Source organism: Denitratisoma sp. agr-D3, assembly GCF_054658675.1.
In genome coordinates, this window is sequence record NZ_BAAGIA010000002.1 from 617,033 (window position 1) to 671,798 (window position 54,766).

Genomic DNA, 54,766 nt, shown 5'->3' on the forward strand with positions numbered 1-54,766 from the left:
GGGCGGCTATGAGGCGGGATTATTGGCGACGACGGGGTGCGACGATGGGGGGAAATGGGGGCCTTAGGCCGGCCTATTCGGCATCGGTCGGAGCACCCGGGGCGGGGTGGTAGCAGTAGAGCTGGGTCTGGCGCCGGTCGTCCACCGCCAGAATCCGGGTTGGCACCTGGTCCGGCACGGCGAAGCTATTGGCGACCAGCAGCGCCCCGGGTTCCATCTCGGCCTGGGCCTTGTCCCATAACCGGGCCATGGGCACGGGGGAGAGGAAGGCGTATACCAATTGGTAGCCGCGCAGGGGAACGGACCAGAAATCGCCGTAGCGGATGGCGACGTTACTCAAATGGCGGTTGCGCCAACGGGCAATGAAATAGGGGATGGGGGCATGTTCGACGCCGATGAAGTGACAATCGGGGCGTAATCCTGCCAGTTGCTGTAACAGGCCGCCAGTGCCGCAACCCAGGTCGAGGCACACGCCCGGTTCGGCGGGCAGCAGGCTGGCCAGGGCTTCCCCGGTGGCGGCATTGCTCAAGTAGAGGGGGACGCGGCTGGTGTCGGTGCGCCAATAGACCAGCAGCAGCAGGACGAAGCCGCCGAGCCAGAGCAGGGGCGGCAGGTGCAGGCCGTTGAGCAGCAGCAACAGGGGCACGAAGCAGAGATGGATGGCCTGCCACCAGAGGGGAGCCTGGCGCAGGCGGGCGACCCAGGTGGCGAACAGGGCTTGCATGCCGGCCAGGGCGAAGGGGTATTGGAGCAGGATGGGCTTGACCCAGGCCATGACGACGGCGGCGAACAAGCCGAACAGTTGGGGCAGGATGCCGGCGCCGAAAAAGGTGAGGGGCGGCAGGGCGGAAACGGGGCGCGGGGTTCGGCGGGACATGGCCGCGATGATAACCAGGGGGAGTTTTTTCTGGCAAAAAGCATCGGCAGCGTTGACAGCTTTGTGCGGTGCCTCCATAATGCCGGGCTCTTCTGGAGGGATTCCCGAGCGGTCAAAGGGATCAGACTGTAAATCTGACGGCACTGCCTTCGAAGGTTCGAATCCTTCTCCCTCCACCAAGATATTGAAGCAATTGGTTTTTTAGCAGGCGGTTAGGTCAAGCGGGTGTAGCTCAGTTGGTAGAGCACTTGCCTTCCAAGCAAGATGTCGCGAGTTCGAACCTCGTCGCCCGCTCCAATTGGTTCTGGTCTTGGGTAATTGCAGGTTTCTGCCCTTGTAGCTCAGTGGTAGAGCACTCCCTTGGTAAGGGAGAGGCCACGTGTTCAATCCACGTCAAGGGCACCATTATTTGATGTACTAGGCTGCCGCAAGGCGTTTTTCTGATCGAAGATCTTTGGGGTAACGGATCATGGCAAAAGGCAAGTTTGAACGTACGAAGCCGCACGTAAACGTCGGCACGATTGGGCACGTTGACCACGGCAAGACGACGCTGACTGCAGCGATCACCACCGTGCTGTCCCGCAAGTTTGGTGGCGAAGCCAAGGCTTACGACCAAATTGACGCAGCGCCCGAAGAAAAGGCCCGTGGTATCACCATTAATACCGCCCACGTCGAGTACGAAACCGCCACCCGTCACTACGCCCACGTCGATTGCCCGGGCCACGCTGACTACGTCAAGAACATGATTACCGGTGCCGCCCAGATGGACGGCGCCATCCTGGTCTGTTCCGCCGCTGACGGCCCCATGCCCCAGACCCGCGAACACATCCTGCTGGCCCGCCAAGTGGGCGTGCCCTTCATTGTCGTGTTCCTGAACAAGTGCGACATGGTGGATGACGCCGAACTGCTGGAACTGGTCGAAATGGAAGTGCGCGAGCTGCTCTCCAAGTACGACTTCCCCGGCGACGACGTGCCCATCATCAAGGGCTCCGCCCTGAAGGCCCTCGAAGGCGACCAGTCCGAAATCGGCGAGCCCGCCATTTTCCGTCTGGCCGACGCCCTGGATAGCTACATCCCCACCCCCGAGCGCGCCATCGACCAACCCTTCCTGATGCCCATCGAAGACGTGTTCTCCATCTCTGGTCGCGGTACCGTCGTGACCGGTCGTGTCGAGCGCGGCATCGTCAAGGTCGGCGAAGAAATCGAAATCGTGGGCATCAAGCCCACCACCAAGACCACCTGCACCGGCGTCGAAATGTTCCGCAAGCTGCTGGATCAAGGTCAAGCCGGTGACAACGTCGGCGTCCTGCTGCGTGGCACCAAGCGTGAAGAAGTCGAGCGCGGCCAAGTGCTGGCCAAGCCCGGCTCCATCACTCCCCACACCCACTTCACCGGTGAAGTGTATGTCCTGTCCAAGGACGAAGGTGGTCGTCATACCCCCTTCTTCGCTAACTACCGTCCCCAGTTCTACTTCCGTACCACGGACGTGACTGGCGCCATTACCCTGCCGGAAGGCACCGAGATGGTGATGCCTGGCGACAACGTGTCGATCACCGTCAAGCTGATCGCCCCGATCGCCATGGAAGAAGGTCTGCGTTTCGCCATCCGTGAAGGCGGTCGTACCGTCGGCGCCGGTGTCGTCGCTAAGATCATCGAGTAATTTCAGCGGTAATTAAGTAAGCGGGCGGCGGTCGTTTTCGATCGCCGCCTTTGTAGTCTCTGCCGCAGGGGTGTAGCTCAATTGGTAGAGCAACGGTTTCCAAAACCGTAGGTCGGGGGTTCGATTCCCTCCGCCCCTGCCACCGATTCATCGTCGCTGGGATGCCATGGCTGACAAATTAAAGTTCGTAATCGCTCTGTTGTTGGTGGTGTCGGGCATCGTGGGGTTTTATCTATTGGCCGAGCAGCCGATGATCCTGCGGGTGCTGGCCGTCCTGGCGGGTGTGGCGGCGGGTGGCGCTGTGGCCTGGTTCACGGAACCGGGGCAGCGCTTTTTTGTCTTTGCCCAGGAGTCGGTGGTCGAGGCCAAGAAAGTCGCTTGGCCGAGCCGTAAGGAAACCTTGCAGATGACGGCGGCCGTTTTCGTTTTTGTGTTGACCATGGCCGTGGTGCTGTGGGTGACGGACAAGACGCTTGAATGGGTGCTTTACGACCTCGTGCTGGGTTGGAAATGACATGACAACAAAACGCTGGTACGTCGTACACGCATATTCCGGCTTCGAAAAGAGCGTCAAGAAGGCGCTGGTGGAGCGCATTACCCGTGCCGGTATGCAGGACAAGTTCGGTCAGGTGTTGGTGCCTGTCGAAGAAGTGATTGAAATGAAGGGCGGTCAGAAGAGCATATCTGAGCGCAAGTTCTTCCCCGGTTACGTGCTGGTGGAGATGGACATGGACGACGACTCCTGGCACTTGGTCAAGAGCACGCCCAAGGTCACCGGTTTCGTGGGCGGTACCGGCAACAAACCGACGCCGATTTCCGAAAAGGAAGTCGAGAAGATCATGCAACAGATGCAGGAAGGGGTGGACAAACCCCGTCCCAAGGTGCTGTTCGAAGTGGGCGAGATGGTGCGGGTCAAGGAAGGCCCCTTCACCGACTTCAATGGCAGCGTCGAGGAAGTGAATTACGAAAAGAGCCGTCTGCGGGTTTCCGTGACCATTTTCGGTCGCGCTACCCCGGTGGAACTGGAGTTCTCCCAGGTGGAGAAATCCTGAGCGTCAGGTTTTGGTAGTAAGGGTATGCCCGGGACCCTGATTCGGGCAGAGGAGCGTCGGTAGTTTTTCCACGGAAGAGCGAAGGCGCGTTACGACTCACGCAATAGGAGCCATCATGGCAAAGAAAATCATCGGCTACATCAAGCTGCAAGTGCCGGCGGGCAAGGCCAATCCTTCCCCCCCCATCGGTCCCGCCCTCGGTCAGCGCGGCCTCAACATCATGGAATTCTGTAAGGCGTTCAACGCCCAGACCCAAGGTGTCGAGCCCGGCCTGCCCATCCCCGTGGTGATCACCGCCTTCGCGGACAAGTCCTTCACCTTCGTGATGAAGACCCCGCCCGCCACCATTCTGATCAAGAAGGCTGCCGGCATCCAGAAGGGTTCTTCCAAGCCTCATACCGATAAGGTTGGCAAGATCACTCGCGCCCAGGCCGAGGAAATCGCCAAGACCAAGCAAAAGGATCTGACTGCTGCCGATCTCGACGCAGCCGTTCGCACCATCGCCGGCTCTGCCCGCAGCATGGGCATCACCGTGGAGGGTCTGTAATCATGGCTAAGCTGTCCAAGCGTGTACAGGCGCTGCGCGCCAAGGTTGACCGTAACAAGGTTTATCCCGTCGCCGAGGCCCTGGGCCTGGTGAAGGAATGCGCCACCGCCAAGTTCGACGAGTCCATCGACATCGCCGTGAACCTGGGCGTGGATGCCAAGAAGTCTGACCAAGTGGTTCGTGGCTCCGTCGTGCTGCCCGCCGGTACCGGCAAGAGCGTGCGCGTGGCCGTGTTCGCCCAGGGCGACAAGGCCGAGGCCGCCAAGGCCGCGGGTGCCGAAGTGGTCGGTTTCGACGACCTGGCTGCCGAAGTCAAGGGTGGCCGCATGGACTTCGACGTGGTCATCGCTACCCCCGACGCCATGAAGGTGGTGGGTGCCCTGGGTCAGGTGCTGGGTCCCCGTGGCCTGATGCCCAACCCCAAGGTCGGTACCGTGACCATGGACGTGGCCACCGCCGTCAAGAACGCCAAGGCCGGTCAAGTGCAATACCGTACCGACAAGGCCGGCATCATCCACGCCACCATCGGTCGTGCTTCCTTCAGCGTCGAGGCCCTGCAACAGAACTTCAGCGCTCTGCTGGACGCGTTGCAAAAGGCCAAGCCCGCCGCTGCCAAGGGCCAGTATTTGAAGAAGATCGCTCTGTCCTCCTCCATGGGCGCCGGTGTGCGCGTGGATCAGGCCAGCCTCGGTCAGTAATTCGTAGTAAAGAACTTTGGGCCGTCGCGGCACTTTGGTGCCGCGGCGGGTTATCAAAGACCGTAGGTGTTGGCCGATCGGCCGGCGTAATGGAGTGCAGCATGGCTCCGCCTACGCAGATGGCGTCTCCCAAGAACAGGATTCAAGATTCTCCTGATCGACGGTCGCCTTGGGTGCGGTGGGGAAATCCGCCGCGTGTTGACTTGAAAGGAGGAAAGACCTGATGGGTCTGAATCTCAACGACAAAAAAGCCGTTGTGGCTGAGGTGGTGGCACAGGTGGCCAACGCCCAGACGCTCGTCGTTGCCGAATACCGTGGTATCGAGGTGGGCGATCTCACCGAACTGCGGAAGAAGGCACGGGAGTCTGGTGTTTACCTGCGTGTGCTGAAGAACACCCTGGCCCGGCGCGCCGTGGCAGGCACGTCTTTCGAAGCCCTGTCCGATGCGCTGACCGGTCCGCTGATCTATAGCATCTCCGTCGATGCTGTGGCTGCGGCCAAGGTACTCAACGACTTCGCAAAGACCAACGACAAGCTGGTGCTCAAAGCTGGCGTTTATTCCGGCAACGTTCTGGACAAGGCCGGCGTGCAAGCCCTTGCCAGCATCCCGAGCCGCGAAGAGCTGCTGGCCAAGCTGCTGGGCGTGATGAAGGCTCCTGTGTCCGGCTTCGCCGTGGCCCTGGGCGCTCTCGCCAAGAAGCGCGAAGAAGAAGCCGCAGCTTAATCGTTACCAATCGATATCTGACATTAGGAATTAGGAGTTTCAAATGGCAATTAGCAAAGAAGACATCCTGGAAGCCGTTGGCGCCATGTCCGTCATGGACCTGAACGACCTGGTCAAGGCTTTTGAAGAAAAGTTCGGCGTGTCCGCCGCCGCCATGGCTGTGGCCGCTCCCGGCGCTGCTGCCGGTGGCGCTGCCGCCGCTGAAGAAAAGACCGACTTCACCGTCGTCCTGGCTGCCGCCGGCGACAAGAAGGTCGAAGTCATCAAGGTGGTGCGTGCTGCGACCGGCCTGGGCCTGAAGGAAGCCAAGGACCTGGTGGACGGCGCTCCCAAGCCCATCAAGGAAGGTGTGCCGAAGGCCGACGCCGAAGCCCTCAAGAAGCAACTGGAAGAAGCTGGCGCCAAGGTCGAAATCAAGTAATTTCGCCTGGAAACGCGGGCTGGCAGCACTTAGGGGCTGCCAGCCCTTTTCTGCTTTGTGGAATTTGTATTCACGGGCAGTGCAAATGTAGGGAATTTTGACGGTTCGGGCAGTCAAACCAGAACGCCGAAGCAAACCAGACGGCGTTGTAGTTTGATTTTCTGACGTCTGTATCGAACGGAGCGACCATGACGTATTCGTACACCGAGAAGAAGCGGATTCGCAAAAGTTTCGCCAAGCGCGCCAATGTGCTTGACGTGCCTTTCCTGCTTGCGACCCAGCTTGAGTCCTACACCCAGTTCCTTCAGGCCGAAGTGCCGCCGCCCCAGCGGCGCACCCAGGGCCTCCAGGCTGCCTTTGCCTCGATCTTCCCGATCGTGGCCAATTCGGGTGTGGCCCGCCTCGAGTTCGTCGAATACCGTCTGGGCGAGCCCGCCTTCGACGTGAAGGAATGCCAACAGCGCGGCCTGACCTTCGCCTCCCCCCTGCGCGCCAAGGTGCGCCTGGTGATCCTCGACCGCGAAAGCAACAACGAGAAGATCAAGGAAGTGAAGGAGCAGGAAGTGTACATGGGCGAAATCCCGCTCATGACCACCACCGGTTCCTTCGTCATCAACGGTACCGAGCGGGTGATCGTCTCCCAGCTGCACCGTTCCCCTGGCGTGTTCTTCGAACACGACCGCGGCAAGACCCATAGCTCCGGCAAGCTGCTGTTTTCGGCCCGCATCATCCCCTACCGGGGTTCCTGGCTGGACTTCGAATTCGATCCCAAGGACTTCCTCTATTTCCGTATCGACCGTCGGCGGAAGATGCCGGTCACCATCCTGCTCAAGGCCATCGGCTTCAACAATGAGCAGATCCTGTCCTCCTTCTTCGAGTTCGACAACTTCCACCTGAGCAAGAAGGGCATCCAGTTCGAAGTGGTGCCCGACCGCCTGCGCGGCGAGGTGGCTCGTTTCGACATCCACGACAAGGCCGGCAAGGTCATCGTGCCGAAGGACAAGCGCATCACCGCCAAGCACATCCGCGACCTGGCCGAAGCCGGCATCAAGAAGATCGCCGTGCCCGACGACTTCGTTGTCGGCCGCATCATCGCCACCAACGTGGTCGATGGTGAGACGGGTGAAATCGTGGCCCAGGCCAACGAGGAAATCACCGAAAGCCTGTTGGCCAAGCTGGTGGAGTCCGGCGTCGAAAACGTGCAGACCCTGTACGTGAACGACCTGGACCGTGGCGCCTACATCTCCTCCACGCTGCGCATCGACGAAACCGCCGATCAGTGGGCCGCCCGCGTCGCCATCTACCGCATGATGCGTCCCGGCGAACCTCCCACCGAAGACGCCGTGGAAACCCTGTTCAATAGCCTGTTCTACTCGGAAGATCGTTACGACCTGTCCGCCGTGGGCCGGATGAAGTTCAACCGCCGCGTCGGCCGCGAAGAAATCGAAGGCCCGGGCGTGCTGTCCAACGAGGACATCGTGGACGTGATCCGCATCCTGGTGGAACTGCGCAACGGTCGCGGCGAAATCGACGATATCGACCACTTGGGCAACCGTCGTGTCCGTTCCGTGGGCGAGCTGGCCGAGAACCAATTCCGCGCCGGTCTCGTTCGTGTCGAGCGCGCCGTCAAGGAACGCCTGAATCAGGCCGAATCCGACAACCTGATGCCCCATGACCTGATCAACGCCAAGCCCATCAGCGCCGCGATCAAGGAGTTCTTTGGCTCCAGCCAGCTCTCCCAGTTCATGGACCAGACCAATCCCCTGTCCGAGATCACCCACAAGCGTCGTGTTTCCGCCCTGGGCCCAGGCGGCCTGACCCGGGAACGCGCCGGCTTTGAAGTGCGCGACGTGCACCCCACCCACTACGGTCGTGTGTGCCCTATCGAAACGCCGGAAGGTCCGAACATCGGCCTGATCAACTCCCTGGCCCTGTACGCCCGTACCAACAACTACGGTTTCATGGAAACGCCCTACCGCAAGGTGGAGAACGGCCATGTGACCGACCAGATCGAATTCCTCTCCGCCATTGAGGAAGGCAAGTACATCATCGCCCAGGCCAACGCCGAGCTCGACAAGAAGGGTAAGCTGACCGACGCCCTGGTGTCCTGCCGCTTCAAGGGCGAATTCGAGTTGAAGGTGCCCGAGGAAGTGCAATACATGGACGTGGCCCCTGGCCAGATCGTTTCCGTGGCGGCTTCCCTGATTCCCTTCCTCGAGCACGATGACGCGAACCGTGCCTTGATGGGCGCCAACATGCAACGTCAGGCCGTGCCCTGCCTGCGCCCCGAGAAGGCCCTGGTGGGTACCGGTATCGAACGCACCGTGGCCGTCGACTCCGGCACCGCCGTGCAAGCCCTGCGTGGCGGCCTGGTGGACTACGTCGATGCCAACCGCGTGGTGGTCCGTGTCAATGACGCGGAAACCGTGCCCGGTGAAGTGGGCGTGGACATCTACAATCTGACCAAGTACACCCGTTCCAACCAGAACACCAACATCAACCAGCGTCCCGTGGTGAAGAAGGGCGACATCATCGCCAAGGGCGACGTGGTGGCCGATGGCGCCTCCACCGACCTGGGCGAACTGGCCTTGGGCCAGAACATGCTGGTGGCCTTCATGCCCTGGAACGGCTACAACTTCGAAGATTCGATCCTGATCTCCGAGCGCGTGGTGGCGGAAGACCGCTTCACCTCCGTGCATATCGAAGAACTGACCGTTGTTGCCCGCGACACCAAGCTGGGTGCCGAAGAAATCACCCGCGACATCGCCACCCTGGGCGAAGTGCAGATGGGCCGCCTGGATGAGTCCGGCATCGTCTACATCGGCGCCGAAGTGGAAGCCGGCGACGTGCTGGTGGGCAAGGTCACCCCCAAGGGCGAAACCCAGCTCACTCCCGAAGAAAAGCTGCTGCGCGCCATCTTCGGTGAAAAAGCCTCCGACGTGAAGGACACCTCTCTGCGCGTGCCTTCCGGCATGACCGGCACCGTGATCGACGTCCAAGTGTTCACCCGCGAGGGCATCGAGCGCGACAAGCGCGCCCAGTCCATCATCGACGACATGCTGAAGGGCTACAAGCAGGATCTGGCCGACCAGATGCGTATCGTTGAGCGCGACACCTTCGACCGTATCGAAAAGCTGCTTAATGGCAAGGTCGCCCTCAAGGGCCCCAAGAAGCTGGCCAAGGGCACCAAGATCACCAAGTCCTACCTGGAAACCGTCGAGCACTACTACTGGTTCGACATTTCCCTGGAAAGCGAGGAAGCACAGCAACAGCTGGAAAACTTGCGCGACAGCTTGGAACAGACCCGCAAGGACTTCGACGTGGCCTTCGAGGCCAAGAAGAAGAAGCTGACCCAGGGTGACGAACTGCCCCCCGGCGTGCAGAAGATGGTCAAGGTCTACCTGGCCGTCAAGCGCCGCCTGCAACCCGGCGACAAGATGGCCGGCCGCCACGGTAACAAGGGTGTGGTGTCCAAGATCACCCCGATCGAAGACATGCCCCACATGGCCGACGGCACGCCGATGGACATCGTGCTGAACCCCCTGGGTGTGCCTTCCCGGATGAACATCGGTCAGGTGCTGGAAATGCACTTGGGCTGGGCTGGCAAGGGTATCGGCAAGCGTATCGACGAGATGCTGCGGGCCGAGGCCAACGCCGCCGAGGTGAAGAAGTACCTGGACAAGGTCTACAACAGCGCCGGCCACGAGGCCGACATCGCCAGCCTGAGCGATGCGGAAGCCTTGGAAATGGCCGAGAACCTGCGCGGTGGCCTGCCTTTCGCCACGCCGGTGTTCGACGGTGCCAAGGAAGAAGAAATCACCACCATGCTCAACCTGGCCTACCCGGACGACGTGGCTGAGAAGATGCAGCTCAAGTCCGCCAAAACCCAGGCGACCTTGTTCGACGGCCGCACCGGCGACGCCTTCGAGCGCCCCGTCACCATCGGCTACATGCACGTGTTGAAGCTGCACCACTTGGTGGACGACAAGATGCACGCCCGTTCCACCGGCCCCTACAGCCTGGTCACCCAGCAGCCGCTGGGTGGTAAGGCCCAGTTCGGTGGTCAGCGTTTCGGTGAAATGGAAGTGTGGGCCCTCGAAGCCTACGGTGCTTCCTACACCTTGCAGGAAATGCTCACCGTCAAGTCCGATGACGTTACCGGCCGGACCAAGGTTTACGAAAACATCGTCAAGGGCGAGCACAAGATCGACGCCGGCATGCCCGAATCCTTCAATGTGCTGGTCAAGGAAATCCGTTCCCTGGCCATCGACATTGATCTGGAACGTTACTGAACCTCGACCGCGACAGGAGTTAAACAATGAAAGCATTGCTCGATCTGTTCAAGCAAGTCACGCAGGAAGAGGAATTCGACGCCATCACCATCGGCCTCGCCTCTCCCGAGAAGATCCGTTCTTGGTCCTACGGCGAGGTGAAAAAGCCCGAGACCATCAACTACCGTACCTTCAAGCCCGAGCGCGACGGTCTGTTCTGCGCCAAGATCTTCGGCCCGGTGAAGGACTACGAGTGCTTGTGCGGTAAGTACAAGCGCCTCAAGCACCGCGGCGTCATCTGCGAGAAGTGCGGCGTTGAAGTGACCCAGGCCAAGGTGCGCCGCGAGCGCATGGGCCACATCGAACTGGCCAGCGTGGTTGCCCACATCTGGTTCCTCAAGTCCCTGCCCAGCCGTCTCGGCATGGTGCTGGACATGACCCTGCGCGACATCGAACGCGTCCTCTACTTCGAAGCCTTCGTGGTCTGCGACCCCGGCATGACCCCCCTCAACCGGGGTCAACTGCTGACCGAGGACGACTACCTGGCCAAGGTGGAAGAGTACGGCGACGAGTTCACCGCGCTGATGGGCGCCGAAGGCGTGCGCGAACTGCTGCGCACCATTGACATCGCCAGCGAAATCGAAGTGCTGCGCAAGGAACTGGAAACCACCGGTTCCGAAGCCAAGATCAAGAAGATCGCCAAGCGTCTCAAGGTGCTCGAAGGCTTCCAGGCTTCCGGCATCAAGCCCGAGTGGATGATCCTCGAAGTGCTGCCCGTGCTGCCTCCCGACCTGCGTCCCCTGGTGCCCCTGGATGGCGGCCGTTTCGCCACTTCCGACCTGAACGACCTCTATCGTCGCGTCATCAACCGGAACAACCGTCTCAAGCGCCTGCTGGAACTGAAGGCGCCCGACATCATCGTGCGCAACGAAAAGCGCATGCTGCAAGAGTCCGTGGACTCCCTGCTGGACAACGGTCGTCGCGGCAAGGCCATGACCGGCGCCAACAAGCGCCCCCTCAAGTCCCTGGCCGACATGATCAAGGGCAAGTCCGGTCGCTTCCGTCAGAACCTGCTGGGCAAGCGCGTGGACTACTCCGGTCGTTCCGTGATTACCGTGGGTCCCCAGCTTAAGCTGCACCAGTGCGGCCTGCCGAAGAAGATGGCCCTGGAACTGTTCAAGCCCTTCATCTTCGAACGCCTGGAAAAGATGGGCATCGCCAGCACCATCAAGGCCGCCAAGAAGGAAGTGGAAGCCGAGACCCCCGTGGTGTGGGACATCCTCGAAGAGGTGATCCGCGAACATCCGGTCATGCTGAACCGTGCGCCGACCCTGCACCGTCTGGGTATCCAGGCTTTCGAGCCGACCCTGATCGAAGGCAAGGCCATCCAGCTGCATCCCCTGGTGTGTACCGCCTTCAACGCCGACTTCGACGGCGACCAAATGGCTGTTCACGTCCCCCTGTCCCTGGAGGCCCAGATGGAAGCCCGCACCCTGATGCTGGCCTCCAATAACGTGCTGTCTCCCGCCAACGGTGCCCCCATCATCGTTCCTTCCCAGGACGTGGTGCTGGGCCTGTACTACGCCACCCGTGAAAACGCCGCCGCCCGTGGCACCGGCATGATGTTCACCGGCGTGGGCGAAGTGCTGCGCGCCGTGGAATCGCGCCAGATCGACCTCCATGCTCGCATCACCGTGCGCCTGAAGGAATACGAGCGCGATGGCGACGGCTGGAAGGAAAAGCTGGTACGTGTTTCCACGACCGCCGGCCGTGCCATCCTGTCCGAAATCCTGCCCAAGGGCCTGCCGTTCAAGTCCATCGACAAGGCCCTGAAGAAGAAGGAAATCTCCAAGCTGATCGACGAAAGCTTCCGTCGCTGCGGTCTGAAGGACACCGTGATCTTCGCCGACCAGCTGATGCAGTCCGGTTTCCGTCTGGCGACCCGTGGCGGCATCTCCATCGCCGTGGGCGACATGCAGGTGCCCGCCCAGAAGCACGCCATCATCGAGGCCGCCGAGGCCGAAGTGAAGGAAATCGAGCAGCAATACACCTCCGGTCTGGTGACCGTGGGCGAGCGCTACAACAAGGTGGTGGATATCTGGGGCCGTGCCGGTGACCAGGTGGCCAAGGCCATGATGGACCACCTGCAACACGAGAAAGTGGTCAATCGCGAAGGCAAGGAAGTCGTTCAGGACTCCTTCAATTCCATCTACATGATGGCCGACTCCGGCGCCCGGGGTTCCGCTGCCCAGATCCGCCAGCTGGCCGGTATGCGCGGCCTGATGGCCAAGCCTGACGGCTCCATCATCGAAACCCCCATCACCACGAACTTCCGCGAAGGCCTGAACGTTCTGCAATACTTCATCTCCACCCACGGCGCCCGTAAGGGTCTGGCCGATACGGCGTTGAAGACCGCGAACTCCGGTTACCTGACCCGCCGCCTGGTGGACGTGACCCAGGACTTGGTGGTGATCGAGGACGATTGCGGCACCGACGCCGGCTTCGCCATGAAGGCCCTGGTCGAAGGCGGTGAAGTGATCGAACCCTTGCGTGAGCGCATCCTCGGTCGCGTGGCCGCCAGCGATGTGGTCAATCCCGACGACTCCATGGAAGTGATCTTCCCCGCCGGCACCTTGCTGGACGAAGACGCCGTGGAAGTCATCGAGAGCATGGGCGTCGATGAGGTGCGCGTGCGCACCCCGCTGACTTGCGAAACCCGTTACGGCCTGTGCGCCAAGTGCTACGGCCGCGACCTCGGCCGCGGTAATCTGGTCAATGCCGGCGAAGCCGTCGGCGTGATCGCCGCCCAGTCCATCGGCGAACCTGGTACCCAGCTGACCATGCGGACCTTCCACGTGGGCGGTGCCGCCTCCCGGGCTGCCGCCCAGAGCATGGTGGAAGCCAAGAGTGCCGGTGTGGCCCGTTTCACCGCGACGATGCGCTACGTCACCAGCCCCAAGGGCGAGAAGGTGGTCATCGCCCGTTCCGCCGAAGTGCTGATCACGGACGACAACGGCCGCGAGCGCGAGCGCCACAAAGTGCCCTACGGCGCCACCCTGCTGGTGGACGAAGGTCAGGCCATCAAGGCCGGTGCCCAACTGGCCACCTGGGATCCCCACACCCGTCCCATCGTCACCGAGTATGCCGGTACGGTCAAGTTCGAGAACGTGGAAGAGGGCGTCACCGTCGCCAAGCAAGTGGACGACGTGACCGGCATTTCCACCCTGGTGGTGATCGACTCCAAGCGCGGCGGCAAGACCGCCGCCAAGGGCGTCCGTCCCCAGGTGAAGCTGCTCGACGAGAACGGCCAGGAAGTGAAGATCCATGGCACCGACCACGTGGTGACCATCACCTTCCAGGTCGGCTCCCTGATCACCGTGAAGGACGGTCAGGCCGTGTCCGTGGGTGAAGTGCTGGCCCGTATCCCGCAAGAATCCGCCAAGACCCGCGACATTACCGGCGGTCTGCCCCGCGTGGCCGAATTGTTCGAAGCCCGTTCGCCCAAGGACGCCGGCCTGCTGGCCGAAGTCACGGGGACGGTTTCCTTCGGCAAGGACACCAAGGGCAAGCAGCGCCTGGTGATCACCGAGCCCGACGGCACTCCCCACGAGTATCTGATCTCCAAGGACAAGCACGTCATGGCCCACGACGGCCAAGTGGTGAACAAGGGCGAAGTGATCGTGGACGGCCCCGCCGATCCCCACGACATCCTGCGCTTGAAGGGTGTGGAAGAACTGGCCCGTTACATCATCGACGAAGTGCAGGACGTGTATCGTCTGCAAGGCGTGAAGATCAACGACAAGCACATCGAAGTCATCGTGCGGCAGATGCTGCGCCGCGTGGTGATCACCGATGCCGGCGATTCCCGTTTCATCAAGGAAGAGCAAGTCGAACGCGCCGAGGTCCTGGACGAGAACGACAAGCTGATCGCCGAAGGCAAGCGTCCGGCCGAATACCAGTACGTGCTGCTGGGTATCACCAAGGCCTCCTTGTCAACCGACTCCTTCATCTCCGCGGCTTCCTTCCAGGAAACCACCCGCGTGCTGACCGAAGCCGCCATCATGGGCAAGCGCGACGAGCTGCGCGGTCTGAAGGAAAACGTCATCGTCGGCCGCCTGATCCCGGCCGGTACCGGTTTGGCCTACCACCGGAACCGTCGTCTGAAGTCCGCCGGTCAACATGAAGCAGAAGGAATCTTCGATCTGCCCAAGAGCGAAGAAAATGAAGTGGAGGGAAGCCAAGCCGTTGACGCCGCTTGACTTTCTCAATAGAATCCGGCCTCTTTGCTCCCGCATGGGGGCCGGAATTTTTCAATTCAATGCCAATCAAAGCCCAATAAAGGCTTAGGGAACAAAGCGTTATGCCAACCATTAATCAGCTGGTGCGCAAGGGCCGCAAGGCTCCCGTGACCAAGAGCAAAGTGCCTGCACTTGAAAATTGCCCCGCCAAGCGCGGTGTGTGTACTCGTGTCTATACCACGACGCCGAAAAAGCCGAACTCCGCGCTGCGTAAGGTGGCCAAAGTTCGTCTGACCAACGGCTTCGAGGTCATCTCCTACATCGGCGGTGAAGGCCACAACCTGCAGGAGCACTCTGTGGTGCTGATTCGTGGTGGTCGTGTGAAGGATTTGCCTGGTGTGCGTTACCACATCGTGCGCGGCAGCCTGGATACCCAGGGCGTGAAGGACCGCAAGCAATCCCGTTCCAAGTATGGTGCAAAGCGGCCCAAGGCTGCTTAATCAGGAGTAGAACATGCCTCGTCGTCGTGAAGTCCCTAAGCGCGAGATTCTTCCCGATCCCAAGTTTGGGAATGTGGAGGTCTCCAAGTTCGTTAACGTGTTGATGACCGGTGGCAAGAAGGCCGTGGCCGAGCGCATCATCTACGGTGCCTTCGAGCAGATCCAGGCCAAGAGCGGCAAGGATCCCCTGGAAGTGTTCGGTCTGGCCATCAACAACATCAAGCCCATCGTTGAGGTGAAGAGCCGTCGCGTGGGTGGTGCCAACTACCAGGTGCCTGTTGAAGTGCGTCCTTCCCGTCGCCTGGCGCTGTCCATGCGCTGGTTGCGCGAAGCCGCCCGCAAGCGTTCCGAAAAGTCCATGGGTCAGCGTCTGGCTGGCGAGTTGCTCGAGGCCGCTGAAGGCCGCGGCGCCGCCATGAAGAAACGCGAAGAAGTTCACCGCATGGCTGAAGCGAACAAGGCTTTCTCGCACTTCCGCTTCTGATGTATCAAGTGCCGTGCGGCGATTTGCCGCGCGGTTTCATGTAGCCCCGCCGCCGCCCTGGTTTCCCGATTGTCGGGGCCATGGCGGTTTGGCTTAGATAAGGCAGGTAATTCAAGTGGCCCGTAAGACTCCTATCGAGCGTTACCGCAACATCGGTATTTCTGCTCACATTGACGCTGGCAAGACAACCACCACCGAACGCATCCTCTATTACACCGGTGTGAGCCATAAGATTGGCGAAGTGCACGACGGCGCCGCCACCATGGACTGGATGGAGCAGGAGCAAGAGCGCGGCATCACCATTACCTCCGCCGCGACGACCTGTTTCTGGAAGGGCATGGACATGCAATTCCCGGAACACCGCTTCAACATCATCGACACCCCGGGGCACGTGGACTTCACCATCGAAGTGGAGCGTTCCATGCGTGTGCTGGACGGCGCCTGCATGGTGTACTGTGCCGTGGGCGGCGTGCAGCCCCAGTCTGAGACTGTGTGGCGTCAGGCCACCAAGTACCAGGTTCCCCGCTTGGCTTTCGTGAACAAGATGGACCGCTCCGGCGCCAACTTCTTCAAGGTCGTGGATCAGATGAAGACCCGCCTGAAGGCCAACCCCGTGCCCATCGTCATCCCCATCGGCGCCGAAGACAGCTTCTCCGGCGTTGTCGATCTGCTCAAGATGAAGGCCGTGATCTGGGACGAGGCCTCCCAGGGCATGAAGTTCGAATACAAGGACATCCCCGCTGATCTGGCCGAGACTGCCCAGACCTGGCGCGAGCAGATGGTGGAAGCGGCCGCCGAAGCCACCGAAGAGCTGATGAACGAGTATCTGGAAAACGGCGACCTGTCCGAAGAAAAGATCAAGGCCGGCCTGCGTCAGCGCACCCTGGCTTGCGAAATCCAGCCCATGCTGTGCGGTTCCGCCTTCAAGAACAAGGGCGTGCAGCGCATGCTGGATGCCGTGATCGAGTTCCTGCCTTCCCCCGTGGATATTCCCCCGGTCAAGGGTGTGGATGATCGCGAACAGGAAGCCAGCCGCAAGGCCGACGACAACGAAAAGTTCTCCGCGCTGGCTTTCAAGCTGATGACCGACCCCTTCGTCGGTCAGCTGACCTTCATCCGCGTCTATTCCGGCGTACTGGCTTCCGGCGCGACGGTGCTCAACTCCGTCAAGGACAAGAAGGAACGTATCGGCCGCATCCTGCAGATGCACGCCAACAACCGCGAAGAAATCAAGGAAATTCTGGCCGGCGACATCGCTGCTTGCGTGGGTCTGAAGGAAGTGACCACCGGCGAGACGCTGTGCGATCCCGATGCCCCCATCATCCTTGAGCGCATGGTGTTCCCCGACCCTGTGATCCACGTGGCCGTCGAGCCCAAGACCAAGAGCGACCAGGAAAAGATGGGTATCGCCCTGTCCCGTCTGGCTGCCGAAGATCCTTCCTTCCGTGTGCGTACCGACGAAGAGTCTGGTCAGACCATCATTTCCGGTATGGGCGAACTGCACTTGGAAATCATCGTTGATCGCATGAAGCGCGAATTCAACGTGGAAGCCAACGTGGGTGCTCCCCAGGTGGCCTACCGCGAGTGCATCAAGAAGGCCGTCGAGCAAGAAGGCAAGTTCGTCAAGCAGTCCGGTGGTCGCGGTCAATACGGCCACGTTTGGATCAAGATGGAGCCCAACGAAGCCGGCAAGGGCTACGAATTCGTGGATGCCATCAAGGGCGGTACCGTGCCCCGCGAATACATCCCCGCTGTGGACAAGGGTCTGCAAGACTCCATCGGTTCCGGCGTGCTGGCGGGCTTCCCCGTGGTTGACGTGAAGTTCACTCTGTTCGACGGTTCCTACCACGACGTGGACTCCAACGAAAACGCCTTCCGTATGGCCGCCTCTATGGCCTTCAAGGAAGCCATGCGCAAGGCCCAGCCCACGTTGCTGGAGCCCATGATGGCCGTGGAAGTGGAAACGCCCGAAGACTACATGGGCAACGTGATGGGCGACTTGTCTGCCCGTCGCGGCATCGTGCAGGGCATGGACGACATTCCCGGCGGCATGAAGGCCGTACGCGCCGAGGTGCCCCTGTCCGAAATGTTCGGCTACGCCACCCAGTTGCGTTCCCTGTCCCAGGGTCGCGCCACGTATTCCATGGAATTCAAGCACTACGCCGAAGCCCCCAAGAATGTGGCTGAGGCCGTCATCAACAAGAAGTAATCTCGTTCTTTAAAGGAAACCAGAAATGGCAAAAGGCAAGTTTGAACGTACGAAGCCGCACGTAAACGTCGGCACGATTGGGCACGTTGACCACGGCAAGACGACGCTGACTGCAGCGATCACCACCGTGCTGTCCCGCAAGTTTGGTGGCGAAGCCAAGGCTTACGACCAAATTGACGCAGCGCCCGAAGAAAAGGCCCGTGGTATCACCATTAATACCGCCCACGTCGAGTACGAAACCGCCACCCGTCACTACGCCCACGTCGATTGCCCGGGCCACGCTGACTACGTCAAGAACATGATTACCGGTGCCGCCCAGATGGACGGCGCCATCCTGGTCTGTTCCGCCGCTGACGGCCCCATGCCCCAGACCCGCGAACACATCCTGCTGGCCCGCCAAGTGGGCGTGCCCTTCATTGTCGTGTTCCTGAACAAGTGCGACATGGTGGATGACGCCGAACTGCTGGAACTGGTCGAAATGGAAGTGCGCGAGCTGCTCTCCAAGTACGACTTCCCCGGCGACGACGTGCCCATCATCAAGGGCTCCGCCCTGAAGGCCCTCGAAGGCGACCAGTCCGAAATCGGCGAGCCCGCCATTTTCCGTCTGGCCGACGCCCTGGATAGCTACATCCCCACCCCCGAGCGCGCCATCGACCAACCCTTCCTGATGCCCATCGAAGACGTGTTCTCCATCTCTGGTCGCGGTACCGTCGTGACCGGTCGTGTCGAGCGCGGCATCGTCAAGGTCGGCGAAGAAATCGAAATCGTGGGCATCAAGCCCACCACCAAGACCACCTGCACCGGCGTCGAAATGTTCCGCAAGCTGCTGGATCAAGGTCAAGCCGGTGACAACGTCGGCGTCCTGCTGCGTGGCACCAAGCGTGAAGAAGTCGAGCGCGGCCAAGTGCTGGCCAAGCCCGGCTCCATCACTCCCCACACCCACTTCACCGGTGAAGTGTATGTCCTGTCCAAGGACGAAGGTGGTCGTCATACCCCCTTCTTCGCTAACTACCGTCCCCAGTTCTACTTCCGTACCACGGACGTGACTGGCGCCATTACCCTGCCGGAAGGCACCGAGATGGTGATGCCTGGCGACAACGTGTCGATCACCGTCAAGCTGATCGCCCCGATCGCCATGGAAGAAGGTCTGCGTTTCGCCATCCGTGAAGGCGGTCGTACCGTCGGCGCCGGTGTCGTCGCTAAGATCATCGAGTAATTCGCGGTAAACATTGCAATCTGAAAAAAAGGGCGGTATAGTGCCGCCCTTTTCTCACTTTGCCCATGGGGCAGGGTGTTTCGCTCTTTAAGGATGATTCATGCAAAGCCAAAAAATTCGCATCCGTCTCAAGGCCTTCGATTACAAGCTGATCGACCAATCCGCCCTTGAGATCGTCGATACGGCAAAGCGTACCGGCGCCGTCGTGCGCGGTCCTGTGCCTCTGCCCACCCGTATTGAGCGTTTCAACGTGCTGCGTTCCCCGCACGTGAACAAGACTTCTCGCGACCAGTTTGAAATCCGCACCCATCTGCGTTTGATGGACATCATCGACCCCACCGACAAGACCGTGGACGCGCTGATGAAGCTGGATCTGCCTGCTGGCGTCGATGTCGAGATCAAGTTGCAGTAAGTGATTTTTGCCTCGCCTTCGGGCGGGGCAAAGTTTTTCGCGGTGCAAGCCGTGTTTGTAACGGGCCCGGCCAATCGTAGCCGGGGTTTAGGAGAAAAAAATGAGTCTAGGCCTTGTAGGACGCAAGGTCGGCATGACGCGCATCTTTGCCGAGGATGGCACTTCCATCCCCGTCACTGTGCTCGATGTGTCGAATAACCGCGTCACGCAAATCAAGACCCCCGAAGTCGATGGCTATTGCGCCATTCAGGTGACTTTCGGGAAGCGTCGCGCCAGTCGCGTCAACAAAGCTGCTGCCGGTCATCTGGCCAAGGCAGGTGTTGAGGCTGGTGAAGTTCTGAAGGAATTCCGTGTTGCGCAGGATCAGCTTTCCAGCTACAAGGCTGGCGATGTGATCGCTGCAACGATTTTTCAGCCGGGCCAGAAGGTGGATGTGAGCGGTACTTCCATCGGTAAGGGTTTCGCCGGTTCGATCAAGCGTCACAACTTCTCCTCCAATCGGGCGAGCCACGGTAACTCCATTTCCCACAATTCCCCTGGTTCCATTGGTATGGCGCAGGATCCCGGTCGCGTTTTCCCGGGCAAGCGCATGGCCGGTCACCTGGGTGATGCGGCATGCACGACCCAGAACCTGGAAGTGGTGCGTGTGGATGAGTCCCGTCAGCTGCTGCTGGTCAAGGGTGCCGTTCCCGGTGCCAAGGGCGGCGATGTGGTCGTCAAGCCCGCAGTGAAGGCCTAAGGAGAAGCCATGGAACTTAAACTGATCAACGAACAGGGTCAGCAGGCGTCGACTGTTTCCGCCTCTGACACGCTGTTTGGCCGTGACTTCAACGAAGCGCTGGTTCACCAAGTTGTGGTGGCTTACCAAGCCAATGCCCGTTCCGGCAACCGCAAGCAAAAGGACCGCGAAGAAGTCAAGCACACCACCAAGAAGCCTTGGCGTCAAAAGGGTACTGGCCGCGCTCGCGCCGGTATGTCCTCGTCTCCCCTGTGGCGTGGCGGTGGTCGCACCTTCCCGAATTCTCCCGAGGAGAACTTCTCTCAGAAGGTGAATCGCAAGATGTACCGCGCCGGTCTGGCCACCATCCTGTCTCAGCTCGCTCGCGAAGATCGACTGGCTGTGGTTGAGAGCTTCGCTGTCGAAGCCCCCAAGACCAAGCTGGTTGCGCAAAAGCTGAAGGGCATGGGTCTGGATTCCGTGTTAGTGATCACCGACGAGTTGAATGACAACCTATTCCTGGCCGCTCGCAACTTGCCCAACGTGCTGGTTGTCGAGGCCCACCAAGCCGACCCCGTGTCCCTGGTGCGCTTCCCCAAGGTGCTGATCACCAAGGCCGCCGTGGCCAAGATGGAGGAGATCCTGGCATGAGTCAATTCAATCAAGAGCGCTTGTTGCAAGTCCTGGTAGCGCCCCAGATCTCTGAAAAGGCCACCATGGTGGCCGACAAGAATGAACAAGTGGTGTTCATTGTTGCGCCCGATGCGACCAAGCCTGAAATCAAGGCGGCTGTTGAGCTGCTGTTCAAGGTCCAAGTCAAGTCGGTGCAGGTTGCCAACCTGAAGGGCAAGACCAAGCGCTTCGGCCGCAGTTTCGGTCGTCGCAGTGACACCCGCAAGGCGTTCGTCTGCTTGCAGCCCGGCCAGGAAATCAATTTCGCTGAAGGGGGGGCTGCTTAAATGGCACTCGTAAAAGTTAAACCGACTTCCCCGGGCCGTCGTGGCGTCGTCAAGGTCGTCAATGCTCACCTGCACAAGGGCAAGCCCCATGCTGCGCTGGTTGAGAAGAAGCTGAGCAAGGCCGGTCGTAATGCCCATGGCCACGTGACGGTTCGCCACCAAGGCGGCGGTCACAAGCAGCATTACCGTATCGTCGACTTCCGTCGCAACAAGGACGGCGTCGTCGGCAAGGTCGAGCGCCTCGAATACGATCCCAACCGTACCGCCCACTTGGCGCTGGTGCTCTATGCTGATGGTGAGCGCCGCTACATCATCGCCACCAAGGGCATGGTTGTGGGTCAAGAGGTTGTCAGCGGTTCCGAGGCCCCCATCAAGCCCGGTAACGCTCTGCCGATCCGTAACATCCCCGTGGGTACGACCATCCACTGCGTGGAAATCACCCCGGGCAAGGGCGCCCAGATCGCCCGTTCCGCCGGGACTTCCGTGCAGCTGCTGGCCCGCGAAGGCATTTACGCCCAGGTCCGCTTGCGTTCCGGCGAAATCCGCCGCATCCACGTTGAATGCCGCGCCACCATCGGCGAAGTGGGCAACGAGGAAAACAGCTTGCGCAAGATCGGCAAGGCCGGTGCCCAGCGTTGGCGTGGCATCCGTCCCACCGTGCGTGGTACCGCGATGAACCCGATCGATCACCCCCACGGTGGTGGTGAAGGCAAGACCGGCGAAGGTCGCGTTCCCGTCAGCCCCTGGGGTACTCCCACCAAGGGCTACCGCACCCGCAACAACAAGCGCACTGACGTGATGATCGTTCAGCGCCGTCACAAGCGATAAGAGGCAACCATGGCACGTTCAATCAAAAAAGGCCCGTTTGTCGACGACCATCTGATCAAGAAGGTCGAAGCAGCTCGTACGGGTAACGACAAGCGTCCGATCAAGACCTGGTCCCGTCGTTCCACGGTTCTGCCGGATTTCGTCGGCTTGACCATCGCCGTCCATAACGGCAAGCAGCACATCCCTGTGTATGTGTCTGAAAACATGGTTGGCCACAAACTGGGCGAATTCGCTCTGACGCGTACCTTCAAGGGTCACGTCGGTGCGAAGAAGGCCCAGGGCAAGAAGTAAGGAGTGATGATGGAAACCAACGCAATCCTGCGCGGCGTTCGCCTGTCTGCCCAAAAGGGCCGACTGGTGGCCGACCTGGTCCGCGGCAAGTCCGTGGATCACGCGCTCAATATCCTCGCCTTCAGCCCCAAGAAGGGCGCCGGCATCATCAAGAAAGTGCTGGAGTCCGCTATTGCCAACGCCGAGCATAACGACGGCGCTGACATCGACACGCTCAAGGTCACCCGCATCTATGTGGAAAAGGGCGAAGTGCTGAAGCGCTTCACCGCCCGCGCCAAGGGCCGCGGCAATCGGATTCTCAAGCCGACTTGCCATATCTACGTGACTGTCGGGAACTAAGGAGTCGTTATGGGACAGAAGATTCATCCGACCGGGTTCCGCCTCGCCGTCACTCGTGACTGGGCCTCCCGCTGGTATGCCAACACCAAGAACTTCCCTCAGATGCTGAAGGAAGACATCGAAGTGCGGGACTACCTGAAGAAGAAACTCGCACACGCTTCCGTTGGTCGCGTGGTCATCGAGCGCCCCGCCAAGAACGCCAAGGTCACCGTATTCAGCGCCCGTCCGGGCGTGGTGATCGGCAAGAAGGGCGAGGACATCGAACTGCTGAAGTCCGAACTGCAAAAGCGCATGGGCGTTCCCGTTCATGTGAACATCGAAGAAATCCGCAAGCCCGAGCTGGACTCCCAGCTGATTGCCGATTCCATCGCCCAGCAGTTGGAAAAGCGGATCATGTTCCGCCGCGCCATGAAGCGCGCCATGCAGAACGCCATGCGTCTGGGTGCCCAGGGCATCAAGATCATGAGTTCCGGCCGCTTGAACGGCGCTGAAATCGCCCGTACCGAGTGGTATCGCGAAGGCCGCGTGCCGCTGCATACCCTGCGCGCCGATATCGACTACGGCACCTCTGAAGCCAAGACCACCTACGGCATCATCGGCATCAAGGTCTGGGTGTTCAAGGGCGAGATCATTGGCAAGAACGAACAGCCCGTGGCGGATGTCAATGCCGAAGAGCCCAAGAAGGCTCGTCGTGCTGCCAAGCCCGCTGACGGCGAAAAGCCCAAGCGCACTGTGCGCAAGGCCGAGGGAGAAGGTGACAAGGCCGGCGTGAAACGCGTCCGCAAGTCCGCCGCTCCCGCAGAAGGTAAGGAGTAATCAGCGATGCTGCAACCCTCTCGCAGGAAATACCGCAAGGAACAGAAGGGCCGCAACACCGGCCTGGCGACCCGCGGCGCCAAGGTGAGCTTCGGCGAGTATGGCCTCAAGGCCATCGGCCGCGGCCGCCTGACCGCACGCCAGATCGAAGCCGCCCGTCGCGCCATGACCCGTCACATCAAGCGGGGTGGTCGTATCTGGATCCGCATCTTCCCGGACAAGCCCATTTCCAAGAAGCCCGCCGAAGTCCGTATGGGTAACGGTAAGGGTTCTCCTGAATACTGGGTGGCTGAGATTCAGCCCGGTAAGGTTCTCTACGAAATGGATGGTGTGGACGAGGCCCTGGCCCGCGAGGCTTTCCGCCTTGCTGCTGCCAAGCTGCCCCTGGAAACCACCTTCGTGACTCGCCATTTGGGGTAAGACATGAAAGCCAGCGAACTTAGGCAAAAAAACGACGCCGAACTGCAAAAGGAAGTTCTGGACCTGCGGAAGGCCCAATTCTCCCTGCGCATGCAGGCGGCAACCCAGCAGCTGAGCAACACCAGCCAACTGGGCAAGGTGCGCAAGGACATTGCGCGCGTCAAGACCATTCAACGTGAAAAGGCGGCGGCCAAATGACTGAAGCCAAGCAAACTGCTGCGCGTAGCCTGCAAGGCCGCGTCGTCAGCGACAAGATGGACAAGACCGTGACCGTCCTGGTTGAGCGCCGCGTGAAGCACCCGGTGATCGGCAAGGTCATGATCCGTTCCAAGAAGTACCACGCCCACGTCGAGGGTTTGGAAGCGAATGACGGCGATCTGGTTCAGATCGAGGAATGCGCCCCCATCTCCAAGACCAAGGCTTGGCGCGTCGCCAAGGTCCTCGAAAAGGCCCGCGCCGTTTAATTATTTGTCGCCCTTGTCGTCATGGGGCGACAAATAATTTGCAAAAAGAGTTGACGGACTAAAGGCGGGATAATAGAATCCCGCCTCTTTTCCCGGATCAATCGATTTTCGATTGGTCTTCCTACCCGAACGGGTTCCAAGACTGACTGCGCAACGGATTTGTGCGCGGGACAAGTTGGAGAGATTGAAAAATGATCCAAATGCAGTCGATACTCGACGTGGCCGACAATACCGGCGCGCGTTCGGTAATGTGCATCAAGGTGTTGGGCGGCTCCAAGCGCCGCTATGCCGGCATCGGCGACATCATCAAGGTGAGCATCAAGGACGCGGCTCCTCGTGGCCGTGTCAAAAAGGGTGAGGTTTATAGCGCCGTGGTGGTTCGTACCGCCAAGGGTGTCCGTCGCCCCGATGGTTCGCTCGTCAAGTTTGATGGCAATGCCGCGGTGCTCCTCAACAACAAGCTGGAGCCGATCGGCACCCGCATCTTCGGGCCTGTTACGCGTGAATTGCGTACCGAGCGCTTCATGAAGATCGTGTCCCTGGCCCCCGAAGTTCTCTGAGGTCTATGTCCATGGCTAAGATTCGCAAGGGCGATAACGTAGTTGTCCTGACTGGTAAGGACAAGGGTAAGCGCGGTGCCGTGGTGCGTCGCGTGGATGACGAGCATGTGGTTGTTGAGGGCGTTAACCGCGTCAAGAAGCACTCCCGTCCCAATCCCATGAAGGGTTTGCCTGGTGGCATCGTGGAAAAAGAGATGCCGATTCATGTTTCCAATATTGGTTTGTTCAATCCCGCAACGCAAAAGGCGGATCGCGTCGGCTACAAGCAGCTCGACGATGGTCGCAAGGTGCGGGTGTTCAAGTCCAATGGCGAAGTAGTGGACGCGTAAGGGGTCATCATGGCGCGCTTGCAAGATTTTTACAAAGAAAAGGTGGTGGCTGATCTTCGCGAGAAGTTCGGCTACAAGTCCCCCATGGAAGTGCCCCGCATCACCAAGATCACCCTGAACATGGGTGTGGGTGAAGCGGTTGGCGACAAGAAGGTGTTGGAAAACGCCGTGGGCGACATGACGAAGATCGCCGGTCAGAAGCCCGTTGTCACGAAGGCCCGCAAGGCTATCGCCGGCTTCAAGATCCGCGAGGGTTATCCGATCGGCTGCATGGTGACCTTGCGTGGCACTCGCATGTACGAGTTCCTGGATCGCTTCATCACCATTGCCCTGCCCCGTGTGCGCGATTTCCGCGGCGTGGGCGGCAAGGGTTTTGACGGTCGTGGCAACTACAACGTCGGGGTGAAGGAACAGATCATTTTCCCCGAAATCGAGTACGACAAGATCGATGCGCTGCGTGGTATGAACATCAGTATTACCACCACCGCCAAGACCGACGAAGAAGCCAAGGCTCTCCTTGGCGCATTCAAATTCCCCTTCAAGAGCTGAGGGAACCATGGCGAAACTTGCACTGAAGAATCGCGAAGCCAAGCGTGCTGCAACCGTGGCGAAATTTGCCGCCAAGCGCGAAGCTTTGTTCGCAATCATCAACAACGTGAAACTGTCTGAAGAAGAGCGGATGGAAGCCCGCTTGAAGTTGCAGCAGTTGCCCCGTAATTCCAGCCCTTCCCGTCAGCGCAATCGTTGCGCACTGACCGGTCGGCCCCGTGGCGTGTTCCGTAAGTTCGGTTTGTGCCGTAACAAGCTGCGCGATATCGCCATGCGCGGTGAAGTGCCTGGCATGACCAAGGCCAGCTGGTAAGGAGACCGCTATGAGTATGACCGATCCTATCGCCGACATGCTGACGCGCATTCGTAATGCGCAGATGGTCGAAAAAGCCTCCGTGTCCATGCCTGCCTCCAAGCTGAAGGCCGCTATTGCCAACGTGCTTAAGGACGAAGGCTATATCGAAGACTTCGCCGTTCGCAACGGCGAAGGCAAGGCTGTTCTGGATATCGCCCTGAAGTACTACGCTGGCCGTCCCGTCATCGAGAAAATCGAGCGGATTTCCAAGCCTGGTCTGCGCGTCTACAAGGGCAAGGACGAACTTCCCCGCGTGATGAACGGCTTGGGCGTGGCCATTGTGTCCACTCCCAAGGGTGTCATGACCGATCGCAAGGCCCGCGCCAGCAATGTTGGCGGCGAAGTCCTCTGCATCGTGGCTTAAGGAGGGATGTTGAATGTCTCGCGTTGCTAAATATCCCGTCGAGCTGCCCAAGGGCGTCGAAGCCACCATTACCGACAAGGACATCACCGTCAAGGGTCCCCTGGGTACCCTGAAGCAGTTCATTCTGCCCGGTGTCAAGATTGAAAAAGATGGCGAGAAGCTGGTGATCCGCGCTGTTGAAGGCGTTGCTGGTGCTGGTGCCAATTCCGGCACCACCCGCGCCCTGGTCAACAACGTCGTGACCGGCGTGAGCAAGGGTTTCGAGAAAAAGCTGACCCTGGTCGGCGTGGGCTATCGTGCCCAAGCCCAGGGCGACAAGCTGAACCTGTCCCTCGGCTTCTCCCACCCCGTCGTTCATCAAATGCCCGCCGGCATCAAGGTCGAAACCCCTTCCCAGACGGAAATCGTCATCAAGGGCATCGACAAGCAGGTGGTTGGTCAGGTGGCCGCTGAAGTGCGCGCATATCGCGAACCCGAACCCTACAAGGGCAAGGGTGTCCGTTATGCCGACGAAGTGGTTGTCATCAAGGAAACCAAGAAGAAGTAAAGGCACAGGAATATGGACAAGAAACAAGCTCGTTTGCGGAGAGCGCGCAAAACCCGCGCCAAGATTGCGGAGCTCAAGGTGGTCCGTCTGGCGGTGCATCGCACCAACAGCCACATCTATGCGCAAATTTTCTCCGGTTGCGGCACCAAGGTTCTCGCCGCCGCCTCTACCGTGGAAGCCGATGTTCGCGGCAAGGTCGCCAATGGCGGCAATGTCGAGGCAGCCAAGCTGGTTGGTCAGCTGATCGCCTCTCGCGCCAAGGCAGCCGGCCTGGAAAGCGTCGCTTTCGACCGTTCCGGATTCCACTACCATGGCCGCGTCAAGGCGCTGGCAGAAGCCGCCCGTGAGGGCGGACTCAAGTTCTAAGCGAGATCAACATGGCTAAACCGCAAAGCAAGAAACCGCAGCAGGCCGAAGAGCGTGATGATGGCCTGCGCGAGAAGATGGTATCCGTCAATCGCGTTACCAAGGTCGTCAAGGGTGGTCGAATCCTCGGCTTCGCTGCCCTGACCGTGGTTGGCGATGGCGATGGCGGCATCGGCATGGGCAAGGGCAAGTCCCGCGAAGTGCCCGTGGCCGTGCAAAAGGCCATGGAAGAAGCCCGTCGCAAGATGAAGAAGGTCAGCCTGAAGAGCGGCACCCTTCATCACACCGTGACCGGCAAGCATGGCGCCACCACCGTGTTGATGTCCCCCGCTCCCGGCGGTACCGGCGTGATCGCCGGCGGCCCGATGCGTGCCGTTTTCGAAGTGATGGGCGTGACCGACGTGGTTGCCAAGACCATCGGTTCCACCAACCCCTATAACGTCGTTCGCGCCACCATCAACGGCTTGCTGGCCACCAGCACCCCGGCCGAAATCGCGGCCAAGCGCGGCAAGAGCGTTCAAGAGATTCTGGAGTAAGCCATGGCTGACAAGAAGATCAAGGTCACGCTGGTGAAAAGCGTGATCGGTACCAAGCAAGATCATCGGGCGACTGTGCGCGGCCTCGGTCTGCGTCGCATTGGCCATACCGTTCAGCTGGAAGACACTCCCGCTGTCCGTGGCATGGTCAACAAGGTTGCCTACCTGGTGAAGCTGGAAGGATAAATTCATGGAACTCAATAATCTCAAGCCCGCCGCTGGCGCCAAGCATTCCCGCAAGCGGGTTGGTCGCGGCATCGGCAGCGGCCTCGGCAAGACCGGCGGTCGCGGCCACAAGGGCCAGTTGTCCCGTTCCGGCGGTGGCGGTAATGTCGGTTTCGAAGGCGGTCAAATGCCTTTGCAGCGTCGTTTGCCCAAGCGCGGCTTCATCTCCCTGGTGCGCGGCCGTAACGTTGAAGTTCGCTTGTCCGAACTCGACAAGCTGCCCGTCGAAGACATTGATCTGCTGTCTCTCAAGCAGGCCGGCGTGATTCCCGCCGATGCCCTGTCCGCCAAGGTGATCCTGTCCGGCAAGCTCAACCGCAAGGTGAGCCTGAAGGGCGTGGGTGCCACCAAGGGCGCCAAGGCAGCCATCGAAGCCGCTGGCGGCTCCGTCGCAGAGTAATTGAGAAGGCCCGTTTGATATGACCACCAGTGCAAAAGCAGGCAACGGTTCCAAGTTCGGCGACCTCTGGCGCCGGCTATGGTTCTTGCTGGGCGCGCTGGTGGTTTATCGCATCGGCGCCCACATCCCCGTGCCGGGTATCGATCCGGCCCGCTTGGCTGAGCTTTTCCAGTCCCAGCAAGGCGGCATCCTGGGGGTGTTCAATCTGTTTTCCGGTGGCGCGCTGTCGCGCTTCACCATTTTTGCCCTGGGCATCATGCCCTACATTTCTTCCTCGATCATCATGCAGTTGATGTCGATCGCCGTGCCTTCCCTGGAGGCCTTGAAGAAAGAGGGCGAAGCAGGTCGCCGCAAGATTACCCAATACACCCGCTACGGCACGGTCGCCTTGGCGCTGTTCCAGGCAACGGGTATCGCCGTCGCCCTGGAGTCCCAGAATGGTCTCGTGGTCGACCCGGGCATGATGTTCCGCATCACCACGGTGGCCACCCTGCTCACGGGCACCATGTTCCTGATGTGGCTTGGCGAGCAGATCACTGAGCGTGGCCTGGGCAACGGCATCTCGATCATCATTTTCGCCGGTATTGCCGCCGGCCTGCCCAACGCCCTGGGTGGCCTGTTCGAGTTGGTGCGCACCGGTGCCATGCATCCCGTGTCCGCATTGTTCATCGTCGCCCTGGTGGTGGTGGTGACAGGGTTCGTCGTCTTTGTCGAGCGCGGCCAGCGCAAGATTCTGGTGAACTACGCCAAGCGCCAAGTGGGCAACAAGATTTATGGCGGGCAGAGCAGCCATCTGCCCCTGAAGCTGAATATGTCGGGCGTCATTCCCCCCATCTTCGCTTCCTCGATCATCCTTTTCCCGGCCACCGTTGCCCAGTGGTTCGGTAGCTCCGAGCAAATGAACTGGCTCAAGGACGCCGCCGCCAAGCTGGCGCCGGGGCAACCGATCTACGTGCTGCTCTACGCGACTGCGATCGCCTTCTTCTGTTTCTTCTACACCGCCCTGGTCTTCAACTCGAAGGAAACCGCGGACAACCTGAAGAAGAGCGGCGCTTTCGTGCCTGGCATCCGTCCCGGCGAGCAGACGGCACGGTATATCGACAAGATTCTGATGCGGCTGACCCTGATCGGCGCCATCTACATCACCTTGGTTTGCTTGTTGCCCGAATTCTTGATTCTCAAGTGGAACGTGCCTTTCTATTTCGGCGGCACCAGCTTGTTGATCATCGTGGTGGTGACGATGGACTTCATGGCCCAGGTGCAGGCCTACGTGATGTCCCATCAGTACGAAAGTTTGTTGAAGAAAGCTAATTTCAAGGGCGCCGGGTTGCCGGTGCGTTGATGTAAGAAGGTTTATGGCGAAGGAAGACGTTATCGAAATGCAGGGTGAGGTGGTGGAAAACCTCCCCAATGCAACCTTCAGGGTCAAGCTGGAAAATGGGCACATCGTGCTCGGCCATATTTCCGGAAAGATGCGGATGCACTACATCCGTATCCTGCCCGGGGACAAGGTGACAGTCCAGCTGACGCCCTATGATTTAACCAAGGGAAGAATCGTCTTCCGTGCCAAATAACCACTATTCCGGAGAGTAATCATGAAAGTTCTGGCTTCGGTCAAGCGTATCTGCCGCAACTGCAAAATCATCCGCCGCAATCGCGTGGTTCGGGTCATCTGTACCGATCCCCGCCATAAGCAGCGCCAGGGTTGATTGAGCAAGTTTAATCAGATATAATTTTCCGCTTTTATTTCGGCGATGAACAGGTAAGGTAACCAAATGGCCCGTATCGCAGGTGTCAATATTCCCAATCATCAACATGCTGAGATCGCGTTGACCGCGATTTACGGCGTGGGTCGTACTCGCGCACAAAAGATTTGTGAAGCCGCGGGTGTCAATCGTTCCGCAAAGATCAAGGATCTCACCGAGACCGAGATGGAACGCCTTCGTGACGAAGTAGCCAAGTTCACCGTTGAAGGTGATCTGCGCCGCGAAGTCACCATGAGCATCAAGCGACTGATGGACCTGGGTTGCTATCGCGGTGTCCGCCATCGTCGCGGCTTGCCTTGCCGTGGTCAGCGTACCCGTACCAATGCCCGTACCCGCAAGGGCCCGCGCAAATCCATCGCTGGCGCGAAGAAATAATAGGAACTAAAGCATGGCTAAGACAGCTACCAAAGTTCGCAAGAAGGTCAAGAAGAACGTTGCCGAAGGTATCGCCCACGTTCACGCTTCCTTCAACAACACCATCATCACCATCACCGATCGCCAAGGCAATGCATTGTCCTGGGCAACCTCCGGTGGTGCCGGCTTCAAGGGCTCCCGCAAGAGCACCCCGTTTGCCGCTCAGGTGGCTGCCGAAGCCGCCGGCAAGGCCGCGCTGGAATGTGGTGTGAAGAACCTCGAAGTGCGCATCAAGGGTCCCGGCCCCGGCCGTGAGTCCGCGGTGCGCGCCCTGAACGCCCTCGGCATGAAGATCACCAGCATCACCGATATCACGCCGGTTCCCCATAACGGCTGCCGCCCCCCCAAGCGTCGCCGTATCTGACGCCCGGACGAAGACAAGGAGTTATAAGTGGCCCGCAACCTAGACGCCAAATGCCGTCAGTGCCGCCGTGAGGGTGAGAAGCTCTTCCTCAAGGCTGAAAAGTGTTTTACTGACAAGTGCGCCATCGAGCGCCGTTCCTACGCCCCTGGCCAACACGGCCAGAAGTCCGGTCAGCGTTTGTCCGGCTACGGCCAGCAGCTGCGTGAAAAGCAGAAGATCCGCCGCATCTACGGCGTGCTCGAGCGCCAGTTCCGCAAGGTCTTTGCCGAAGCCGAACGCAAGAAGGGCCAGACCGGCGAAAACCTGCTGCAATTGCTGGAAGGCCGTCTCGATGCCGTGGTCTATCGCATGGGCTTCGGTGGTTCCCGTGCCGAGTCCCGCCAGATCGTTCGCCACAATGGCGTGCTGGTGAATGGCAAGCGCGTGAACATCCCTTCCTACAGCCTGCGTCCCGGTGACGTGGTGCAACTGACCGACCGCGCCAAGGGCCATCTGCGCAGCAAGGCCGCCCTTGAGGCCGCCGAGTCCCGCGGACTGCCCGAGTGGCTGGACGTGAACGTGAAGGAAGGCAAGGGCGTGTTCAAGTCCTACCCGACCCGCGACGAACTGCCGCCTTCCATTAACGAAGGTCTCGTGGTCGAACTGTACTCGCGTTAATTCGTTGTTTCGCGCCTGATGCCCCTGCCGGGGCATCGGGCGCATTCTCATTTGAAGGAATGCAGATGCAAAGCAATGCACTTCTAAAGCCCCGTATTGTTGATGTTCAATCCCTTTCCCCGGTCCATGCCCGCGTCGTCATGGAACCGTTCGAGCGTGGCTATGGCCATACGCTGGGCAACGCGCTGCGCCGCATCCTCCTTTCTTCCATGCCCGGTGCCGCGCCGACGGAAGTGAGCATTGAAGGGGTGTTGCACGAGTACTCCACGATCGAAGGCGTCCGCGAGGACGTGGTGGACATCCTGCTGAACCTGAAGGGCGTCGTCCTGAAGCTGCATGGCCGCAACGAAACTACCCTGAGCCTGAGCAAGTCCGGCGAAGGCGTCGTCACCGCTGCCGACATCCAGACCAGCCACGATGTGGAAATCATCAACCCCGACCACGTGATCGCCCACATCGCCCCCGGTGGCAAGCTGGACATGCAGATCAAGGTGGAGCTGGGCCGTGGCTATGAGCCCGCCAACACCCGTCCCGCCGCCAAGGACGAAGGCAAGACCATCGGTCGTATTCTGCTCGATGCCTCCTTCAGCCCCGTGCGTCGCGTCAGCTACCAAGTGGAATCCGCCCGTGTGGAACAACGGACCGACCTGGACAAGCTGATCATCGATCTGGAAACCAACGGCGCCATCGATCCCGAGCAATCCATCCGCAGTGCAGCCCGCATCCTGATGGAACAACTGTCCGTCTTTGCCGATCTGGAAACCACCACCGTGGCCCCGGTCGAGCAGAAGCAGTTGCCGGTTGCCCCCGAACTGCTGCGTCCGGTGGACGATCTCGAATTGACTGTTCGTTCGGCCAACTGCCTCAAGGCCGAGAACATCTACTACATCGGCGATCTGATCCAGCGCACCGAAACCGAGCTGCTCAAGACCCCCAACCTGGGTCGCAAGTCGCTCAACGAAATCAAGGAAGTGCTGGCCTCCCGCGGCCTCACCCTTGGTATGAAGCTCGAGAACTGGCCCCCGGTCGGTCTCGAAAAGATGGGCTGATTGTCAGCCTGAATCCATAACCCTGCTCAAAGCAACGGGCCACTAGCACAGCGCGGTGGCCCCACAACATAAAGGGAATTCATCATGCGTCACGGTAACGGACTTCGTAAGCTCAACCGCACCTCTTCTCACCGCCAAGCCATGTTCCGCAACATGGCCGTGTCCTTGCTGCGCCACGAGGCCATCAAGACCACCCTGCCCAAGGCCAAGGAACTGCGCCGCGTTGTCGAGCCCCTGATCACCCTGGGCAAGAAGCCCAGCCTCGCCAACCGCCGCCTGGCTTTCGACCGCCTGCGTGACCGCGAGATCGTGTGCAAGATTTTCGACGTGCTGGGCCCCCGCTTCTCCGCCCGCAACGGTGGTTATCTGCGCATCCTGAAAATGGGCTTCCGCCAAGGCGACAATGCGCCCATGGCTTACGTCGAACTGCTGGATCGCCCCGAAGAAGCCGCCGAGTCCGCTCAGGCTGCCGAGTAAGCGATCTTCGCCCAATAAAAAAGGCCGGCTTGCCGGCCTTTTTTATTGCCTGGCGCGCAGGGCGCTCAGTCGGTGCTCTCGGGTCGGGCGGCCATTTCCGCCCACAAGGCCTTGGCAAAGGTCTTCCAGACTTGTCCGCCGTGGCTGAGCAAACCTTCGTCGGCACTGCCGGCCATGACCTTGAGCATCAACTGGGCGAGGCCGAACAGTTCAATTTTGGCTCGACCCTCGGGGCTTTGTGGGTCGCAGTCGGCCCCAATCTTGTCGCCGGTGCAGGCCAGGGCCTGACGTGCCAGATCGCGGACCTGCTGCGGATTGTCCCAGTCGATGCCGATGATCACACCCTTGCGGGCAATTTCGGTTTCCAGGCGGGCCGTTTCGGCGGAAAAGTTTTGAAAAGTCGGCATGGTTATTTTTTCTTCGACGTTGTTTTGCTGACGAGCAAGGGTTTGAGATAGCGCCCGGTATGGCTGGACTTGCTTTGGGCCACTTGCTCGGGCGTGCCGGCGGCAATGATCTGGCCGCCGCCGTCGCCACCCTCGGGCCCGAGATCCACGATCCAGTCGGCCGTCTTGATCACATCGAGATTGTGTTCGATCACGACGATGGTGTTGCCGTGGTCACGCAGGCGGTGGAGCACCGTGAGCAGCATTTCGATGTCCTGGAAGTGCAGGCCGGTGGTGGGTTCGTCCAGAATGTACAGAGTGCGACCCGTGTCGCGCTTGGAAAGTTCCAGGGCCAGCTTGACCCGCTGTGCTTCGCCGCCGGAAAGGGTGGTCGCGCTTTGCCCCAACTGGATATAGGACAGACCGACGTCCATCAGGGTCTGTAGTTTCTTGGCCACCACGGGGACGGGGTCGAAGAATTCCCGAGCCTGCTCGACTGTCATCTGCAAGACATCGTGAATGGTCTTGCCCTTGTAGCGGATTTCCAAGGTCTCCCGGTTGTAGCGTTTGCCATGGCAGACGTCGCAGGGGACGAAGACATCGGGCAGGAAGTGCATCTCCACCTTGATCATGCCGTCGCCTTGACAGGCTTCGCAGCGCCCACCCTTGACGTTGAAGGAGAAACGGCCGGGCTCGTAGCCGCGCTGGCGGGACTCGGGAACGCCAGCGAAAAGTTCGCGGATCGGCGTCAGCAAGCCGGTGTAGGTAGCCGGGTTGGAGCGGGGAGTGCGGCCAATCGGCGACTGGTCGACGTTGATGACCTTGTCGAAGAATTCCAAGCCGTCGATACGGCCATGGGGTGCCGGTTCCAGGGAGGAGCCGTAGAGGTGGCGCGCGGCGGCGGCATAGAGGGTGTCGTTGATCAGGGTGGACTTGCCCGATCCGGACACGCCGGTGATGCAGGTGAGCAGGCCGACGGGTAGGCTGAGGGAGACGTCCTTCAGGTTGTTGCCTGTCGCGTGCTCGATCAGCAACTGCCGCTCGGGGTTGGGCGGCGTGCGGCGGTCGGGAACGGCGATGGTGCGGCGGCCCGAGAGATAAGCCCCGGTCAGGGACTTGGGATCGGCTTCCACCTGCTTGGGCGTGCCGTGGGCGACGATGGTGCCACCGTGCTCACCGGCACCGGGGCCCATGTCCACCACATAGTCGGCGCTTTCAATGGCCTCCTGATCGTGTTCCACCACGATCACGGTGTTGCCGATGTCACGCAGGCGCACAAGGGTCTGCAACAGGCGGGTGTTGTCGCGCTGGTGGAGGCCGATGGAGGGTTCATCAAGGACGTACATGACGCCGGTCAGGCCCGAGCCGATCTGGCTGGCCAGGCGGATCCGCTGGGCCTCACCACCGGAGAGGGTTTCCGCCGAACGGTCGAGGGAAAGATAGTCGAGGCCGACGTTGATCAGGAAGCCCACCCGGCTATCCACTTCCTTCACCACCTTGGCCGCCACCTGGGCCTTGTGGCCGGTCAGACGCAGGTCCTTGAAAAAGTCGCGACACTGGCCCAGGGCCAGCCGACTGATGTCGGCGATGGTCTTGCCACCGATGAAGACGTGACGGGCCTCCTTGCGCAGACGGGTGCCGTGGCAATCGGGGCAGGGACGGGAGTTCAGGTATTTGGACAACTCCTCCCGCACCGCCATGGAATCGGTTTCCTTGTAGCGCCGTTCCAGATTGGGGATGATGCCTTCGAAGGCATGGCTGCGGTCGAAGCGGGTGCCCTTCTCGTTGAGATAGCGGAAGCGGATCTGTTCCTTGCCCGAGCCGTAGAGAATGATCTCCTGCAAACGCTGGGTCAGCTGGTCGAAAGGGGTTGCCGTGTCGAAGCCATAGTGGGCGGCGAGGGATTCCAGCATCTGGTGGTAGAACTGGTTGCGCTTGTCCCAGCCCTTGACGGCGCCGGCTGCCAGGGAAAGATGGGGCGCCGTGACGACCCGCACGGGATCAAAGAACTGGATCTGGCCCAGGCCGTCGCACTGGGGGCAGGCGCCCATCGGATTGTTGAAGGAGAACAGGCGCGGTTCCAGTTCCTGCAAGGCATAGGAACAGACCGGGCAGGCAAAGCGGGCGGAGAACATATGCTCCCGTTCCGTGTCCATTTCCACTGCGATGGCCCGGCCCTCGGCGTGGGTCAGGGCGGTTTCGAAGCTCTCGGCCAGGCGCTGGCGCTGGTCGGCCCGCACCTTGAGGCGGTCCACCACCACGTCCACCGAGTGCTTGGTGCTCTTGGCCAGCTTGGGCAGGGCGTCGATGTCGTACACCTTGCCGTCGACCCGCAATCGGACGAAACCTTGGGCGCGCAGCTCGGTGAACAGTTCCAGTTGCTCGCCCTTGCGATTGGCCACCACCGGCGCCAGGATCATCAACTTGGTGTCCTCGGGCAGGGCCAGCACGTGGTCCACCATCTGGGAGACGCTCATGGCTTCCAGGGGCAGATCGTGGTCCGGGCAATGGGGCGTGCCGGCGCGGGCGAACAAGAGGCGCAGGTAATCGTGGATTTCCGTCACCGTGCCCACGGTGGAGCGGGGATTGTGGCTGGTGGCCTTCTGTTCGATGGAAATCGCCGGGGAAAGGCCCTCAATCAGGTCCACGTCGGGTTTTTCCATCAGTTGCAGGAACTGGCGGGCGTAGGCGGAGAGGGACTCCACGTAACGGCGCTGGCCTTCGGCGTAAAGGGTGTCGAAGGCCAGGGAACTCTTGCCCGATCCTGACAGCCCCGTGATTACCGTCAGCTTGTTGCGCGGCAGGTCAAGGTTGATGTTCTTGAGGTTATGGGTGCGGGCACCACGGATCTTGATTTCGTCCATGACGGCGGGTATCTGCTCGGGGAATCGGGGAGGGGTGACCTGTTAATATACGCGATCCCCAACCCTCTGCTGTGACGGCTATGCGCTCTGCAGTCAATGAAGGGATGACCCGAGAAGAAAAAAAATCGGGCATCGCTTTGGCCTCGATTTTTTCCTTGCGAATGCTGGGGCTTTTTTTGATCCTGCCGGTTTTCGCCTTGCACGCCAAGACCATTCCCGGCGGCGACAACCTGACCCTTGTGGGCATTGCCCTTGGCGCCTACGGCCTGACCCAGGCGATTTTCCAGATCCCTTTCGGCATGGCTTCGGACCGCTTCGGCCGCAAGCCGGTGATCATCTTCGGCCTGCTGCTGTTCGCCCTCGGTAGTGCCGTGGCGGCCATGGCGCCGGATATCTACTGGAGCATCGCCGGCCGCGTGCTTCAGGGCGGCGGTGCCATTTCCGCCGCCGTTACCGCCCTGGCCGCTGATCTGACGCGGGAACAGCATCGCACCAAGATCATGGCCATGATCGGCTCCTCCATCGGCCTGGCCTTCGCCTTCTCTCTGGTAGCTGCGCCGGCCCTCTACGCAGTGATCGGCATGGCCGGTATTTTCTGGCTCACCGCGGCCCTGGCTATCGCTGCGATTTTCCTCGTCACCCACGTGGTGGCCATGGCACCGCCGCCCCAGGCAGCGGGACGGCCGCCCTTCCGCAGCGTGCTGCTCAACCCCCAGTTGCTGCGCCTCAACTACGGCATCTTCACGCTGCACATGGTGCAGATGGCCATGTTCGTGGTGATTCCCGCTGAACTGGTGGCCGACGGTGCCTTGCCCCTGGCCCAGCACTGGCAGGTGTACCTGCCGGCGGTGCTGGTCTCCTTCGTGCTCATGGTGCCGGCCATCATCCGTGGCGAGCGGCGCGGGCAGATGAAACAGGTTTTCCTTGGCGCAATCATCCTGCTGCTGGCCACCGAAGTACTGCTCTGGTTCGGCGCGGGCCATTTCTGGCCCGTGGTGGCCGGCCTGCTTGCATTTTTCGTCGCCTTCAACATCCTGGAGGCAACCCTGCCTTCACTGATCTCCCGTATCGCCCCGCCATCAGCCAAGGGCGCGGCTTTGGGGGTTTACAACACGACCCAGGCCCTGGGCCTGTTCATGGGCGGTGCCCTGGGCGGCTGGTTGGCGAAACATCACGGCAATGGCGCCGTTTTCGCCTGGGCCCTGCTGCCCATCGGCGTCTGGATTTTTTTGGCCGCCACCATGGAAATTCCGCCACCGCGACAGCAGGCCCCTGACGTTAAAATCCCGGTTTAAGGACAGACGGCGCACGCGCCATTTCAATAGCGAAGAGGAGGGGGCCGATGGCTTCTGTAAACAAAGTGATTCTGGTGGGCAACGTAGGCAAGGACCCCGAAACCCGTTACACCCCCAACGGTGACCAGATCACCAACATCAGCGTCGCCACCACCGACACCTGGAAGGACAAAGCCACCGGCGAGCGACGCGAGGCCACCGAATGGCACCGCATCGTGTTCTTCGGCAAGCTGGCGGAAATCGCCGGCCAGTACCTGAAGAAGGGCAGCCAGGTGTACATCGAAGGCCGCCTGCGTACCCGCAAGTGGCAAGGCCAGGACGGCCAGGACCGCTACACCACCGAAATCAGCGCCGACGCCATGCAGATGCTGGGCCGGCGCGAGGGCGGCGGTTCCCCCGACTACGATCAACGCCCCCCGGCCAGCGGCGGTGGCGCCAGCCGCAGCAGCGCCGCACCCAGCCGCCCCGCACCGCCCCCTCCGTCCGGCGGCCTGGGGGATTTCGAGGACGATATCCCCTTCTAGGATCGACCTAAGGTCCTTTTGTAAAAAAGGAAGCCCCGCCTGTAGTATCGGCGGGGCTTTCGTCTTATTTACAAAAATCTGAGGCTGTTCCGTATTTCCGGCACAGTGTTTACCCATGTTAGCGTTAATACATGGATAAACTCTATGTCAAAACAATACAGACCACATCAGGGGAGAGGATTCCCCTACTAGTCGATCGGGACAGTGGTGCGCCCTTGTTCAAGCCTACGGTTTATGCGCTGACGTGCATTCGAGCCAGGAACCGGGCCAGCAAAACCATTGAGAGCGCTCTGCGAGCCCTGCAGGTGTTCTATTCCATTCTTGGTATCCAGGAAATTGATCTGGATGCCCGTTTAGGGGATGGAAAGGTTCTAGAAATAGGGGAAATTGACGAGCTTGTTCGATTGAGCCGGCTCAATATGGGGCAGCTCCGCCATTTGGCTAGGACGAAGCGGCCCTGTCGCCCCTCAACGAACATCCATTCGCTGGAAAGCCATCGCTTCCGGGCCGGAAAGGCACATGCAGAAGTATCGATGGCAGTTTCAGCTGGGCGCATACGATGGATATGTCACTATCTGTCCTGGTTGGTCTCGGTCAGACTCGCCAAACTGGACTCGAATAGCGAGCCCTATCAACGGCTGTCTGAGGCCAGCAAACAAGCTACGTCAGCGTTAATGGCTCGAGTAACGGGCGTGGGAGATCGCAATGTTCTCTACCTGCGAGAAGGACTTGCGCCCGAGGGTATAGCTGAACTCCTTCGGGTGACCCGGCCATCAGCACCGGAAAACCCCTGGATTAGGGATTACGTCCGGCAACGAAACTGCCTATTAGTACGCTGGCTCTATGTGTTGGGCCTACGTCGAGGGGAGTTACTCAACGTCAAGATTCCTGATATCGACTTCCGGAAAATGGAAGTTGTTGTCGCACGTCGTGCAGATGATCCAGAAGATCCCCGCTTACATCAGCCAAAGGTAAAAACCAAAGACCGGATACTGCCCTTAAGCAAAGAGCTTTGCCAGTTAACGTACGACTACGTCATGACGCCAATTTCCTGATGCGACGCAGCAGCATTGAGCTAGATGTCTAGTCCATCGCAGAAAGGATGGGTTATCCACAACAGAAATTTTGGCCAGTAAAAATATTTTTTAAGCATAAAATCAATTGGTTAAGTTTATGTTGATAGCTTAAGTACACTTAGATTAATTACAGCGATTTTTATTTTGTACTTTGTGACTATAATTCATTACGCATAGCCAGCCAATCTCAGCCAGCAATTGCAAAAAATCAGTGCAAACGCGCTGTATTGCAATCTGGGAGATGAGTGGTGGGGTTAAATCAGGTAGGCGGCGATGGGGATCGTCGCCCTGGACACACTGGCATTTATTGCTTGTGCTTTTGCTCGAAAGCACATGATGTCAACGTAGATCCGGAACAACTGCTGCATCAACTAGGATATGAAGGGCTGTCACTCACTAGGCAGCACTTTCTCTTTGCAGCAAAAAGCATTCAACTTCGGGCGAAAGTTCTAAAGATAGATGTAGTTCGGTTAGCCGAACAGAGTCTCCCAATCATTGCTGAACTCAACGATGGCGAATTCCTAGTAGTCCTAGGCGTCAGCGGCGAGTATTTCGTTACGTTAAATCCGGCGGAATCCATCTCCCCAAAGTTTGTGACGAAAAAGGACTTCGAAGCAAAGTTCACGGGCAACGTGTTCGCGCTAACAAGGCAGTACTCGTTATCCGACGATAAGCAGCCATTTGGAATTAGGTGGCTTATCGCTGTTGTACTTAGGTACAAAAAACCGCTAAGCCACATACTAATTGCAACTTTGCTCATCCAGGCATTCGGTTTGGCGATGCCATTATTTAGCCAAGTAATTTTAGACAAAGTGCTAGCGCATAGAAGCTTGGCAACTCTTCACGTTCTAGGTCTCGGGATGACAATTCTTGTTGTCTTTGAGGCGATATTTTCAATTCTCAAAACTCAGCTTCTGGCACGGACAGCGAACAAAGTAGATGTCCTTATTGGCTCTCGCATCATCAGACATCTGCTGAATTTGCCACTACAGTATTTTGAATCACGTGGCGTCGGAGCAACGGTAACTCGACTCAATGAAATTGAATATATAAGACATTTCGTTACCGGAGCACCAATAAGCGCTTTGGTAGATGCTTTGTTTGTAGGTGTATTCCTGGCAGTGCTCTTTTGGTACAGCCCACAACTAACGCTCATCGTGTTGGCCTCGCTACCGCTTTTGACTATTTTGACGTTGGGCACAACGCCGATAATGCGAACCCGGCTAGAAGCAAGAAATAAGGCAGCCGCAGATAATCACTCGTTCTTGATCGATGCGATATCAGGCGCACATACAGTCAAGACGTTTGCACTCGAACCAGTGATTGCAAGGCGATGGGTTCAGGGTACCGCAGCAACCCTGAGTTCCTCTTATCACGTAACCAACGTATCCGGAACAAGTGGCGCGATCAATCAATTGATACAGCGAGTCACCTCGCTGGCTGTGCTTTGGTATGGAGCAACATTGGTGATGGGTGGCGACCTGACAATGGGGCAATTGATCGCATTTCAGATGCTAACGTTAAGAGTTGTTCACCCATTAGTCAGGCTTGCACAACTTTTGCAAGAGTTCCAGAGGTTTTCTCTTTCAATGAAAGAGTTAATCGACGTGATGAGCCATCCTATGGAGGGCGCACGACTAAGTGGACGCCACAAGATGGCACGTCTAAAGCCCGATATCTTTTTGAAAAACGTCACATTCAGATACTCGCAAAAATTGCCCGCAGCAATTTCGAACGTTTCGCTTGAGATTCGATCAGGCCAAATGGTTGGTATCGTGGGGCGCAGCGGTTCTGGGAAAAGCACACTAGCCAAACTACTACAGCGTTTATATATGCCTACAGATGGTCAGGTAGAAATCGGAGGAATGGATATTCGCCACTTTGACTCTTCTTGGCTAAGAAAACAGTTTGGTGTCGTTTTGCAAGAAAACACAGTTTTCAACAATTCCATTCTTGAAAACCTTCTCATGCACGCTCAGAACGCACCAATGGGGGCAGTCGTTGCAGCAGCAAAGGCAGCTGATATTCATGACTTCATAACTTCGCTGCCAGAAGGATACGACACGCAGATCGGGGCAGGTGGCATGCAGTTATCAGGCGGACAAAAACAACGGCTTGCAATAGCCAGGGCACTCGTAAGTAATCCCGAGATACTGATCCTTGATGAAGCAAGTAGCGCGTTGGACTATGAGACAGAAGCTCGTGTAAATGCAAATCTTTTGAAGGCAAGAACGGGGAAAACCACGATTACGATTGCTCACAGGCTTTCGACGATCCGCTTAGCTGACAAGATATTCGTAATGGATAAGGGGGAGGTCGTAGAAAGTGGTACTCATCAAGAACTATTTCTAAAAAATGGCCATTATTCATCGCTGCTGAAACAGCAGCCGGAAATCCATGTTAGCCAAAGTGCTTAGTTTTAAACGTAAGGTTGTCGGTGGATATGGGCCGAGGCATCCAGTGGCTGGGCAGACGACACGGACTTCTTCTGTTTCACAACTTTCCGACTTAGAAATTTTCGACGCTGAAAGTGACAACAGAGGAAAAGTTATTTGGACTGTCTTTCTATTATTTTTTGGATCAATTGTCTGGATGTATTTTGCACATGTTGATATCTATGCAACTGCGCAAGGCAAGCTCATTCCCACCGGGAAGGTAAAGACACTGCAAACGCTTGACCAAGCTATCGTTAAGAAAATTCATGTACATGAAGGCGACTTTGTTCGTGAGGGCGATTTGATGGTTGAGCTAGATCCAACCTTAAATGAAACAGAGTTAGTGGCATCGAAAGATCGATTGCAGACGGCCAAAGCTGAAATGGCCAGATTGGAGTCAGAACTCTACGGGCATAAGCCACGATACGACACTGATGGGCTAACTAAAGAGCAACTCAAGTTGTTGGAAACGCAGCGAATCGGCCGAGTAAATTTCCATGAGTCAAAACTGATCGAATACAACATCACTCTTAGAAGTCGGTCGTCATCTATCAATAGTGCAATGAGTGCTCTTGCACAGGCAAAAGCTCAATTGGCTACTGCAGAGGAGCGTCAACAGAGAGTGCAGCCTTACGTAGGAAAAATAATTTCTCGGTTTGAGTATCTCAAGATGGAAGACTCTGTTGCTCAGTTACTGCGTGAAGTGGCTGCACAAGAAAGCAACCTCGAAAATGCTATCGAAGCTAAGAAATCTGTCGAACAACAACGACTTCAACTAATCGAAGAACATCGGAGTCATTTGGTCGGAGAGATTACAAAGCAACGAATAGATGTTGTATCTCAGCAAAGCGAAGTGGACAAACTAAAAAAGATTCTTGAACAAAAAGAATTGCGCTCTCCGATCGACGGATTTGTGCAAAGTCTGGCAGTCAATACCGTGGGAGGTACTGTGGCTGCGACTCAAACGTTGGCGATGATAGTTCCTAGTTCATCATCATTGTTCGTAGAAGCTGTTGTGTCAAACGATGAAGTTGGGTTCGTAAAAGTTGGCCAATCTGCAGATATCAAGATCGATGCATTTCCGTTTAACAAGTACGGGGTTGTTCAGGGAGTGGTTACTTGGATTAGTCCTGACGCAGAAGAGCGTAGCAACGGAATGCTCGATCCCACAACGACTCAAAGCAAGCCAGTTGGATCTACTGTCGTGCCGGTGAAGGCCGGGCTCGTGTACAAAATTCGGCTCGCTATCAACCAAGAACAAACGCTCCTGAAAAGCGGATTAACGAGTGCATCTCTAACACCGGGTATGACGGTTCAGGCAAATATAGTAACGGGACAACGGCGAATCATTGACTTCTTTTTGGCACCAATCGCTCAGAGCCTAGATGAGTCACTAAAGATTAGATAACAGGAACCGGTTACCGGGTATCCAGAATTACACGGAGGTACATATGGCATTAATCGCAGGGCTGTCGCTAGGTTTTTTCTTCATATTTATGGCGCATTCTCTTCTTGTCTATTTCTTAGTCGAAGACAACCTGAGAAAGAATATTCCACTTAAGGATGCATTTTTCCCATGGCCATCAAAAGGAAAAATGGTCGCCTGCGTGTGCCTAGTCGCTGCATGTTTCTTTGGCCTAATTGCGAAGAGAGGCGTAAGTGCCTTCATGGGAATAGGCTCCGATGAGTGGAAAGTAATTGGAATATTTATCGGCATTCCTGCCAGTTGGTACCTTATTTACTTCTTTCGTCGAATCAATAAGTCTGGCTCGACTTACCTCTTTAAGGCGACGCAGAGCACCCCTCTAGAAACGCTCTTTCCTCTAGTTGTATCACTGTCAATAACGCTGTTTAGTTATCTAACGAAGTAAGAAGCTAAGGGAGAACACTTGTAATGGCAACAGATTATGGTGCGATAGCACAAAATGGATTAAACGCATTTTTGAATGGAGAGGCTGGATGGAGTCTGGGTAGCTCTTCAAACCCGGCAGAAGCCTTAGCGAATCTTCTGAACTTCGGAACTCAAGTGCTAGCTTCGATGGGGACTGCAACCCCAGCGGGGCAGGCCGCGAATGCATTCGTTATCGGGTTGAGTCAGGCTGCAACGGCTAACAATTCGTTATCTGCTTATCAAAAATTTGAAAATGGCACCATTCAACCTAGCGACGTATTGAATGTCACTTCATCGATACTTGGAGGTATGGCAGCAGCCGCTGCTCTTACCGGTCTGGCAGTCCCTGCAACAACAACATTCGTTATCGCTGCTATTGCTGTTGCTGCCGGGCCTTCAGCTCAAGATGCGGTTAATGCTGCCCTTAATAAAATTGGAGAAATGGCATTCCCCGATATGCCCGACACAGACGATGCAGGATGGGGGGGCATCGGCCTAGGGCCTGGCTTCAATATTCCTGAAGGAACGTATGACCTTGGCCCAGATTCTGCCGGCACTCCGTGGGGAAGGGTCTCGGTAGAGGACGGGAATGGCAACGTACTGCAAACTTGGTATTACTACGACGATATTGTCGATACGTATGTACCAAGCGATTCTGGTATCGGGGGAACTGGAAGTAGTGGTGGGTCTGGCGGCGGAGGTACAGGAAATGGCGATAGTGAAAGTGATGATGATGACAGTGGTGGCTCTGTTTATGTCCCACCACCCCAGCCGCAACCGCAACCGGAAGAGCCGCCCCCTTACGTCAGCGAAGATGGCGACTGATCGTTTGCTCTAGCTGGGTCAATACTCGTCACTACGGCGGGTGATGTTTAATGCTAAGGAATAAACATGCAGAACTTTGACTTTGGAATCAGTAAGGAATCCTTTTTCGAGAATTTTTACGAGAGAAATATCTATTTTAAGAAGGCAACTGCTCGGCAAGATGTTATTTCCTGGGATGAAATAAATCAGGCCGTCTTCTGCTTAGATGCTGGAGATAACAGAATTAGGTTATTCAAAAATGGCCAAATCGAAGATTCGGAATTCATTGATGGTTTTACTCAGGTAGATCGGCCGAGACGAGTTCTTGAAAAGAACTCGTTCTACCGCTATATGAGAAGCGGCGCGACGTTGGTACTAAATCGATTTGATAGCGTTTCTCTGACTACTAAGAAGCTCTGCGATGAGGTCAGCATGTTTACTGACTCTCAAGCTGTCGCAAATGCATATATAGCATTTAGCGGCGATGGAACATTTGGAAACCACTGGGATACCCATGACGTATTTGCTGTGCAGCTCCGAGGACGAAAGCGCTGGAAGATATATTCCCCTACGTTTATGCAGCCCTTAAGTAATCAGACTAGTAAAAATCATAAGCATGAATGTCCGCAAGAGCCGGTATTTGATGAGATCCTTGAGGCTGGCGATTTTTTATACATTCCCCGCGGGTGGTGGCATAACGTTTTACCGATTGGAGAGGAAACTGTACATATTGCAATTGGTACGCATCCTCCTCGAGCCTTAGATTTTTTGTTTTGGATTTGTTCTACAGCTGCCACAAGCAAGCTCACTGCTCGCGAGTCGCTGAGCAGATTGAGAGACGAAAACTTGAAGCTTGAGTCCCTTGCAGACGACATCAAAGAGTTGCTATGTGATCGAGAGCTTCTTAGAAAATTTCACGAACACCGTGTCTCGAAACAACGTTACGAGACTGGGTTTGATATTCAATCGAATTGCCTTCCGGTCAACGAAGAACGAAGGCTCATGGAGTGCGTTAATACTTTCTCGATGTCGATGGCGATAGAAGGGGTGGCTCAGAAATAATGTGCCGACCGTTTTTGTTTGCCGTGATGATGGCCGTATCGGCGTCTGTACAAGCATCTGACCTAGTGAAAATTTATCGGGCAGCGTTAGTAACTGATCCGCAATACCAAGTTGCGCTAGCTCTTCAAGAGGCCAATATTGAAAAGGAAGTCCAAGGAAGAGCTGGGCTGCTGCCGAGCATAACACTTAACTCAAACGTCGGTATGAATCGGCAGCATTCCCAGTTGCGTTCAATTGAGGCGGAGCCTGTAGAGGCTAGGTTTAGAAGCACTAGTTGGACGATCCAGTTGTCACAGCCGCTGTACAGGCCCAAAAGTTGGGCAATTTTTTCACAGGGTGAATTAACTACCCAAAGTGCGGGCCTTCAATTGCAAGAAGCAACTCAAGAGCTACTTCTTAGGTCAGCAAAGCTCTACATTGAACTCATCTTGGCGGATGAAGCTCTTCAAACGGCGCTGGCTTTAAAGGCGGCTACGGAGGAACAGCTTCAGTTAGTAAAAAATAGCTATCAAGTCGGAATGGCACCAATAGTCGACGTGCAAGAAGCTCAGGCCAGGTTAGCCCTAGCGAAAGCCCAAGAGATCTATTCACGGCAAGATCTGCTTGTGAAGCGTAAAGCAATGTCCCTTTTTACTGGACATGTAATGCCGTCGAACACGCGCATCAGAAGTGCTTTTACGATTCAGGCGGCACATATCGGAGTAAGGGAGTCATGGGTCGAAACCGCCGAACGAAGAAATTTTCAAGTTCGGCTAGCGGAGCTAGCTCTCGAAGTTGCGAAGAAGGATGTAGATGCTCATCAAGCCGATCATTTACCTACAGTCGATCTAGTTGCCTCATACGGGAATGCCGTAACTGGAAATAACGTTGCCTACGGTATTGCGCGGCCTGGAACGGACGTGGATACAAGTGCTATTGGTGTACAGATCGTTATTCCAATTTTTTCTGGTGGAGCAACTTCTTCGAGACTTAGGGAAAGTTTGTCCTTACAAGAAAAAGCCAGTGCTGAGCTGAGTAAAGCGAGACAGTCAGCTGCGCTTGAGGCAGAGCAAGCCTTTCTTGAAACCACTTATGGGGCTTCTCAGATTGAGGCGTATACCTCTGCTCTTAGTTCGTCTGAATCTTCACTTGAAGCCATGAAAATTGGCTATGAAGTTGGATTGCGCATCAGTTCGGATGTTCTGAACTCGCAAAGACAATATTTTGAGACAAAGCAAAAATTGGCTAAAGCCAAGGGTGATACCTTGTTGGCAGGCCTTCGTCTTAAGGCTGCAATTGGAGTCCTTGAAGAAGCTGATTTAACTGAAATTTCTCAATTTTTTGAATAACACCCCATCGGATGTAAGCCATGAAGCTAGCAAAGTTCTTAGCCTCTCTAATATTCTTTGCAGTAGTAACAAACGTCTCGGCAACGGTACCAACTTATGAAATTGGCGGGCAGTCTTTGCAGATTCCTAGCCCTTCAGGCTATCAAGAGGTCAGATCTGTGGCACCACATATCTATGCTCTGGGAGCGTCACTAACTCCGCGCGACAATAGGCTGATAGCTATGTTTGTGAGCAACGAAGACGTGAACGCCGCGGCCAAAGGCAGGGAACCTCGCCTCGATAAGTATTACTTGGTACAAACGCTGAGAAATGTTGAGGGCAAAGAGCTTTCTGAAGCCAACTTTCGGGAGGTTCAGGGGGTATTGAAAGCACAGTTTCAGGCCGCAGCAAAACAAATAGCCCCTGAGATTCAGGCACTCATTGAGAGTGTTTCAAAGAGTTCTGAATTTGCAGAACGACTGGGAAGTCAGATGCAGGTAGGCCAAATTATTGGGTTGGAGGTTTTCGAAGAAGCTAGAAATTCGATTAGTTGGCTGACTGTTACCAAGCTCCGAACTACAAAAAAGGGAAGGGTGATCGACTATGCTGTTGTTGGAGCGATGACTACGGTGTACGTTAAAGGGCAGCTGCTTGCTATGTATGTTTGTAGTCGCTTGAGAGCAAAGAGCGATTTTGATTGGGTGAAACAGCAGTCAATGACTTGGCTGAAAGCCATTAATGCCCATAATTAAGCTGCAAGTAGTGGGTATAACGGTAGAAGTGGCTGCACAAGTTGTTGTGGATCACTAGTTAGTCTGACAACGTGAAGTAGTTCAATTGCTGGTTAGTTTCTAATTAAATTGGATATTGTGAATTTCTTGAACTAGCCAAGGAAAAAGCTCAATGTATATTTGGAGCCCGTAGAACAGGAAGACTCCAGTGTGGATAGCTGGCGTATCTACCTCGTCAATGCCGGCGACTGAAAGGCCCATCTCTCGCAATGAGGAATGATGTCTCGAGAGTATTCCTTCTGCTTTCGTAGCTTTCAGCGAGTAATTTCATTTGATCGCTGATATGCTTAATTGGCTGTTTGCACGAAACCACTTTTTTCTCTTTATAGTGACTGTTTCAACTGGTCGTGTAAATAAAGCACTCCAGATAGGAGTAGTTTGTTTACGAAATTAGGTTTAGGGGAAGCTAAATGTACGTGAAGAAGCTTGTAGGAGAAGGCATGAGCTGTTTGTTTACGTGCAGTAGTTCAGCACAACCCTTCTGATCGCCTAGGGGCGGACCTTGGTCAACACCGACGCCCGGCGCCGTTTGGCGGAACGTTTGCGCCGGGCTTCCTGGCGCGACCTGCTGACGGTTGCCTTGCCGTCCTTGGTGCTGATCGTCGCGGCTTTTTGGCTGACCTCCCGCTTCATTCAGCCGGCGCCGCCGAAGCAACTGGTCTTGGCCAGCGGCAGTCCCGGCGGTGGTTACCAGCGCTACGCCGCTGCCTACAAGCCCTTGCTGGCGCAGGAGGGCATCGAGCTGGTGGAGCGCCCCACCTCCGGCGCCCTGGAAAACCTGGCCCTGCTGCGGGACGACAATAGTGGCGTCGACGCGGGCTTCGTCCAGGGCGGCATCGTCGAACTGAAAGAGGACGACAACCTCTATTCCCTTGGCGCTCTTTATCAGGAGCCCGTTTGGATCTTCTATCGGGAAGCCCTGTTTGCCGGCAAGGGTGTGCCGGACCGCCTGCTGCAACTGAAGGGCCTACGCATCGCCGTGGGGACGCCCGGTAGCGGCAACCGTCACTTGGCCGAGGAGTTGCTGCGGACCAATGGCCTGGATCGCGACGACGTGCGCCTGCTGGACGCGGGCGGCCTGACCGCCGCCTCGGCCCTGGCGGCGGGCCGGGCCGATGTTGCCATCGTGGTCGGTCCGGTCGAGTCGGCGGCGGTGTGGACCCTGCTCTACGCCCCCGGCGTCAATGTCCTCAGCCTGGCCCAGGCGGAAGCCTATACCCGCAAGTTTTCCTTCCTCAGCCATCTGGTGCTGCCCCGGGGCAGTGTGGATCTGGTGCGGGACATCCCCGACCGGGACGTGCACCTGGTGGCGCCCACCGCCACCCTGGTGGTACGGGACGACACTCACCCCGCCCTGGTGGACCTGCTGGTGCAGGCCGCCGCCAGCGTCCATGGTGGCCACGGCCTGCTGCACAAGGCCGGTGAATTTCCCAAGGCCCAGGCGGTGGACTTTCCCCTTTCGCCCCGGGCCGATCGTTTCTACAAATCGGGCAAGCCCTTGCTTCAGCGCTACCTGCCCTTCTGGGCCGCGAATCTGATCGACCGTCTGGTGGTGATGCTGATTCCCCTGTTGGCCGTGCTCTATCCCGTCGCCAAGTTCGCCCCATCCCTGTACGGCTGGCGGGTGCGTTCGCGCATCTTCAAGCGTTATGGCGAACTCAAGTTCCTCGAGGCCGACGTGCTGGCGGACGACAGCGGTGAGAAACGGGAGGACTTCCTGCGCCGCCTCGACGCCATCGAACGGGACGTGGCCCATTTCTCCGCGCCCCTCGCCTTTAGCGACCTGGTCTATACCTTGCGCGGCCATATCGAGATCGTCCGCTCCGCCATCCTCCGCCACCACCCCTGACGGCATCGTCACCCCGGCTAGGCGGGGTAGACCTCGCCTCTGTCCGTTTTTTCGCACGGGGCGGGTGTAAATTCCGGAAATCCGCACACTTTACCGTCCGCGCTGTCCGTTTTTCTGCTTTAGCCCTGAAGCAAATCAGCGACTTACTGCCCGCCTTGGTGGCGGGCATGTCTTGTGCAATATAGAGGTGTGGCGCCCGCTGCCGGGCGACCCCAAAACACAATCCCGACCGATGAGGAGACAACCCATGAAAACACGCATCCTGCTGTCCGCCGCGCTGCTGTCCGTTTCCAGCGCCGCCCTGGCCGACGACCTGGTTCGCCTGGGCAACCTGAAGTTCGCCCACTACGGCGCCGTGTCCTACATGAAGGAAATCTGCGGCAAGTACGGCATCAAGGTGGAGGAACGCATGTTCCCCAAGGGCCCGGACATCATGCCGGCCATCGTCGCCAATGAAATCGATATCGCCGCTCTGGCTTCCGACGGCGCCATCTCCGGCCGCGCCAACGGCGTGCCCATCTACACCGTGGCCGGTTTTGCCAAGGGCGGCGCCCGCCTGGTGGCCGGCGTGGATTCCGGCATCAAGAGCCTGAAGGACCTCAAGGGCAAGAAGGTGGGTGTGACCCGCGGCGGCATGCAGGAACTGCTGCTGTTGGCCGAGTTGGACAAGGCCGGCCTGTCCTGGTCCGACAAGCCGGGCAAGGACGTGGAAATCGTCTACTTGGCCTTCGCCGACCTGAACCAGGCCCTGCTGGGCAAGCAGATCGACGCCATGTGTCAGTCCGAGCCCCAGTCCTCCCAGGCCATCAACAAGAAGTTCGGCGTCGAGGTGATGAAGCCCTACGACACACCCATGGGCGAGCCTTACCGCCTGCTGGTCATGAGCGAGAAGATGTACAACGAAAAGAAGGACGTGGCCCAGCGCACCATGAAGTGTTTCGTCGAGGCCACCGCCACCTTCAACAAGGACATGGTGCTGGCCGAGAAGTATGTGCGTGAGCAGATGTTCAAGAACCAGATCACGCCCCAGGACTTCAAGGACGCCATGGACAACGCCGACTACACCTACGACGTCAGCCTGTCCCATGTCGATACCGCCACCGGCATGATGCAGAAGTACGGCGTCGGCCGCATGGCCAATCCGCCCAAGGCCGCCGACTGGGTGAAGCTGGACCTGCTGCAAAAAGCCAAAACCGAATTGAAGGTCAAGTAATCCATGAACGCAAAACAACTGAAGTCCAGCCTGACGGGGGCCGTGGTGCCCCTGTTGGTGGTGTTGCTCTGGGAAGGGCTGGCCCGGGCCGGCATGTTCTCGCCGGTGGTGATGCCCGCCCCGTCCGCCGTGGCCCTCAAGTGGTGGGCCTACCTGATGCCCACCGAAGCCTACGATCCGGCCGTCCACGCCTCCTGGCTGGCCTGGGCCGTGTCCGGCGAACTGCCGGCCGATACCGCCGGCAGCCTCTACCGGGTGGTGGTGGGCTTCCTGGTGGGCGCCGTGCTGGCCCTGCCCCTGGGCCTGCTGATGGGCGCCAGCCAACGCATCTACGCCCTGTTCAATCCCTTGGTGCAGATCCTGCGGCCGATTCCGCCCATTGCCTACATTCCCCTCGCCATCCTCTGGTTCGGCCTGGGTAATCCGCCCTCCGTGTTCCTGATCGCCATCGGCGCCTTCTTTCCGGTGCTGATGAACACCATCGCCGGCGTACGCCACGTAGACGGCATCTACCTGCGCGCCGCGCGCAACCTGGGGGTCAATCAATGGACCCTGTTCACCCGGGTCATGCTGCCCGCCGCCACGCCCTACATCCTGGCCGGGGTGCGGATCGGCATCGGCACGGCCTTCATCGTCGTGATCGTCTCGGAAATGATCGCGGTGAACAACGGCCTCGGTTTCCGCATCCTGGAAGCCCGCGAGTTCATGTGGTCGGACAAGATCATCGCCGGCATGCTCAGCATCGGTTTTCTCGGTCTCGCCATTGACACCGCCGTGAGCCGTCTCAACAACCACTTGCTGCGCTGGCACCGCGGACTGGAGCACTGAACCATGAAGACCTATCACCCGGCCCCCCTTCGACAAAGCTCAGGACAGGCTTTCCCGCGGAAAGGGGTGATTACGGTTCAGCCGCTCTGCGGCTTCCCAGTTCAAACCACTACGCCTCCTTCGGGCGGCCGCGCGGAGGCGTAAATGAGCCAGATCATCGTCAACAACGCACAAAAAGTCTTCAAGACACCCAGCGGCGACGTCATCGCCCTCAAGGACATCAACCTGCACATCGAGAAGGGCGAGTTCGTCTGCCTGCTCGGTCCCTCCGGTTGCGGCAAGTCCACCCTGCTCAACGCGGTGGCGGGCTTCCAGCCGCCTTCCGCCGGCGAGATCACCGTGGACGGCAAGAAGATCCTGACCCCGGGACCTGATCGGGGCATGGTGTTCCAGGAGTACGCCCTGTTCCCCTGGATGACCGTGGCGCAGAACATCGCCTTCGGCATGGAAGTACAGCACAAGAGCAAGGGCGAGATCGCCGCCAAGGTGGACCAGTTGCTCGACACCCTCAAGCTCAAGGACTTCCGCGACCGCTTCCCCAAGGACCTGTCCGGCGGCATGCGGCAGCGGGTGGCCATCGCCCGGGTGCTGGCCATGGATTCCCCCATCATGCTGATGGACGAGCCCTTCGGCGCCCTCGACGCCCTGACCCGGCGCAACCTCCAGGACGAACTGCTGCGGATCTGGAAGGAGTTCGGCAAGACCATCCTCTTCGTCACCCACTCCATCGAGGAGTCCATCTACCTGGCGGACCGCATCGTGGTCATGACCTACCGGCCTGGCACCATCAAGCGCGACCAGCGGGTCACCATGCCCCGGCCGCGGGACACCTCGGCCCCCGAGTTCAACGAACTCAAGCGGGAGCTGGGCCTGCTGGTGATGGAAGAGCAGCAACGCCACGCCGCCGACGAGCTGAAGCTGGCCGCCGTGGATTGAGCTTGGCCGCCGCTTTTCGCCTTGTCGTGAACCGCGCCGTCCCCGTTGGGCGGCGCGGATGTCATGGCCGATAAGCCCTTGCGCCGCCCGTCCTGGCTGTTCCTGGGGGGCGGCCTGTTGCTGTGCCTATTGGCGGCTTTGGCCGCCTACGGTTTTTTCCTGGAGCGGGCCAAGACCCACTTGCAGGAAAGCAACGGCCAGCGGCTCGATTTCTACGCCGCCAGTCTCGAAAGCACTCTCGCCAAGCACGAGCCCCTGCCCTACCTGGCAGGGCTGGAGCGCGACGTGCGCGCCGCCCTGGCCCATCCCGGCGCCGACACCGTGGCCGCCGCCAACCGTTATCTGGCCATGGCCCAGCGCGAGGCCAAGGTGTCGGCTCTCTACCTGCTGGATGCCGAGGGCCTGACCCTGGCCGCCAGCAATTGGAACAACAGCCAGTCCTTCGTCGGCCAGCGCTATACCTTCCGCCCCTATTTCCGCGAGGCCCTGGCCGGCGGCACCGGCCGTTTCTACGCGGTGGGAGCCACCACCCGGGAACCGGGCTATTTCATCGCCGCGCCGGTGAAGCTCGACGGCCGCATTCGCGGCGTGGTGGTGGCCAAGGTGAGTCTGGAGGACTTCGAGCGGGACCTGGCCCGCAGCGGCGACCGGGTGGCCCTGGCGGACAGCGGCGGCGTGCTTTTCCTGTCCGCCGTGGCCGACTGGAAGTACCGCACCCTGGGGCCGCTGCCGCCGGACCTGGCCCTGCGCCTGGCGGAAACCCGCCAGTACGGCGACCATCCCCTCAGTGCTTTGCTGCCGGGGCAGCGCCTGGACGGCGACTTGCCGGTGCAGGAAGTTGCCCTGAAGCCGCAGGCGGGCAGCGGCAAGTACCTGTTGCTGTCCCGCCCCGTGGGGCCCTTGAACTGGCGCATCCTGTCCTTCACCGATTTGGCCGAGGCGCGCCAGACCGCCGGCGGCCAGGCCGCCGCGGTGGGTTTCGCCACGGCCCTGGGCCTGCTGTTGCTGGGCGTGCGTCGCCTGCAACAGCACCGCCAGGAAGAACGCCAGGCCGCCGCCGTCGCCCTGCGTCGGGTGCATGACGAACTGGAGTTCCGCATCGCCGAGCGCACCGAGGCCCTGACCGTGGCCAACCAGCAACTGCACGAACGCCTGGCCCAGGTGGAGCGGGCCGAGGCTATCCTGCGCCAGACTCGGGACGATGCCGTGCAGGCGGGCAAGCTGGCGGTGCTGGGCCAGTTGGCGGCGGGCATCACCCACGAAATCAACCAACCCCTGGCGGCCCTGACCACCCTGTCGGGCAACGCCGTCAAGTTCCTTGAGCGGGGCGACCAGAACGAAGTACGCGACAACCTGCACCTGATCGAGGAACTGGCCCAGCGCCTGGGGCGCATCGTCGGTCAGTTCAAGGCCTTCGCCCGCAAGGCGCCGGCCGAGTTGACGGCGGTCAGCGTCGCCGAGGCGGTGCAGCTGGCCCGGGTCATCGTCGAGCCGCGCCGTCGGGAAATGAATGCCCGCATCGACAGCGACTTTCCCGCCGAGGCGCTGCTGGTGCGGGCCGATCCCGTGCGCCTGGAACAAGTGTTGGTGAATTTGATCAAGAACGGTCTTGAGGCCAGTGCGCGCCAGGCCGCACCGCGCCTGTTCCTCAGCGCTGGCCGCGACGGCGGACGGGTCCGCCTCTGCCTCCAGGACAACGGCCCCGGCATTCCGGCCGAGGTGCTGCCCCATTTGTTCGAGCCCTTCTATTCCACCAAGGGGGACAGCGAGGGCCTGGGCCTGGGCCTGGCCATCTCCCGCGCCATCGTCGAGAGTTTCGGCGGCAGCCTGACCGCCGGCAACCGGGAGGAGGGGGGCGCGGAGTTCGTTATCATGCTCGATGCCGCCTGACGCGGCGGAGAGGGTTATGACGACGGAGCTGATGGTTCATCTGGTGGAGGACGATGCCGCCGTGCGCAAGGGCTGCGAACAGGCCCTGCGCCTGGCGGACATTCCGGTACAGGCCTTTGTCGACGCCGAGTCGGCCCAGGCCGCATGGGAGCAGCAACTGCCCGCCGTGCTGATTTCCGACGTGCGCCTGCCCGGCGCCGACGGCTTTGCCCTGCTCCAGGCCATGCAGCAGCGCGACCGGGAGTTGCCCGTGGTGCTGGTCACCGGCCACGGCGATGTGACCATGGCGGTCCAGGCCATGCGCGAGGGCGCCTACGACTTCATCGAGAAACCCTTTGCCCCGGACCGGCTGGTGGACGTGACCCGCCGCGCCCTGGAGCGCCGCCGCTTGTGGTTGGAAAACTGCCGGCTGCGGGACCAGTTGGGCATGGCCGGGGCCATGCCGCGCATCGGCCAGTCGGCCGCCATGCAGAAAGTCCAGCAATTGATCCAGGCCCTGGCGCCCACCGACGT

The 54,766-nt window shown here is 58.7% G+C and carries 61 protein-coding genes and 4 tRNA genes (1 of these 65 only partly in view); 62 read left to right on the forward strand and 3 right to left on the reverse strand.

All coding sequences use genetic code 11. The features are described 5' to 3' along the window. Positions 1–73: 73 nt before the first annotated feature. Positions 74–877 (reverse strand): class I SAM-dependent methyltransferase, encoded by an 804-nt coding sequence (locus ACYQ2U_RS07900; protein ID WP_459949814.1) that lies wholly within the window; start codon positions 875–877, stop codon positions 74–76. Positions 878–971: 94 nt separating this feature from the next. Here ACYQ2U_RS07900 and ACYQ2U_RS07905 point away from each other — a divergent pair. The 46 genes from ACYQ2U_RS07905 to rplQ all read left to right on the forward strand — a co-directional run bounded on the left by ACYQ2U_RS07905 (position 972) and on the right by rplQ (position 33,102). After that, positions 972–1,056 (forward strand) — tRNA-Tyr (locus ACYQ2U_RS07905). A gap of 42 nt (positions 1,057–1,098) precedes the next feature. Then, positions 1,099–1,174: transfer RNA gene (locus ACYQ2U_RS07910), tRNA-Gly, on the forward strand. Positions 1,175–1,207: 33 nt separating this feature from the next. Beyond that, positions 1,208–1,282: transfer RNA gene (locus tag ACYQ2U_RS07915), tRNA-Thr, on the forward strand. Positions 1,283–1,346: 64 nt separating this feature from the next. Next, positions 1,347–2,537, forward strand: coding sequence for an elongation factor Tu (gene tuf / locus ACYQ2U_RS07920; RefSeq protein ID WP_459949815.1), 1,191 nt, complete (start codon positions 1,347–1,349; stop codon positions 2,535–2,537). Positions 2,538–2,603: 66 nt separating this feature from the next. Further along, positions 2,604–2,679, forward strand: a tRNA-Trp gene (locus ACYQ2U_RS07925). A 24-nt stretch (positions 2,680–2,703) separates the two neighbouring features. Next, complete coding sequence (secE, locus tag ACYQ2U_RS07930; protein ID WP_459949816.1) at positions 2,704–3,051, forward strand: preprotein translocase subunit SecE; 348 nt, start codon at positions 2,704–2,706, stop codon at positions 3,049–3,051. 1 nt (position 3,052) lies between these two features. Further along, positions 3,053–3,589, forward strand: a complete 537-nt coding sequence (nusG, locus tag ACYQ2U_RS07935) for a transcription termination/antitermination protein NusG (protein WP_459949817.1) — start codon at positions 3,053–3,055, stop codon at positions 3,587–3,589. Between the two features lie 115 nt (positions 3,590–3,704). After that, on the forward strand, positions 3,705–4,136 hold the full coding sequence (rplK, locus tag ACYQ2U_RS07940) for a 50S ribosomal protein L11 (protein ID WP_459949818.1): 432 nt from the start codon (positions 3,705–3,707) through the stop codon (positions 4,134–4,136). A gap of 2 nt (positions 4,137–4,138) precedes the next feature. After that, a complete protein-coding gene (gene rplA, locus ACYQ2U_RS07945; RefSeq protein ID WP_459949819.1) occupies positions 4,139–4,834 on the forward strand; it encodes a 50S ribosomal protein L1 in 696 nt (231 codons plus the stop codon). Positions 4,835–5,057: 223 nt separating this feature from the next. Continuing rightward, complete coding sequence (gene rplJ / locus ACYQ2U_RS07950) at positions 5,058–5,558, forward strand: 50S ribosomal protein L10 (RefSeq protein ID WP_459949820.1); 501 nt, start codon at positions 5,058–5,060, stop codon at positions 5,556–5,558. A gap of 43 nt (positions 5,559–5,601) precedes the next feature. Next, positions 5,602–5,979, forward strand: coding sequence for a 50S ribosomal protein L7/L12 (gene rplL / locus ACYQ2U_RS07955; RefSeq protein ID WP_459949821.1), 378 nt, complete (start codon positions 5,602–5,604; stop codon positions 5,977–5,979). 188 nt (positions 5,980–6,167) lie between these two features. Then, on the forward strand, positions 6,168–10,271 hold the full coding sequence (rpoB, locus tag ACYQ2U_RS07960; RefSeq protein ID WP_459949822.1) for a DNA-directed RNA polymerase subunit beta: 4,104 nt from the start codon (positions 6,168–6,170) through the stop codon (positions 10,269–10,271). A 26-nt stretch (positions 10,272–10,297) separates the two neighbouring features. Next, the gene (rpoC, locus tag ACYQ2U_RS07965) at positions 10,298–14,509 is read left to right on the forward strand and encodes a DNA-directed RNA polymerase subunit beta' (RefSeq protein WP_459949823.1); all 4,212 of its coding nucleotides are present in this window, start codon (positions 10,298–10,300) and stop codon (positions 14,507–14,509) included. 101 nt (positions 14,510–14,610) lie between these two features. Continuing rightward, complete coding sequence (gene rpsL / locus ACYQ2U_RS07970) at positions 14,611–14,988, forward strand: 30S ribosomal protein S12 (protein WP_459949824.1); 378 nt, start codon at positions 14,611–14,613, stop codon at positions 14,986–14,988. A 13-nt stretch (positions 14,989–15,001) separates the two neighbouring features. Then, the gene (gene rpsG / locus ACYQ2U_RS07975) at positions 15,002–15,472 is read left to right on the forward strand and encodes a 30S ribosomal protein S7 (protein ID WP_459949825.1); all 471 of its coding nucleotides are present in this window, start codon (positions 15,002–15,004) and stop codon (positions 15,470–15,472) included. A 115-nt stretch (positions 15,473–15,587) separates the two neighbouring features. After that, the gene (gene fusA, locus ACYQ2U_RS07980; RefSeq protein WP_459949826.1) at positions 15,588–17,681 is read left to right on the forward strand and encodes an elongation factor G; all 2,094 of its coding nucleotides are present in this window, start codon (positions 15,588–15,590) and stop codon (positions 17,679–17,681) included. Positions 17,682–17,706: 25 nt separating this feature from the next. Further along, positions 17,707–18,897: an elongation factor Tu gene (tuf, locus tag ACYQ2U_RS07985; RefSeq protein ID WP_459949815.1), complete on the forward strand. Its 1,191-nt coding sequence runs from the start codon at positions 17,707–17,709 to the stop codon at positions 18,895–18,897. A 100-nt stretch (positions 18,898–18,997) separates the two neighbouring features. Beyond that, positions 18,998–19,309, forward strand: coding sequence for a 30S ribosomal protein S10 (rpsJ, locus tag ACYQ2U_RS07990; protein ID WP_459949827.1), 312 nt, complete (start codon positions 18,998–19,000; stop codon positions 19,307–19,309). Between the two features lie 100 nt (positions 19,310–19,409). Next, the gene (gene rplC / locus ACYQ2U_RS07995) at positions 19,410–20,048 is read left to right on the forward strand and encodes a 50S ribosomal protein L3 (RefSeq protein ID WP_459949828.1); all 639 of its coding nucleotides are present in this window, start codon (positions 19,410–19,412) and stop codon (positions 20,046–20,048) included. Positions 20,049–20,057: 9 nt separating this feature from the next. Beyond that, the gene (gene rplD / locus ACYQ2U_RS08000) at positions 20,058–20,678 is read left to right on the forward strand and encodes a 50S ribosomal protein L4 (RefSeq protein ID WP_459949829.1); all 621 of its coding nucleotides are present in this window, start codon (positions 20,058–20,060) and stop codon (positions 20,676–20,678) included. Continuing rightward, the gene (gene rplW / locus ACYQ2U_RS08005) at positions 20,675–20,986 is read left to right on the forward strand and encodes a 50S ribosomal protein L23 (protein ID WP_459949830.1); all 312 of its coding nucleotides are present in this window, start codon (positions 20,675–20,677) and stop codon (positions 20,984–20,986) included. Before rplD ends, rplW begins: the two co-directional genes overlap by 4 nt. Next, positions 20,987–21,814: a 50S ribosomal protein L2 gene (gene rplB, locus ACYQ2U_RS08010; RefSeq protein WP_459949831.1), complete on the forward strand. Its 828-nt coding sequence runs from the start codon at positions 20,987–20,989 to the stop codon at positions 21,812–21,814. A 9-nt stretch (positions 21,815–21,823) separates the two neighbouring features. Then, entirely contained in the window at positions 21,824–22,105 is a 282-nt protein-coding gene (rpsS, locus tag ACYQ2U_RS08015; protein WP_459949832.1) for a 30S ribosomal protein S19, read from the forward strand. A 9-nt stretch (positions 22,106–22,114) separates the two neighbouring features. Beyond that, entirely contained in the window at positions 22,115–22,444 is a 330-nt protein-coding gene (gene rplV, locus ACYQ2U_RS08020; RefSeq protein WP_459949833.1) for a 50S ribosomal protein L22, read from the forward strand. 9 nt (positions 22,445–22,453) lie between these two features. Next, complete coding sequence (gene rpsC, locus ACYQ2U_RS08025) at positions 22,454–23,260, forward strand: 30S ribosomal protein S3 (RefSeq protein WP_459949834.1); 807 nt, start codon at positions 22,454–22,456, stop codon at positions 23,258–23,260. A gap of 6 nt (positions 23,261–23,266) precedes the next feature. Continuing rightward, positions 23,267–23,680 (forward strand): 50S ribosomal protein L16, encoded by a 414-nt coding sequence (rplP, locus tag ACYQ2U_RS08030; protein WP_459949835.1) that lies wholly within the window; start codon positions 23,267–23,269, stop codon positions 23,678–23,680. A 3-nt stretch (positions 23,681–23,683) separates the two neighbouring features. Continuing rightward, positions 23,684–23,878 carry a 50S ribosomal protein L29 gene (rpmC, locus tag ACYQ2U_RS08035; protein ID WP_459949836.1) on the forward strand — a complete coding sequence of 65 codons (195 nt, stop codon included), beginning with the start codon at positions 23,684–23,686 and terminating at the stop codon, positions 23,876–23,878. Then, positions 23,875–24,144, forward strand: coding sequence for a 30S ribosomal protein S17 (rpsQ, locus tag ACYQ2U_RS08040; RefSeq protein WP_459949837.1), 270 nt, complete (start codon positions 23,875–23,877; stop codon positions 24,142–24,144). Before rpmC ends, rpsQ begins: the two co-directional genes overlap by 4 nt. Before the next feature lie 191 nt (positions 24,145–24,335). Next, positions 24,336–24,704 (forward strand): 50S ribosomal protein L14, encoded by a 369-nt coding sequence (gene rplN / locus ACYQ2U_RS08045; RefSeq protein WP_459949838.1) that lies wholly within the window; start codon positions 24,336–24,338, stop codon positions 24,702–24,704. 11 nt (positions 24,705–24,715) lie between these two features. Next, positions 24,716–25,033, forward strand: coding sequence for a 50S ribosomal protein L24 (gene rplX, locus ACYQ2U_RS08050; protein ID WP_459949839.1), 318 nt, complete (start codon positions 24,716–24,718; stop codon positions 25,031–25,033). A 9-nt stretch (positions 25,034–25,042) separates the two neighbouring features. Next, complete coding sequence (gene rplE, locus ACYQ2U_RS08055; protein WP_459949840.1) at positions 25,043–25,582, forward strand: 50S ribosomal protein L5; 540 nt, start codon at positions 25,043–25,045, stop codon at positions 25,580–25,582. A gap of 7 nt (positions 25,583–25,589) precedes the next feature. Beyond that, on the forward strand, positions 25,590–25,895 hold the full coding sequence (rpsN, locus tag ACYQ2U_RS08060; RefSeq protein WP_459949841.1) for a 30S ribosomal protein S14: 306 nt from the start codon (positions 25,590–25,592) through the stop codon (positions 25,893–25,895). Positions 25,896–25,905: 10 nt separating this feature from the next. Next, on the forward strand, positions 25,906–26,301 hold the full coding sequence (gene rpsH, locus ACYQ2U_RS08065; RefSeq protein WP_459949842.1) for a 30S ribosomal protein S8: 396 nt from the start codon (positions 25,906–25,908) through the stop codon (positions 26,299–26,301). Positions 26,302–26,314: 13 nt separating this feature from the next. After that, on the forward strand, positions 26,315–26,848 hold the full coding sequence (gene rplF / locus ACYQ2U_RS08070) for a 50S ribosomal protein L6 (RefSeq protein ID WP_459949843.1): 534 nt from the start codon (positions 26,315–26,317) through the stop codon (positions 26,846–26,848). A 12-nt stretch (positions 26,849–26,860) separates the two neighbouring features. Beyond that, positions 26,861–27,214, forward strand: coding sequence for a 50S ribosomal protein L18 (gene rplR / locus ACYQ2U_RS08075; protein ID WP_459949844.1), 354 nt, complete (start codon positions 26,861–26,863; stop codon positions 27,212–27,214). 11 nt (positions 27,215–27,225) lie between these two features. Continuing rightward, the gene (rpsE, locus tag ACYQ2U_RS08080) at positions 27,226–27,750 is read left to right on the forward strand and encodes a 30S ribosomal protein S5 (RefSeq protein WP_459949845.1); all 525 of its coding nucleotides are present in this window, start codon (positions 27,226–27,228) and stop codon (positions 27,748–27,750) included. Positions 27,751–27,753: 3 nt separating this feature from the next. After that, the gene (gene rpmD / locus ACYQ2U_RS08085; RefSeq protein ID WP_459949846.1) at positions 27,754–27,936 is read left to right on the forward strand and encodes a 50S ribosomal protein L30; all 183 of its coding nucleotides are present in this window, start codon (positions 27,754–27,756) and stop codon (positions 27,934–27,936) included. 4 nt (positions 27,937–27,940) lie between these two features. Beyond that, positions 27,941–28,375, forward strand: coding sequence for a 50S ribosomal protein L15 (rplO, locus tag ACYQ2U_RS08090; protein WP_459949847.1), 435 nt, complete (start codon positions 27,941–27,943; stop codon positions 28,373–28,375). Positions 28,376–28,394: 19 nt separating this feature from the next. Beyond that, positions 28,395–29,717: a preprotein translocase subunit SecY gene (gene secY / locus ACYQ2U_RS08095; RefSeq protein WP_459949848.1), complete on the forward strand. Its 1,323-nt coding sequence runs from the start codon at positions 28,395–28,397 to the stop codon at positions 29,715–29,717. Between the two features lie 13 nt (positions 29,718–29,730). Beyond that, positions 29,731–29,949 carry a translation initiation factor IF-1 gene (gene infA / locus ACYQ2U_RS08100; protein ID WP_459949849.1) on the forward strand — a complete coding sequence of 73 codons (219 nt, stop codon included), beginning with the start codon at positions 29,731–29,733 and terminating at the stop codon, positions 29,947–29,949. A gap of 21 nt (positions 29,950–29,970) precedes the next feature. Next, positions 29,971–30,084, forward strand: a complete 114-nt coding sequence (rpmJ, locus tag ACYQ2U_RS08105) for a 50S ribosomal protein L36 (protein WP_145770805.1) — start codon at positions 29,971–29,973, stop codon at positions 30,082–30,084. Positions 30,085–30,150: 66 nt separating this feature from the next. After that, entirely contained in the window at positions 30,151–30,516 is a 366-nt protein-coding gene (gene rpsM, locus ACYQ2U_RS08110; protein WP_459949850.1) for a 30S ribosomal protein S13, read from the forward strand. Between the two features lie 13 nt (positions 30,517–30,529). Continuing rightward, on the forward strand, positions 30,530–30,919 hold the full coding sequence (rpsK, locus tag ACYQ2U_RS08115; RefSeq protein WP_459949851.1) for a 30S ribosomal protein S11: 390 nt from the start codon (positions 30,530–30,532) through the stop codon (positions 30,917–30,919). Between the two features lie 27 nt (positions 30,920–30,946). After that, positions 30,947–31,576: a 30S ribosomal protein S4 gene (rpsD, locus tag ACYQ2U_RS08120; protein WP_459949852.1), complete on the forward strand. Its 630-nt coding sequence runs from the start codon at positions 30,947–30,949 to the stop codon at positions 31,574–31,576. A 65-nt stretch (positions 31,577–31,641) separates the two neighbouring features. Beyond that, the gene (locus tag ACYQ2U_RS08125) at positions 31,642–32,625 is read left to right on the forward strand and encodes a DNA-directed RNA polymerase subunit alpha (protein ID WP_459949853.1); all 984 of its coding nucleotides are present in this window, start codon (positions 31,642–31,644) and stop codon (positions 32,623–32,625) included. Between the two features lie 84 nt (positions 32,626–32,709). Beyond that, a complete protein-coding gene (gene rplQ, locus ACYQ2U_RS08130) occupies positions 32,710–33,102 on the forward strand; it encodes a 50S ribosomal protein L17 (protein ID WP_459949854.1) in 393 nt (130 codons plus the stop codon). A 65-nt stretch (positions 33,103–33,167) separates the two neighbouring features. On the opposite strand, the gene ACYQ2U_RS08135 is transcribed toward rplQ, so the two are convergent. After that, positions 33,168–33,509 (reverse strand): hypothetical protein, encoded by a 342-nt coding sequence (locus tag ACYQ2U_RS08135; RefSeq protein ID WP_459949855.1) that lies wholly within the window; start codon positions 33,507–33,509, stop codon positions 33,168–33,170. A gap of 2 nt (positions 33,510–33,511) precedes the next feature. Beyond that, positions 33,512–36,352 carry an excinuclease ABC subunit UvrA gene (gene uvrA / locus ACYQ2U_RS08140; RefSeq protein WP_459949856.1) on the reverse strand — a complete coding sequence of 947 codons (2,841 nt, stop codon included), beginning with the start codon at positions 36,350–36,352 and terminating at the stop codon, positions 33,512–33,514. A gap of 104 nt (positions 36,353–36,456) precedes the next feature. On the opposite strand from uvrA, the gene ACYQ2U_RS08145 reads away from it, so the two are divergent. From ACYQ2U_RS08145 to ACYQ2U_RS08220, 16 genes are all read left to right on the forward strand, one after another. After that, complete coding sequence (locus tag ACYQ2U_RS08145) at positions 36,457–37,647, forward strand: MFS transporter (protein ID WP_459949857.1); 1,191 nt, start codon at positions 36,457–36,459, stop codon at positions 37,645–37,647. 47 nt (positions 37,648–37,694) lie between these two features. Further along, positions 37,695–38,171 carry a single-stranded DNA-binding protein gene (gene ssb, locus ACYQ2U_RS08150; RefSeq protein ID WP_459949858.1) on the forward strand — a complete coding sequence of 159 codons (477 nt, stop codon included), beginning with the start codon at positions 37,695–37,697 and terminating at the stop codon, positions 38,169–38,171. A gap of 131 nt (positions 38,172–38,302) precedes the next feature. Continuing rightward, entirely contained in the window at positions 38,303–39,226 is a 924-nt protein-coding gene (locus ACYQ2U_RS08155) for a site-specific integrase (protein WP_459949859.1), read from the forward strand. Positions 39,227–39,492: 266 nt separating this feature from the next. Then, on the forward strand, positions 39,493–41,664 hold the full coding sequence (locus ACYQ2U_RS08160; protein ID WP_459949860.1) for a peptidase domain-containing ABC transporter: 2,172 nt from the start codon (positions 39,493–39,495) through the stop codon (positions 41,662–41,664). Further along, a complete protein-coding gene (locus tag ACYQ2U_RS08165; RefSeq protein WP_459949861.1) occupies positions 41,645–43,090 on the forward strand; it encodes an HlyD family type I secretion periplasmic adaptor subunit in 1,446 nt (481 codons plus the stop codon). The genes ACYQ2U_RS08160 and ACYQ2U_RS08165 overlap by 20 nt, the downstream gene beginning before the upstream one ends. A 43-nt stretch (positions 43,091–43,133) precedes the next feature. Continuing rightward, entirely contained in the window at positions 43,134–43,553 is a 420-nt protein-coding gene (locus ACYQ2U_RS08170) for a hypothetical protein (protein WP_459949862.1), read from the forward strand. A gap of 23 nt (positions 43,554–43,576) precedes the next feature. Beyond that, positions 43,577–44,398, forward strand: coding sequence for a hypothetical protein (locus ACYQ2U_RS08175; RefSeq protein ID WP_459949863.1), 822 nt, complete (start codon positions 43,577–43,579; stop codon positions 44,396–44,398). A 66-nt stretch (positions 44,399–44,464) separates the two neighbouring features. Continuing rightward, on the forward strand, positions 44,465–45,439 hold the full coding sequence (locus ACYQ2U_RS08180) for a cupin domain-containing protein (protein WP_459949864.1): 975 nt from the start codon (positions 44,465–44,467) through the stop codon (positions 45,437–45,439). 29 nt (positions 45,440–45,468) lie between these two features. Beyond that, entirely contained in the window at positions 45,469–46,767 is a 1,299-nt protein-coding gene (locus ACYQ2U_RS08185; RefSeq protein WP_459949938.1) for a TolC family outer membrane protein, read from the forward strand. A gap of 20 nt (positions 46,768–46,787) precedes the next feature. Beyond that, a complete protein-coding gene (locus tag ACYQ2U_RS08190) occupies positions 46,788–47,498 on the forward strand; it encodes a hypothetical protein (protein WP_459949865.1) in 711 nt (236 codons plus the stop codon). A gap of 541 nt (positions 47,499–48,039) precedes the next feature. Next, positions 48,040–49,386 carry a TAXI family TRAP transporter solute-binding subunit gene (locus ACYQ2U_RS08195; RefSeq protein ID WP_459949866.1) on the forward strand — a complete coding sequence of 449 codons (1,347 nt, stop codon included), beginning with the start codon at positions 48,040–48,042 and terminating at the stop codon, positions 49,384–49,386. Positions 49,387–49,633: 247 nt separating this feature from the next. Further along, a complete protein-coding gene (locus ACYQ2U_RS08200; protein WP_459949867.1) occupies positions 49,634–50,599 on the forward strand; it encodes an ABC transporter substrate-binding protein in 966 nt (321 codons plus the stop codon). 3 nt (positions 50,600–50,602) lie between these two features. Beyond that, positions 50,603–51,427, forward strand: a complete 825-nt coding sequence (locus ACYQ2U_RS08205) for an ABC transporter permease (protein WP_459949868.1) — start codon at positions 50,603–50,605, stop codon at positions 51,425–51,427. Between the two features lie 144 nt (positions 51,428–51,571). Then, a complete protein-coding gene (locus ACYQ2U_RS08210; protein WP_459949869.1) occupies positions 51,572–52,363 on the forward strand; it encodes an ABC transporter ATP-binding protein in 792 nt (263 codons plus the stop codon). 63 nt (positions 52,364–52,426) lie between these two features. Further along, positions 52,427–54,253 (forward strand): sensor histidine kinase, encoded by a 1,827-nt coding sequence (locus tag ACYQ2U_RS08215; protein WP_459949870.1) that lies wholly within the window; start codon positions 52,427–52,429, stop codon positions 54,251–54,253. A 16-nt stretch (positions 54,254–54,269) separates the two neighbouring features. Next, positions 54,270–54,766 carry the start of a sigma-54-dependent transcriptional regulator gene (locus ACYQ2U_RS08220; protein ID WP_459949871.1) on the forward strand. The gene runs 862 nt beyond the window's last position, so the window shows 497 of its 1,359 coding nt (coding positions 1–497); it begins with the start codon at positions 54,270–54,272; the stop codon falls past the right edge of the window.

What these genes read in the sequence shown, in the direction of transcription:
- ACYQ2U_RS07900 (WP_459949814.1), bottom strand. Translation starts at nt 877, where the DNA reads ATGTCCCGCCGAACCCCGCGCCCCGTTTCCGCCCTGCCGCCCCTCACC.
- tuf (WP_459949815.1), top strand. Translation starts at nt 1,347, where the DNA reads ATGGCAAAAGGCAAGTTTGAACGTACGAAGCCGCACGTAAACGTCGGC.
- secE (WP_459949816.1), top strand. Translation starts at nt 2,704, where the DNA reads ATGGCTGACAAATTAAAGTTCGTAATCGCTCTGTTGTTGGTGGTGTCG.
- nusG (WP_459949817.1), top strand. Translation starts at nt 3,053, where the DNA reads ATGACAACAAAACGCTGGTACGTCGTACACGCATATTCCGGCTTCGAA.
- rplK (WP_459949818.1), top strand. Translation starts at nt 3,705, where the DNA reads ATGGCAAAGAAAATCATCGGCTACATCAAGCTGCAAGTGCCGGCGGGC.
- rplA (WP_459949819.1), top strand. Translation starts at nt 4,139, where the DNA reads ATGGCTAAGCTGTCCAAGCGTGTACAGGCGCTGCGCGCCAAGGTTGAC.
- rplJ (WP_459949820.1), top strand. Translation starts at nt 5,058, where the DNA reads ATGGGTCTGAATCTCAACGACAAAAAAGCCGTTGTGGCTGAGGTGGTG.
- rplL (WP_459949821.1), top strand. Translation starts at nt 5,602, where the DNA reads ATGGCAATTAGCAAAGAAGACATCCTGGAAGCCGTTGGCGCCATGTCC.
- rpoB (WP_459949822.1), top strand. Translation starts at nt 6,168, where the DNA reads ATGACGTATTCGTACACCGAGAAGAAGCGGATTCGCAAAAGTTTCGCC.
- rpoC (WP_459949823.1), top strand. Translation starts at nt 10,298, where the DNA reads ATGAAAGCATTGCTCGATCTGTTCAAGCAAGTCACGCAGGAAGAGGAA.
- rpsL (WP_459949824.1), top strand. Translation starts at nt 14,611, where the DNA reads ATGCCAACCATTAATCAGCTGGTGCGCAAGGGCCGCAAGGCTCCCGTG.
- rpsG (WP_459949825.1), top strand. Translation starts at nt 15,002, where the DNA reads ATGCCTCGTCGTCGTGAAGTCCCTAAGCGCGAGATTCTTCCCGATCCC.
- tuf (WP_459949815.1), top strand. Translation starts at nt 17,707, where the DNA reads ATGGCAAAAGGCAAGTTTGAACGTACGAAGCCGCACGTAAACGTCGGC.
- rpsJ (WP_459949827.1), top strand. Translation starts at nt 18,998, where the DNA reads ATGCAAAGCCAAAAAATTCGCATCCGTCTCAAGGCCTTCGATTACAAG.
- rplC (WP_459949828.1), top strand. Translation starts at nt 19,410, where the DNA reads ATGAGTCTAGGCCTTGTAGGACGCAAGGTCGGCATGACGCGCATCTTT.
- rplD (WP_459949829.1), top strand. Translation starts at nt 20,058, where the DNA reads ATGGAACTTAAACTGATCAACGAACAGGGTCAGCAGGCGTCGACTGTT.
- rplW (WP_459949830.1), top strand. Translation starts at nt 20,675, where the DNA reads ATGAGTCAATTCAATCAAGAGCGCTTGTTGCAAGTCCTGGTAGCGCCC.
- rplB (WP_459949831.1), top strand. Translation starts at nt 20,987, where the DNA reads ATGGCACTCGTAAAAGTTAAACCGACTTCCCCGGGCCGTCGTGGCGTC.
- rpsS (WP_459949832.1), top strand. Translation starts at nt 21,824, where the DNA reads ATGGCACGTTCAATCAAAAAAGGCCCGTTTGTCGACGACCATCTGATC.
- rplV (WP_459949833.1), top strand. Translation starts at nt 22,115, where the DNA reads ATGGAAACCAACGCAATCCTGCGCGGCGTTCGCCTGTCTGCCCAAAAG.
- rpsC (WP_459949834.1), top strand. Translation starts at nt 22,454, where the DNA reads ATGGGACAGAAGATTCATCCGACCGGGTTCCGCCTCGCCGTCACTCGT.
- rplP (WP_459949835.1), top strand. Translation starts at nt 23,267, where the DNA reads ATGCTGCAACCCTCTCGCAGGAAATACCGCAAGGAACAGAAGGGCCGC.
- rpmC (WP_459949836.1), top strand. Translation starts at nt 23,684, where the DNA reads ATGAAAGCCAGCGAACTTAGGCAAAAAAACGACGCCGAACTGCAAAAG.
- rpsQ (WP_459949837.1), top strand. Translation starts at nt 23,875, where the DNA reads ATGACTGAAGCCAAGCAAACTGCTGCGCGTAGCCTGCAAGGCCGCGTC.
- rplN (WP_459949838.1), top strand. Translation starts at nt 24,336, where the DNA reads ATGATCCAAATGCAGTCGATACTCGACGTGGCCGACAATACCGGCGCG.
- rplX (WP_459949839.1), top strand. Translation starts at nt 24,716, where the DNA reads ATGGCTAAGATTCGCAAGGGCGATAACGTAGTTGTCCTGACTGGTAAG.
- rplE (WP_459949840.1), top strand. Translation starts at nt 25,043, where the DNA reads ATGGCGCGCTTGCAAGATTTTTACAAAGAAAAGGTGGTGGCTGATCTT.
- rpsN (WP_459949841.1), top strand. Translation starts at nt 25,590, where the DNA reads ATGGCGAAACTTGCACTGAAGAATCGCGAAGCCAAGCGTGCTGCAACC.
- rpsH (WP_459949842.1), top strand. Translation starts at nt 25,906, where the DNA reads ATGAGTATGACCGATCCTATCGCCGACATGCTGACGCGCATTCGTAAT.
- rplF (WP_459949843.1), top strand. Translation starts at nt 26,315, where the DNA reads ATGTCTCGCGTTGCTAAATATCCCGTCGAGCTGCCCAAGGGCGTCGAA.
- rplR (WP_459949844.1), top strand. Translation starts at nt 26,861, where the DNA reads ATGGACAAGAAACAAGCTCGTTTGCGGAGAGCGCGCAAAACCCGCGCC.
- rpsE (WP_459949845.1), top strand. Translation starts at nt 27,226, where the DNA reads ATGGCTAAACCGCAAAGCAAGAAACCGCAGCAGGCCGAAGAGCGTGAT.
- rpmD (WP_459949846.1), top strand. Translation starts at nt 27,754, where the DNA reads ATGGCTGACAAGAAGATCAAGGTCACGCTGGTGAAAAGCGTGATCGGT.
- rplO (WP_459949847.1), top strand. Translation starts at nt 27,941, where the DNA reads ATGGAACTCAATAATCTCAAGCCCGCCGCTGGCGCCAAGCATTCCCGC.
- secY (WP_459949848.1), top strand. Translation starts at nt 28,395, where the DNA reads ATGACCACCAGTGCAAAAGCAGGCAACGGTTCCAAGTTCGGCGACCTC.
- infA (WP_459949849.1), top strand. Translation starts at nt 29,731, where the DNA reads ATGGCGAAGGAAGACGTTATCGAAATGCAGGGTGAGGTGGTGGAAAAC.
- rpmJ (WP_145770805.1), top strand. Translation starts at nt 29,971, where the DNA reads ATGAAAGTTCTGGCTTCGGTCAAGCGTATCTGCCGCAACTGCAAAATC.
- rpsM (WP_459949850.1), top strand. Translation starts at nt 30,151, where the DNA reads ATGGCCCGTATCGCAGGTGTCAATATTCCCAATCATCAACATGCTGAG.
- rpsK (WP_459949851.1), top strand. Translation starts at nt 30,530, where the DNA reads ATGGCTAAGACAGCTACCAAAGTTCGCAAGAAGGTCAAGAAGAACGTT.
- ACYQ2U_RS08125 (WP_459949853.1), top strand. Translation starts at nt 31,642, where the DNA reads ATGCAAAGCAATGCACTTCTAAAGCCCCGTATTGTTGATGTTCAATCC.
- rplQ (WP_459949854.1), top strand. Translation starts at nt 32,710, where the DNA reads ATGCGTCACGGTAACGGACTTCGTAAGCTCAACCGCACCTCTTCTCAC.
- ACYQ2U_RS08135 (WP_459949855.1), bottom strand. Translation starts at nt 33,509, where the DNA reads ATGCCGACTTTTCAAAACTTTTCCGCCGAAACGGCCCGCCTGGAAACC.
- uvrA (WP_459949856.1), bottom strand. Translation starts at nt 36,352, where the DNA reads ATGGACGAAATCAAGATCCGTGGTGCCCGCACCCATAACCTCAAGAAC.
- ACYQ2U_RS08145 (WP_459949857.1), top strand. Translation starts at nt 36,457, where the DNA reads ATGACCCGAGAAGAAAAAAAATCGGGCATCGCTTTGGCCTCGATTTTT.
- ssb (WP_459949858.1), top strand. Translation starts at nt 37,695, where the DNA reads ATGGCTTCTGTAAACAAAGTGATTCTGGTGGGCAACGTAGGCAAGGAC.
- ACYQ2U_RS08155 (WP_459949859.1), top strand. Translation starts at nt 38,303, where the DNA reads ATGGATAAACTCTATGTCAAAACAATACAGACCACATCAGGGGAGAGG.
- ACYQ2U_RS08165 (WP_459949861.1), top strand. Translation starts at nt 41,645, where the DNA reads ATGTTAGCCAAAGTGCTTAGTTTTAAACGTAAGGTTGTCGGTGGATAT.
- ACYQ2U_RS08170 (WP_459949862.1), top strand. Translation starts at nt 43,134, where the DNA reads ATGGCATTAATCGCAGGGCTGTCGCTAGGTTTTTTCTTCATATTTATG.
- ACYQ2U_RS08175 (WP_459949863.1), top strand. Translation starts at nt 43,577, where the DNA reads ATGGCAACAGATTATGGTGCGATAGCACAAAATGGATTAAACGCATTT.
- ACYQ2U_RS08180 (WP_459949864.1), top strand. Translation starts at nt 44,465, where the DNA reads ATGCAGAACTTTGACTTTGGAATCAGTAAGGAATCCTTTTTCGAGAAT.
- ACYQ2U_RS08185 (WP_459949938.1), top strand. Translation starts at nt 45,469, where the DNA reads ATGGCCGTATCGGCGTCTGTACAAGCATCTGACCTAGTGAAAATTTAT.
- ACYQ2U_RS08190 (WP_459949865.1), top strand. Translation starts at nt 46,788, where the DNA reads ATGAAGCTAGCAAAGTTCTTAGCCTCTCTAATATTCTTTGCAGTAGTA.
- ACYQ2U_RS08200 (WP_459949867.1), top strand. Translation starts at nt 49,634, where the DNA reads ATGAAAACACGCATCCTGCTGTCCGCCGCGCTGCTGTCCGTTTCCAGC.
- ACYQ2U_RS08205 (WP_459949868.1), top strand. Translation starts at nt 50,603, where the DNA reads ATGAACGCAAAACAACTGAAGTCCAGCCTGACGGGGGCCGTGGTGCCC.
- ACYQ2U_RS08210 (WP_459949869.1), top strand. Translation starts at nt 51,572, where the DNA reads ATGAGCCAGATCATCGTCAACAACGCACAAAAAGTCTTCAAGACACCC.
- ACYQ2U_RS08215 (WP_459949870.1), top strand. Translation starts at nt 52,427, where the DNA reads ATGGCCGATAAGCCCTTGCGCCGCCCGTCCTGGCTGTTCCTGGGGGGC.